We start from the raw sequence: 57,671 nt of genomic DNA on the forward strand, positions 1-57,671 counted from the left end.
TATTTAAATTCCTTAGGTTCTGAAACTTTTGATCCTTTCTGGCTTTTTATCACCAAACAATCAAGTTGGATTCCTTTTTTTATATTTCTATTAGTTTTAATTTTAAAAAAAATTGGCCCCAAACAAGCTATTATTTTAATTTTATTTTTAGCCGTTCTTCTAACTGTAAATAACGAAATTACAGAGTTTTTTAAATTTACTTTTCAACGATTACGACCTTGCAATGATACTACCATCAATCATATTATCAGAAATGTAAAACCGAGTGCTTCTTTTAGTTTTTTCTCAGGTCATTCTTCAAATACTATGTCGGTTTTTGTGTTTTTATACTTAATATTTAGAAAACACTACAAATTTTTTGGTTTACTAATTTTTTGGCCTTTTGTATTTGCTTACAGCAGAATTTATTTAGGATTGCATTTCCCAACAGACATTCTTTGTGGCTATTTATGTGGTTTAATTAATGGATTTTTAACCTTTAAACTTTACAAAATATTCCACAAAAAGTACTTTCCAATTTTTTACAAAAATTTATTTTTTAAACCTCTTATTAATTGATAATTTCAAATCTTTAATTTTATTTTTAACCACATAGCCAAACATAAATTTTTTTAAAATAAGACGCTTCGCTATATATTAGTTCACATAGCTATGTAAAAAAAAATTTTCTATGAAAAATCTTTTTATTTAAAATTCTATGTGGTTAAAAAAATTGCCGGAATCAATGTTTAAAGTACACTTCAATTCAAAAAAAAGGCGAACAAACCAAAGTTCATCCACCTTTTAAAGAGAATTAAAATTATTTTGCTTCTGCAAAACGTCTTGTAACTTCAACCCAATTAATTACATTAAAAAAACCTTCAATATAATCAGGTCTTCTGTTTTGATAATTCAAATAGTAAGCATGCTCCCAAACATCAATTCCTAAAATTGGCGTTCCACCACAACCTATGCCAGGCATAAGCGTATTGTCTTGATTTGGAGTTCCACAAACTTCCAACTTGCCATCTTTCAAACAGAGCCAAGCCCAACCGGAACCAAATTGAGTAGCGCCAGCTTTCGCAAAAGCAACTTTAAATTCGGCAAAACTTCCAAAAGCACTATCAATAGCTTCAGCCAATTCGCCACTTGGCAAACCGCCGCCATTGGGTGACATCACAGTCCAAAATAAGTTATGATTGTAAAAACCTCCGCCATTATTACGAACAGCACTGTTTTTCATATCAATATTAATTAAAATATTTTCAATAGTTTTTCCTTCCATGTCAGTGCCAGCAACGGCTGCGTTCAGGTTAGTGGTATAAGCATTATGATGTTTCGTATGGTGAATTTCCATAGTTCTAGCATCAATATGTGGTTCCAATGCATCGTATGCATAAGGCAATTGCGGTAATTCGAATGACATAATTATTTAGTTTAAATGGTTTATAAATATTTTAATCAAAAATAATCATTTAACTTTGGATTTAAAATTTCAATCTGTTATAATTTCATTAAATAATTTTTTTAAAGCTATTTACTTCGTCAGTTCGCTGGCGCTCGTGTCCCGCTATTCGTTCCAATCTGTCATTGCGAGGAACGAAGCAATCTTACGATTTGATTGCTTCGTTCCTCGCAATGACAGGATTTCCACTTCTATCGGGGCTAGGGCATTAGAGACAAATTAATATTTAACATAAAATAAACTTATCGAATTAGTGAAAATTCGTGAAATTCGTGTCTAATAATGAAAACACCCGTATTCTCCATATACAACGCATCTGCTGGTTCTGGCAAAACCTATACTTTGGTCAAAGAGTATTTGAAAATCATTTTAACTTCAAAAAAAGAGGATGCTTACCGAAATATTTTGGCCATCACCTTTACCAATAAAGCAGTTTATGAAATGAAAACTCGAATTATAGACAGCTTATTCGATTTTTCAAAAGACAATCCTTCTCAAAAATCTATCGATTTAATGAATGATTTGGGTGCAGAAATTGCATTAAATCAGACCCAAATCAAAACCAAAGCGCAAACCATAATTAAAAATATAATTCACAATTATGCGGCTTTCGACATATCGACCATAGATAAATTTACACACAAAGTCATTCGTTCATTTGCTTTCGATTTGGGTTTGCCCATCAATTTTGATGTTTCTCTCGATACCGATATTTTACTTCAGGAAGCCGTAGATGCTATTGTAGCAAGAGCTGGCGAAGATGAAACTTTAACAAAATTATTGGTCGATTTTACAATGCAAAAAACCGACGATGACAAATCATGGGACATTTCGACCGAAATTCTAAATACGGGAAAATTAATTCTCAACGAGAATTACCGAGAAGAAATACTATCTTTAAAAGACAAAAGCATTCCCGATTTTATTGAATTAAAAATTAAGTTGGAAGCCATTTGCAAATCATTGGAAACAGAAAATGTAAATCTTGCCAATGAAGCCATCCTTTTAATAGAAAGTCAAAATATTGATTTGGCATCATTTTCAAGAGCAACTTTTCCAAATCATTTGGGTTTTATTCAAAAAAACGAACTCAAACCAACGCACAAAAAATTCAGAAGTGTAGAAGACATTGCCATCAATAAAAATGCAAAAGACAGAGATGTCATTGAAGGAATTGCAGACGAACTTATTTACATGCTTTACAAAGTATATAAAAATGATGAAAAGAAAGATTTTTATATTGCTTTCTTAAAAAATATCACACCGCTTTCTTTATTAAATACAGTAAGCAATGAATTGTCTAAAATTCAGGAAGATCAAAATATTTTGTCTATTTCAGAGTTCAACAAACTTATTTTTGAACACATTCAAAACCAACCAGCGCCATTTATTTACGAACGATTGGGCGAAAAATACAAACATTTTTTTATAGATGAGTTTCAAGACACCTCAGAAATGCAATGGCACAATTTAATTCCGTTAATCGATAATGCTTTGTCAAGCGAAGATTTGCAAGGAATTCAAGGTTCGTTAATGATTGTGGGCGATCCAAAGCAATCCATTTACAGATGGCGCGGCGGAAAAGCAGAGCAATTTATCGGCTTGACCAAATCCGAAAATCCGTTTAGCAACAAAGACAAATCGGTATTTAATTTGGAATCGAATTATAGAAGTTATGATCAAATAATAGATTTCAACAATGATTTTTTTAAATTCTTAGCACAAAAATTTTCAAACCAAGATTACAAAAACTTATACGAGAAAGACAGTTTTCAAAAACCAAACAACAAAAAAGGAGGCTATGTCAATATCTCTTTTATTCAGGAAATAGAAAATCAAGAAGACGATTCTTTAAGCGAATATGAAGAAGAAAATCAAGATAAAAACAATATTTATTTAAAGGCAACACTTCAAACCATTCAGAAATTGAATCTAGAAGATTTTTCATTTAGCGAAATTGTAATTCTAACCAGAAACAACAAACATGGCGTTTTGCTAGCAAATTTCTTAACATTAAACCATATTCCTGTTATTTCTTCCGAAAGTTTATTGATCGATTCTTCTTCGGAAGTTCAGTTTTTGTTAAACTTACTTCGGTATTTAAATGACAAGAATGATATTGAATCTTTGGCAAACTCATTGTATTATTTAGCAAATAATGTTGGAGAAAATATTGAAATTCATAATTTTATTCTACAAGGAATTCAGTTTAAAACTGAAATTGAAATAGAAAAATGGTTGAATAGTTTTCAGATCAATTTGTCTTTTGAAAGTATCAGAAAAAAATCTTTGTTTGAAATTTCAGAGCTGTTGGTTGCAAAATGTATTAAATCAGAAAAGGACAATGCATATGTTCAATTTTTTCTGGATTTGGTTTTGGAAAGAGAAGTAAAATACCAAATGAGTATTACAGATTTTTTAGATTTTTGGAACAAAAAAGGCTTCAAAATGAGTATTCCTGCTGCCGAAGGATCAAATGCCATTCGAATTATGACCATTCACAAATCCAAAGGATTAGAATTTCCAGTAGTTATTTTTCCATTTGCCGAGGAAGATTATAGCAGAAACAAAAGAGAAAAAATATGGCTGAATTCGGAATCAGACGAATTAAATTTTGATAAATTTTTGATTGACAAATCTAGTAAAGTGCAAGATTTTGGAGAAAATGCAGCAACAGTTTACAATCAAAAATCGCAGGAAGATTTACTTGACAATACCAATGTTTTGTATGTGGCACTGACTCGTGCCGAAGAGCAGTTGCATATTATTTCAAGTATAAAACCAAGAAACAAAGCGGGCAATTTGCCCAATAATTTGGCTTCCTCATTTATAGAATTTCTCACGGAATACAAAGATTTTAGCGAAAATATATTTTCATACGAATTCGGAAATTCAAAAAGAATTTCAGAAAAAAAACGGGAAGGTAAAAAGCAAAAAAATATCCAACCATTATTATCAGTTATAAATCCAAATGCCATTAAAATTGCACAGCGAGAAGCTTTAATGTGGGGAACGCATCAATTAAAAGCTATTGAATTTGGAAATGTATTGCATGAAATATTGTCGTTTATAAAAACGCCATCCGATGTAGATTCTGCCTTACAAACAGGTTTAGAAACTGGATTAATTACAGAAAATCAGAAGGTAGAAGTGAATAAAACTTTACAAGAAATTGTATTTCATCCAGAACTGGAAGATTTTTTCAATCCAAACGCTACAATTCTAAACGAACAAAACATCATAAAAAAAGAATTTAAAACGATTAAACCAGATAGGGTTGCCCTATTAAATAACAAAGCTTATTTGCTAGATTACAAAACTGGCAAGCACCAAGCCAAATATGAAAACCAATTAAAATATTATGAATTGGCGCTGCAAGAAATGGGTTTCGATGTTCAAAAAAAAGCGCTACTATATATAGGAGAAAATTTAGAAATAGTACATTTGTGAAATATAACTATCAGTTTTTCAAATAAACGAATCCACAAATAAACAAAACCACGCAATATGTACGGAAAAATCAAACAACACTTACAAAACGAATTAAATACAATTCAAGACAACGGAATATTTAAGAAAGAAAGAATCATTACTTCTCCACAAGGCGCAGAAATTGTGGTTAATGGAGAGACTGTATTAAATTTTTGTTCCAATAATTATTTAGGATTGTCATCGCACCCAGAAGTGATTCAAGCTGCAAAAGATACTTTAGATTCTCATGGTTTCGGCATGTCTTCAGTTCGTTTTATATGCGGAACTCAGGATATTCATAAAACATTGGAAAAAAAGATAGCTGAATTCTACGGAACCGAAGACACCATATTATACGCAGCTGCTTTTGACGCCAACGGCGGGGTTTTCGAACCATTATTGGGCGAAGAAGATTGTATTATTTCAGATAGTTTGAATCACGCTTCTATAATAGATGGTGTTCGTTTGTGCAAAGCAGCTCGTTATCGTTATGAAAATTCAAATATGGCAGATTTGGAACTACAATTAATTAAAGCAACTCAAGAAAACAGACGTTTCAAATTAATTGTTACTGATGGCGTTTTTTCAATGGACGGTTTGGTGGCGCCTTTGGATAAAATTTGTGATTTGGCAGATAAATATGATGCTTTAGTTATGGTAGATGAATGTCATGCCGCTGGATTTATAGGCGCAACTGGTATTGGAACTATGGAAGCCAAGAATGTTTTGGGAAGAATAGACATAATCACAGGGACACTAGGAAAAGCCCTTGGTGGCGCTATGGGCGGCTACACGACAGCAAATAAAGAAATAATCGAAATTTTGCGCCAACGTTCCCGACCTTATCTATTTTCTAACTCTTTAGCACCAGCTATTGTAGGAGCTTCGATCAAAGTTTTTGAATTGTTGAAAAAAGACACTTCTTTGAGAGATCAGTTAGAATGGAATACCAACTATTTCAAAACTGCCATGATAAAAGCTGGATTTGATATTATCAATGGAGATTCTGCTATAGTTCCAGTCATGTTGTACGATGCAAAATTATCACAAATAATGTCGGATGAATTACTAAAAAGAGGAATTTATGTCATAGGATTCTTTTTTCCCGTAGTTCCAAAGGACAAAGCAAGAATAAGAGTACAACTTTCGGCAGCACATACAAAAGAGCACTTAGACAAGGCTATAACTGCCTTTACAAACGTTGGAATTCAACTAAATATCATAAAAAATTAATTTTTTTCGTTTTTTATTGATTTTTTTTAACAATTCGTTTTGTAATTAATTAATTACGACTTACTTTTGTCATAATAACGTAATGTAATCAAATAAAATTTAAGTATGAAACATCTTAACAAACTTTTTGTTTCCATGTTGATGATTGCTGGGTTAAGTGCTAGTGCACAAGACAGCAACAACCCATGGGCAATATCTTTCGGAGCGAATGCTGTTAACACAAGAGCCAGTGCTTATCCAGAAGGAGCAAAATTCACTGATCGTTTTAATCAATTCTTTAATGTAGATGAGTATTGGAATATTATTCCATCTGTATCTTATTTAAGTGTAGCTAAAAATGTAGGTGGAAATTTTTCTGTTGGAGTAACAGGATCTGTAAATAAAATTACAAAATTTGTAGAATATGTTGGTCCAACTACCAATGCTGTTGCAGTAAGAGATCCAGGTCTAACCTATTACGCTGCAGACGGTACTATTAAATATAGCTTAATGAGCTTATTAGGTTCTAAAGTAATTGACCCTGCTCTTCAAATTGGTGGTGGTTATACTTGGTTGGGTAAAGAATCTGCTGGTACAGTAAATGCTGGTGGTAGTTTAACTTTCTGGTTCACAGAACAAGTTGGTTTGTCTTTACAATCTATCTACAAAAAAGCTTTCACAGACAGAATTGGATATGAAGTTCCTTCATTGTTTCAAAACTCTGCTGGTTTGACTTTCAAATTTGGTGGAAAAGATACTGACAATGATGGTATCTACGACAGAGACGATGCTTGTCCTGAAGTTGCAGGTTTAAAAGAATTCCAAGGTTGTCCTGATACTGATGGAGATGGAATCCAAGACAAAGAAGACGAATGTCCAGAAGTTGCTGGTACAAAAGAAATGAAAGGTTGTCCTGATACAGACGGAGACGGAATTGTTGATAAAAATGACGAATGTCCTGAAGTTGCTGGTTTAGCTACTTTAAATGGATGTCCTGATGGAGACGGTGATGGAATCGCTGACAATAAAGACAAATGTCCTACTGTTGCAGGTCCAAGAGATAACGCAGGTTGTCCATGGCCAGATACTGACGGAGATTCAGTTCTTGACAAAGATGACAAATGTCCAGATGTTAAAGGTACAGTTGCTAACAATGGTTGTCCAGAAGTAAGCGAAGAAGTAATCAAAAAATTGAACGACTACGCTAAAACTATCTTATTCAATACTAATAAAGCAACTTTCCAAGAGCAAACTTACCCTATCTTACAAGCTATGGTATCTATCTTAAAAGAATATCCTGCTTCAAACTTTTCATTAGAAGGTCACACTGATAGTGATGGTAAAGATGCTGCAAATCAAGTATTATCTGAAAACAGAGCTGCTGCAGTTAAAACTTACTTAATTGAAAACGGTATTGTATCTGAAAGATTATCTTCTCAAGGTTTTGGAGAAAGCAAACCAATTGCTTCAAACAAAACTAAAGCTGGTAAAGCTTTAAACAGAAGAGTAGAAGTTAAAGTGGTTAAATAATCATTTTAAAATATATTTTCAAAACGCTCCGAATTATCGGAGCGTTTTTTTTATTTTTATAAAATGATACAGCATTCATTTCTTGAAATTTTAGTCAATAAATTACTTTCTGACGATACAATAAATATTTCAAATATAATTATTGTATTGCCCAACAAAAGAGCCAAAGTTTTTTTATTAGATACATTCAAATCAAAACTCATCAATTATACACTTGCACCTCAAATTATAAGTGTAGAAGATTTTATTCAAGATATTTCAAAAATCAGAACCATTGATCCAATTGAATTATTATTTGAATTTTATGATGTATATATAAATATCACAAAAAAAGAAAAACAACAAACTTTTGAGCAATTTTCAAATTGGTCGAAAACTTTACTACAAGATTTTAACGAAATCGACCGTTATCTTTTAGCTCCAAATCATGTTTTCTCCTATCTTCAAGATATCGAAGTCATTAAACGCTGGGGAATTGAAGTTCAAGATAGAACCAAACTTATTGACAATTATTTAGAATTTTGGAAAATGCTTCCTATTTATTATGATGCATTTTACAAATATCTGAAAAATAAAAAAATTGGCTACCAAGGCTTAATTTACAGAGAAGCTGTTGGTAATTTAGATAATTTTATTTCAAAATTTGAAAAAGAAAAAATTATATTCGCAGGATTTAATGCCTTAAATAATGCAGAAGAAAGAATTGTACAAAAATTAATTTCCGAAAATTTAGCCTCTATTTATTGGGATATAGATGGTGTATTTTTAAATGATGCTTCACACGACGCTGGTTTGTTTGTTAGAAGGTTCAAAAGAACTTGGCCTCATTATAAAAATAATCCTTTTGAATGGATTGCAAATGATTTTTCCAATCAAAAAAATATAAATATTATTGGGACATCAAAATCAATTGGTCAAGCAAAAATAGTTTCAAATTTGATTAGCAATTTAATTCAAAACAATCCAAATACATCTCTTGATAAAGTTGCTATTGTTCTAAGCGAGGAAAATTTATTGATTCCAATCTTACACGCATTGCCTGAAACCGTTGGCAGTTTAAACATTACGATGGGATATGCTGCAAAAAATAATCCAGTTCAACTTCTTATATCCAATCTATTTAAAATGCATCATAATGCAATAAACAGAGGTGAAAAAAACTATGTTTTCTATTATAAGGAAGTTTTGCAAGTACTTTCAAATCCAATTATAGAATCTTATGTCAATGCTACAAAATTGATTGAAATAATTAAGCGAAACAATTATACATTCATATCGCTACAAAAAATATTATTGCTTCAAGAAAATCCGAATCCACTTTTTCTTTTGCTTTTTCAAAAATGGGATACAAAACCAGTTGAAATTGCAGAGCGATTGGCATCAATATTACTGATTATAAAATCTAATTTAGAAGTAAAATCCGAAGAAGATAAGTTGCTTAAAACTTTTTTATACGCGATTTTTAAAGTAATCAATAAATTAATAAGTTATTGTTCTAAAAATAAATACATTGATAGCATAGAAACACTTCATGCCATTTACAAACAAATTATAGATTTGGCAGAAGTATCTTTTGAAGGTGAACCACTTTCTGGATTGCAAATCATGGGTGTGCTTGAAAGTCGTGTTTTGGATTTTGAAACAGTTATCATAACTTCACTCAATGAAGGTAAATTTCCTGCAGGAAAAGCAATCAATTCTTTTATCCCTTTTGATGTAAAAAAAGAACTGGAACTGCCAACATATAAAGAAAAAGATGCCATATTTGCTTATCATTTTTATCATTTATTGCAACGTGCCAAAAATGTTTATTTAATTTATAATACTGAAAGTGATGGTTTGGATGGTGGAGAAAAAAGCAGATTTATCACCCAACTTGAAGTTGAAAAGCAAGCCAATCATGATTTGACTCATGAAATTATTCAACCGAATGTTCCCAACATTGCTTTTGATCCTATTTTGGTTCCAAAATCGGAATTGGTAATGAAAAGATTGATGGAAATTGCAACAATTAAGGGATTTTCGCCATCGGCATTGACAACCTATCTTAGAAATCCAATCCAATTTTATTTTCAAAGAGTTCTTTCTATAAGAGAATCCGAAGATGTAGAAGAAAATATCGCACTAAATACTTTGGGAACAATTATTCATAAAACGCTGGAAGAACTTTATAAACCTTTTATAAACAAAAATTTATTGGTTGATGATTTCAATACCATGCTATTGCTATTGGATGATGAAGTTTTAAAACAATTTAAAGAAATCTATAAAGAAGGTGAAGTTAAAAAAGGGAAAAATTTATTGGCTTTTGAAGTAGCTAAACGAAATGTTTTTAATTTTCTGACTGAAGAAAAAAAACAGATTGAAATAGGAATTTCAGTTAAAATTTTGGCTTTGGAAACATCTGTTGAAAGAATTTTTGAAGATCCACGCTTGCCATTTCCTATAAAAATTGCTGGAAATATTGACAGAATAGAAATTCGAAATAATAAAATTAGAATCATAGATTATAAAACGGGAAAAGTTGAATTAAAAAATGTTCAAATTGACCAATGGAATGGCTTGACTTTAAATATAAAAAATGAAAAAATAATCCAACTTTTGTGCTATGCTTTTATGTATGAAAACTATTGCAATGGAATGGAAATGGAAGTCGGTATTGTATCATTCAAAAATATGAAAGGTGGATTTTTGCCATTCGGATTCAAGGAAAATAAAGAAATTTTTACCACTATTACTTCAGAAATATTAGAAAATTTCAAAACTGAAATTATTATACTAATCAATGAAATTTTAGATAGTGAAATTGCTTTTGAAGAAAAGGTATAAATTATTGTTTAAAAAAATCCAATAAAATCAATTTCAAATCTTCTTTATTTTCAATGTGGCTCATGTGTCCATCTGGGAAAGCAACCAATTGGATAGCGGTATTTTCAATGAGTTTTTTGTTTTCTTGATAATTCAAAACTGGATCTTTTTTGCCTAAAACCAAAAGAATTGGAAATAGAGCAGATTGTAAGAAACGTGTTCTGTCTTTTCTAATTTTCATGCCTTCCTGAGCGGCAACTATCCCTTGCAGTGTCGTTTTTAAGGCTTCTAACTTTACAGACTCTATTTCATCTTCTAAAATTTCACGATTTTCTTCGCTAAATAAATTGGAAATAGACATCCGAACAAAATTTACATAATTCAATTTTACCGCTTTTATAGCTCGATTTCTATTTATTTTCCTTTCATGATTGTCTTCAAAGGATGTGGAGTTTAATAAAACTAGGCTTCCAATATTAACTGGATACATTTCGGCGAAAGCCAAAGCCACATAACCGCCCATAGAATGCCCAACAAATACAGCCTTTTCTATTTTTAAATAATCCAAAAGAGCGAAAACCATTTCTGCCTGATTTTCCATACTATGAATGTATCCCAAACATTCCGATTGACCATGACCCAATAAATCGATAGCAATAATTCTATTTTTAATCGAAAAATCTGGAATATAAAAATTCCACATTTTACTATTTTCTAGAAATCCGTGCAATAAAACTATAGCATTTCCACTTCCTGTATCCGAATAATAAATAGGTGTATTTTTATATAAAAACTTTTTCAATTTTTTTTTGGTAAAAATAACATTAAAATTTCTAGGGAAAGTTATATACTAATTACAATATTTTAGATTTTCTGTTTATATAGTATCCGTATCTTTGCAAAACAGTTTAAAATTAAAATTTTTACAATGTCTTTATCAATTCGCGATCAAAAACATAATTGGCATCCATACACACAACACAAAACCGCAAAACCTGCTATTGCTATTTTAAAAGGCGAAGGCGCATTGCTTTGGGATGAAAATAATAAGGAATATATTGATGCCATTGCTTCTTGGTGGGTGAACCCGTTTGGACATTCCAATAAATTTATTGCAGATGCCATTTACAAACAATTAACCACTTTGGAGCATGTACTTTTTGGCGGATTTACACATGAACCAGCCGTTTTACTTTCCGAAAAGTTAATGGAAATTTTACCAACCAATCAAAAAAAGATATTTTTTTCAGACAATGGTTCTACAGCCGTAGAAATCGCCATAAAAGTTGCCATGCAATATTTTTACAACAAAGGTGAAAAGAAAACAAAAATTATAGCTTTCGAAAATGCTTTCCATGGTGATACATTTGCAGCTATGGCCGCGAGTGGCATTTCGTTTTTTACGGAAGCTTTTCAAGGTTCATTAATTGAAGTTATAAGGATTCCAGTACCAACCAAAGGCAATGAAAGTATAAGTATTGAAGCCTTAGAAAATTTAGTAAAAACAAATGATTTTGCGGCATTTATTTTCGAACCTTTGGTGCAAGGTGCCGCGGGGATGGTTATGTATGAAGGATCTGAACTCGACAAATTGATTTCAATTTGCAAAAAAAACAATGTCTTTACGATTGCCGATGAAGTCATGACAGGCTTTGGCAAAACAGGCAAAAATTTTGCTTGCGATTATTTGGAACATAAACCAGATATGATGTGCCTTTCAAAAGCACTTACTGGAGGCACAATTCCCATGGCAATAACTACTTTTACCCAAGAAATTTTTGAAGGTTTTTATGATGACGATGTCAATAAAGCACTTTTCCACGGACATACATTTACAGCAAATCCTACAGGTTGCGCCGCATCGTTGGCTAGTCTGGAGCTATTGCAATCCAAAGAAATGCAGAATAATATTGTACGGATTAATAAAAATCATTTGGATTTTCAAAAACACATTCAAACACATCCAAAAGTAAAAACAACAAGGGTTTTGGGCGTTATTTTTGCATTGGAAATAAAAACCGAGAACCAAGAAAGTTACTATGGAAATCTCCGCAACAAACTGTATGATTTTTTTATAGAAAACGGCTTAATCCTTCGACCAGTTGGCAATATTGTGTATGTTTTGCCACCCTATATCATCTCAAATTTACATCTTGAAAAAATTTACAAAACCATTGAAGAAGCTTTAGAAATAGTTTAAATTTGTAGCTATTCCCGCTTTTCGTTCCAATCTTTTTTAATTTTGTCTCCTTCGACAAGCTCAGGATGACAAAATTAAAAAAGGATTTCCACTGCAATCGGGGCTAAAAAACCGTAAAAAGAATTAAAATTCACACCATCAGCATTCCATCAAATTGAATAATAAAATCGCCATAACTTCCATTTCGTCATTTTCCCCATTGGGAAATCAATCAGAATTAATTTGGGCTGAATACTTAAAAAGTACCTCTTTAATTTCTGAACAAAAATTTGGAAATCAAGTTGTTCCTGTTGCCACAATTTCTGAGGAATTAAAAAAAATGGTTTTGCAACTCAAAAAATCTGATAGCAAATACAAAAATCTAGACGATTCAGTTTTATATGGAATTTTGGCTTCTCGCGAAGCTGTAAAAAAAGCTGGTTGGAATGAAAATGATATTTTCGGAATAAATATAGGTTCTTCCCGCGGTGCCACTTCCCTATTCGAAAAACACCACCGAGAATTCTTAGAAACTGGAAAAACGCCTACATTAGCATCTCCAACCTCAACATTGGGAAATATTTCGAGTTGGGTGGCGCATGATTTGAAAAGTCAAGGTCCCGAAATATCACATTCTATTACCTGTTCAACCGCTTTACATTCGTTGCTTAATGGTGTGGCTTGGCTCAAAGCAGGCATGGCAGATAAATTTTTGGTTGGCGGAAGCGAAGCACCATTGACCGCTTTTACAATCGCTCAAATGCACGCTTTAAAAATTTATGCAAAAACAAATGATTGTCGTGCTTTCGATTTGCAAAAAACAAAAAACACCATGATTTTGGGCGAAGGTGCTGCAATGGCTTGTCTGGAAATGGGAGAAACCTACAACGCGCTCGCTTACATTGAAGGAATTGGTTATGCCACAGATATTTTGGAACACAGCATTTCAATTTCAACCGAAGCAGATTGTTTCCAAAAATGCATGAAAATGGCATTGCAAAATACTAATTTGGAAGAAGTTGACGCTATCGTGATGCATGCGCCAGGCACAATAAAAGGAGATTTGTCTGAATACAAAGCCATTCAAAAAATATTTGGACATGTTTTGCCTATGCTTACCACCAATAAATGGAAAATTGGTCATACTTTCGGTTCCTCAGGCATGTTGAGTGTAGAATTGGCTATTTTGATGATGCAACACAATCAATTTATTGGTGTTCCTTTCGTCGAAACGAAAAATGAAAAAAAATCCATCAAAAAAGTAATGGTAAATGCTGTTGGATTTGGAGGAAATGCGGTGAGCGTTTTGCTGAGTTTGTAGTTTTTTATTAAGGGCTTCGACAAGTTAAGTGCGAAAATTATCAAATTCATATTTTATTGAAATGCTGACTATTATGTTGCTGTCAGTCTGAGATTGTCGAAGACCTTTCTTATTTACAATTTAAAACCACTTCGACAAGCTCAGTGTGACAATTGCTTCATTTGTTGCTTTATTGTAATGTACATTATTACATTACTGTCAATCTGAGCTACGCCTGTACTGACGAAGGAAGTATCGAAGACCTTTCTTATTTACAATTTAAAACCACTTCGACAAGCTCAGTGTGACAATTGCCTAAATTCAAATTTTATTGAAATGCTGATTATTATTTCGCTGTCAGTCTGAGCTTGTCGAAGACCTATCAATATTGCCTCCAAATTGCGTATAGTTTTTAGAATATAAAATAAGTTTATCCCAATTCTCAGATATTAAAGCTTCTTTTTTTCTTCTACTCCAACCTTTTATTTGCTTTTCGATTGAGATTGCATTGTTTACATCATTAAAAGTTTCAAACCAAACCAAAGTCAAAGGTCTTTTGTCATGTGTATAAGCTTTTTTGTTTAAGCTTTGATTATGTTCTTCTAATCGTCTTTCTAAATCATTAGTAAATCCAGTATAGTAAGATTCATCATTGCATTTTAAGATATATACAAAATATGTTTTCATATGTTTTATTTGATATTTAAAAAAAGTACTTTGATACTTCCTTCGTCAGTACAGGCGTAGCTCAGTGTGACAGTTGTCTTAGTTGATGTTTTATTTTAATTTTGATTATTGTATTATTATAATGTTGACTGATACCTTAATGCCAGTCTGAGCTAGCTTGTGCTGACGGAGGAAGTAAAGACCCCAATTCCTTCAACTTCTCATAAACCAAATTACTCTCAAAACCTTTTCGCAACATAAAATCGCAAAATTTCTTTTTCTTTTTTAAAAGATTGGTTTCCCGAATTGTTTCCCAATGATGGTCTGCTAGTTTATGAAAAGTTTCGAGATATTCCGCTTCGGTGAATTCTTTTATCGCTTTATCAATATTATACTTTGAAATGTTACGAAATTTTAATTCGTTGATGATTCTTATTTTGCCCCAAAATTTAATACGGTGTTTGCCACGAGCAAAACTACATGCAAAACGCTCTTCGTTGAGGAAATTATTTTGGATAAGATGCACAACAATAGTATCAATAACTTGCGGAATCATTTTGAGTTCATACAGTTTTGAGACCACTTCTTGGTGGCAACGCTCTTGGTAACTGCAATAATATTCCAATTTCTGAGTCGCTTCTTGAACGGTATATGTTTTGTTTGTTGGGGTTTTCAAAACTTAACTTTTTATTAATGTAAAAAAATAGGCTAAATTATCAAAATTCTTACAATGTTTATATATTTGTATGCTATATTTCTTAGATTTAAGTTCCTTTTTTAATGCTTAAAACAAAACTACTATGAAAACTAAACTATTTTTTTTAATAATGTTTTCAACCATATGTTGGGGACAAGTCAATATGACTACCACAGGAAATTACAATCAAAACTTTAATACATTAATTAATACAGGTTCTGGTACTTGGATAGATAATTCAACAATAGCTAATTGGTACTCCCAAAGAAGTGGAACTGGAAGTGCATACGATGCTGGAACAGGCACAAGTAATGTAGGTGATTTATATAGTTTCGGAATAGCATCAGGTAATCCCGAAAGAGCACTAGGAGCAGTTAGTTCAAATGGAGCCGCCGCTGGTGATTTCGCGCATGGATTATTACTAAGGAATACATCATCAAATACAATAACCAGTCTAACTGTTTCATACACAGGGGAACAATGGAGAAATTCTGGAGCTGCTAATGCACAAACAGTAGCCTTTTTTTATAAAATCTCATCTTCAACAATTGCAACTTTAAATCTAAACAATAATATAGGATGGATAGGTGTAACTGGTTTGGATTTTACTAGTCCAATAACAGGACCAGTAGGCGGTTTATTAGATGGCAACAATCCAATTAATCAGGTTATAAAAACAAATATTGCAATTCCAAGTTTAAGTTTGGGAACCAATCAATATATAATGATAAAATGGGAAGATCCAGATCATACAAATGCTGATCATGGTATGGCAGTTGACGATGTCACAGTCAATTGGACTGTTACATGCGCATCTACAACAACCTGGAATGGTACGACTTGGAATAATGGCGCTCCAAACCTAACTACATCAGCTATAATCGATGGAAATTACGACACAACAACAAATGGTAATTTTACTGCTTGCAGTTTGGTTATCAATCCTACTTTTTCTTTGGTAGTCACCGCTAATAATTATATTGAAATTGAAAATGATATTACCAACAATGGTGTTTTAGATATTTTAAATAATGGATCATTGGTACAAATTAGCAACAGTGCCACAAATACTGGAAATATAGCTATGAGTCGTGTAGCTAAAATTAGACTTTTAGACTATGTTTATTGGTCTTCTCCTGTTGCAAACTTTCCCCTTGCAAATATTTCACCTGCTACACCAGCCAATTATTTTTGGAGATGGAATGCCAATGTTGGCAATCCAAATGGTGGTCAAGGAAATTGGGAAAATGCCTCTGGAAATATGGTCATAGGAAAAGGTTACGCCGTTCGAGGACCAAATGCATGGAATGCTTCTATTCCAACAGATTATCCAGCAACTTTTACAGGAATTCCCAACAATGGTATTTATTTAGCAACTATAAATAGAGGAAATATTACAGCTCCTACTACAACGGGCAGTAATAGTAACGTTTATAGCAATTTTGCCGATAATTGGAACTTGGTTGGAAACCCATATCCATCAGCAATTGATGCCAAAGCCTTTTTAAGCTTGTCTCCTCAAAACGATATTATCGAAGGTTCTGTAAGAATGTGGACTCATGGAAATCTTCCAAGTGTTTTAAATCCAAATCCTTTCTATAATAGTTTTGTATCAAATTATACCTCGGCTGATTATATTACTTACAATGAAACTGGGGCTTCAATCCAAAATGGATTTAATGGTTTAATCGCAGCGGGTCAGTCCTTTTTTGTTTTAATGAACGATGGTAGTGGCTTAATTAGCTCAGTGACTTTTAACAATGCTATGCGTAGTAAATTATATGATAACAGCCAGTTTTATAAAAACACCAATGATGATAAAAATGTTACAGGAAACATAGAAAAAAATAGAATTTGGTTAGATATTGTAGCTCAAAATGGGGAAGTAGCAAGAACACTTGTCGGATATGTTAATGGTGCCACACCAGCCAAAGATAGAATGTATGATGCCTATTCTAGCTATAAACCAGAACTGAATATTTTTTCTTTAATTGGCGAAGAAATCATGATCATTCAAGGAAAGGGTTTGCCTTTTGAAAATTTGGATACCGTAGCTATTGGAATTAAAGTGCCTACAAACGGAAGTTACACTATTGCTATTAATGCTGTTGATGGATTATTTGCAAACCAGACTCAAACCATTTATTTGGAAGATAAAATGCTAAATACAATTCATAATTTAAGTATTTCTCCTTATACTTTTGATGCAGTTCAGGGAATAAATAATAATCGTTTTATATTGCGCTACACTGATTTTGCTTTATCAAATACAAATTTTGATTCTTTGAATAATTCGGTTTCGGTTTTTTCATCAAATAACAGTATAAAAATAAATTCTCACCTTGAGAATATTAAAAATTATACAGTTTACGATGTTTTGGGAAGAACACTAGTTTCAAAAAACAGCTTGAACACAAAACAATCAGAAATTAATTCATTGTTAAAAAACAACCAAGCATTAATTGTCAAGGTTACTTTACAAAATGATGAAGTAATAACCAAAAAACTGGTTTTCTAGATTTTCTGAAAATATTTTTTATGTAAAAAAGACCCACAGTTATTAAAAATCTGTGGGTCTATTTTGTTTTATACTACTTAAGAACTCCAAATATTTATTACATAAATTATGTCTTAAAACACGCAAATAATTTAAGTCAATATTTTTAATTGAATAGTTATTTTTCTAAAACTCCTCACTAATAAATAGTTACATCTAGACTTTTTATAAAATTTTATATGTTTATTAAAAAGTAAAAGCCTGTTAAAATTTTTTATTCCCTTCATTTTATTTTTGAATTATCTGACATTTTATATATTATTTTAAATAATTATGCAAAATAATATGATTTATAAAAGGCATTTAACTAATTGATTTTCATTTATTTAAAAAATAATTTAATTTTAAATTTAACATTAAATTGTATTTTATTACGGTTTAACCATACCAATTTACAAAAAACATTATTACATTTGTATGGTTAAACCGTAACAAATGTTAAAATTTTGAAACCTAATATAAAGTTACCGAGTAAAAACAAACAGTTAAAAAATCCCAAATTTTTCTGAACTGTTATTAAAAACTTAACCTATGCTAATGAAATGAAAACTATTCTTCTTTCTCTATTAATGCTGTTTGCTATATTAGGAAATGCGCAGTGTCCTTACCCAACAGTCAATACTGATTATGGCACAACACAAACTTTTTGTGTGGATAATCCAAACAACGTTATAAATATTTCCAACATCAATACAACCAAATTTCTTTTGGTAAATGTAGTTCAAGGTTTTAAATACAACTTTTCTGTTGGAGATGTTTATGCCGGAAATACTGAAAACCTAAATGTGTATAATGCCACAACAAATGCTTCGCTTGTATTTGCATCAGGCGCAACTGGTGCATCTATTACCAATTGGACAGCCACATATTCTGGACAAATTAAAATAATTTTATCTCTAGATGCTTGTGTTCAAACCAACGCCACCAATGTTTTAATAACCATAGGCTTAGTAGCCGTTGGCAATACTTTTGACAATCAAAATGCCACTGGAACAAACACTTGGGTTGGACATGTTTACAATTTTTTGGGCTCGTCATCTCCAGGAGGAGCATCGCCACTAACACCAGCCAATAGTATTCCATTTGATAGTCCAAGTTATGTTGGTTATTTTAACATTGGAACAGAAGCTTTTGCACAAGCAGCTGGGAATAATGTTTGCATTCCTGTTTTATCGAACGGAGCCGCTCTCACCAATTTAAGAACTGAAACTTATGCAATAAGATATAAAATGACATCTACAAGAGCTGCAGGATGTTACATTGTAACATTTAGAGGCGATGATGGAATTAGGTTATACAATGATGGCGTTTTGGTGTTTAACAGCTGGATTATACAACCTCCTACAAATTATAATAATGTACTTATTTATCTGGACGGAAGTGCAGATTTAGTGTATGATTATTATGAAAACGACGGTCAAAACGAAGCTAGTTTTAGTTTAACACCTTTTAACAATAGTTCAAATACTGTAGCAACACCAACAAGTCCAATAGTTTGCTCGGGTGTTACACCAGCTCAATTAAATGGTTCCAATTATTCATATAATGGATCAACTGTAAATCCTTCCATAGCATTTCAATGGCAATCATCTACAGATAATTTTACTTTCACGAATATAAGTGGCGCAACAAATGAAGATTACACACCACCAGCAGTAACTGCTCCAACAGCAGATATAATTATTTATTACAGAAGAGTATTGTCGGCAGCATCCAACTCGAGTGGTTGTAATTTTGCCAGCAATTCTGTTTCCATAACAACAGCTACAAATGCAGCTCCTGTGGCAACGGCTGGAACTGGAATTACATGTAGTCAATTTACGGCCAATTGGAATGCGGTTACAAACGCAACAAATTACACTATTGATGTGTCAACAACATCAAGTTTTGCTACATTCTTACCTGGTTATAATAACGCAAATGTCGGCAATGTAACATCGATTAATATTACAGGAATTACAACAACTACAGTATATTATCGAATAAGAGCAGTAGGATCTTGTAACACAACATCATATTCAAATGTAATTACTGTAAATACAATTACGACAACATGGAATGGAACGGCTTGGTCAAATGGAACGCCAACATTATCAACAGCAGTTATTATTAATGGAAACTATGATACCACGGCTTTGCCAAGTTTTGATGCTTGTAGCGTAAATGTGAATAGTCCGTTTGTGGTAACAATAGTAGCCAATAAAAATATTAACATTCAAAACCAACTCGCGGTGGCTACTGGATCTACATTTACTGTAAATGATGATGCTTCTTTAGTTCAAATAAATAACAATGCTGTAAACTCAGGAAATATTAATCTATTGAGAAATGCTGACATTCGTTTGCAAGATTATGTTTATTGGTCATCGCCAGTAGAAAATTTTTCGTTGCCAAGTGTATCTCCATCAACACCATCAAATTATTTTTGGAAATGGAATACCACAGTTTCAAATACAAATGGCGGTCAAGGAAATTGGCAAAACACATCAGAAATTATGGTTGCGGCAAAAGGTTATATTGTAAGAGCGCCAAGTGGCTGGAATGCATCTACACCAACAGCATTTACAGCTACATTTGCTGGAAAACCCAATAGTGGAATCATTACAACACACATAGAAAGAGGCAGTTATACAACTGCAAATTATTCGGGCACAAATGGAGTACTAATAACAAAATTTAGCGATAACTGGAATTTGGTAGGAAATCCGTATCCATCTGCGATAAGTGCTAATGCATTTTTGATTGCAAATACAAATATTCAAGGTGCGATAAGAATTTGGACTCACGCTACATTGCCATTAAACACAACAAATCCGTTTTATAATAGTTTTGCCTATAATTATACACCCAATGATTATATAGTATACAATGGTACTGGAACCACAAGTGGCCCTACTGGTTTCAATGGTTTTATTGGTGCAGGACAAGCATTTTTTGTGGTTATGAATGACGGTGCTGCAACTACTAGTGCAGTAACATTTGATAATGCAATGCGAAATAAATCGTATAACAATAGCCAATTTTATAAAAATTTAAACATTACAAAAAATACCGAAAATATTGAAAAACACAGAATTTGGTTGGATTTGGTTTCTCCAAATAGGGAATCTATTAGATCACTAATTGGTTATGTTGAAGGCGCAACAGATGATGATGACCGTATGTTTGATGCTTATACAAGTTATAAACCAGCATTTAATTTATATTCGATTTTAAATGATGAAATATTATCTATTCAAGGTAAAAGCTTGCCGTTTTTAAATTCAGATACCGTGCCCATTGGTATAAAAATATCCACAAACGGAACCTACACCATTGCAGTTGCTGCGGTAGATGGTTTATTTGAAAACGGGAATCAAACTATTTATTTGGAAGATAAAATATTAAATACTGTTCACAACTTAACTGCTTCTCCCTATGAGTTCGATGCTATTCAAGGAATTCATAATGACAGATTTCTTTTGAGATATAATGATGCTACCTTATCAAATACAGATTTTAATTCTTTAAATAATACAGTATCAGTATCGGTTTTAAATAATGATATTAAAATTAATTCTTTGCAGGAAAATATCAAAAACTTGGTTATTTATGATGTTTTGGGCAGGATTTTAATTTCAAAAAACAATTTGAACGTCAAGCAATTTGACATCAACACATTATTAAAAAATAATCAGGCTCTGATTGTAAAAGTCATATTAGAAAATGATCGGGTTATAACTAAAAAAATAGTTTTTTAATTTTTAATACAAGGAAGCAACCTTTTTTTCTTAACGAAGCACACAAAGATTATTTCTTAGTGTGCTTTATTTTTTAGAAAATTTTGTTGAAAACTTATATACTCTATATCGTATAAAACACTTATTTTTACTAAAAATAATTTCGATATAAAATGAGTTCAGAAAAAGAAGCCAAATTAAAAGCCTTACAGCTTACGCTTGATAAGTTAGATAAAACATACGGAAAAGGAACAGTCATGAAAATGGGCGATAAAGCCGTGGAGGAAGTAGAAACAATTTCTTCAGGATCGCTAGGTTTGGATTTAGCTTTGGGCGTAAACGGATATCCAAGAGGTAGAGTTATTGAAATATACGGACCAGAATCGTCAGGAAAAACTACATTGACACTTCATGCCATTGCAGAAGCACAAAAAGCAGGAGGAATTGCTGCTTTTATAGATGCTGAACATGCATTCGACCGTTTTTATGCTCAAAAATTAGGAGTTGATATAGACAACTTAATTATTTCCCAACCAGACAATGGTGAACAAGCTTTGGAAATTGCAGAAAACCTAATTCGTTCTGGTGCTATAGACATCGTAGTGATTGACTCTGTAGCTGCTTTAACACCAAAAAGTGAAATTGAAGGCGAAATGGGAGATTCAAAAATGGGTCTTCACGCTCGTTTGATGTCGCAAGCATTAAGAAAATTGACTGGAACCATCAGCAAAACAAAATGTACCGTTTTCTTCATAAACCAACTTCGTGAAAAAATTGGGGTCATGTTTGGAAATCCAGAAACCACAACTGGAGGAAATGCGTTAAAATTTTATGCATCGGTGCGTTTGGATATTCGACGCTCCACACAAATAAAAGATGGAGACAATGTATTGGGTAACAGAACCAAAGTAAAAGTAGTTAAAAACAAAGTGGCTCCACCCTTCAAAACCGCAGAATTTGATATTATGTATGGAGAAGGAATTTCAAAAACAGGCGAAATTTTGGATTTGGCTGTTGAGTTTGAAATTATCAGAAAAGCGGGTTCTTGGTTTAGCTATGGCGACACCAAACTAGGTCAGGGTCGAGATGCGGTAAAGGGATTAATAAAAGACAATCCCGAACTGGCAGAAGAACTCGAAATAAAAATTAAAGATCATATTAAAGAATCAAATAAGTAATATAGAAGCCCAAATTTATTTTTGGGCTTTTTTTATACGCCAACGCAACCATTTAAAAATTTAGTATCTTTATAATACCCTAAGCGATTATTTATGAAGAAGATAGTATTAATATTTGTAGCGTTACTGCTATTTTTTGGATGTAGCCCGAATGATGAAAACAACACTAAGTTTCATTTGGAATTGCTTCCAATTCATAGCTCAACATTTCCAGCACAATTCACCCAAGATGTGGAATATGATATTCCCATACAATTTATAAAACCCAGCAATTGTAACGTTTTTGAAGGTTTTTATTATGATAAAAATTTAAATATTAGAACAATTGCAATTCAAAGCAGTGTTTTGGAACAAGACAATTGCATAGTAGCGCCTCAACCACCCTCGACACAAATTTTACGATTCAAACCTACTACGGAAACTAGTTATGTTTTTAAATTGTGGAAAGGTGTAGATGCTAGTGGAGCAGATATTTATCAAGAAATTACCATTCCAGTTATTCCATAAAAAATTATGATTTGAGTTTAGAAATACTCATACAGGGTTGTTTAGAGAAAAATACAAAGGCACAACAGGAATTATACCAACTATTTTCTGGTAAGTTCTTTGGTGTATGCCTTAAGTATTCTCGCAACTATGTAGAAGCCGAGGACAATCTACAAGATGGCTTTTTAATCATTTTTGAAAAAATAAATCAATACAATTTTTCTGGATCTTTTGAAGGTTGGGCAAAACGAATTATGATAAATAATGTGTTACAACAATACAGAAAGGCGCCATTTTTAGAATTGGTAAACGATTTGGTCGACGATTCATCATTTGAAATAGAAGATGAAAATGTAAGCTTAGATTTTTTATTAAAAATAATTCAAGAATTGCCAGATAAATACAGATTGGTTTTCAATTTATATGTCATGGACGGTTACACACACAAAGAAATTGCAGAAATGCTAAACATATCCGACGGAACGAGCAAGTCAAATTTGTCTAGAGCGAAAATGATATTAAAAGAAAAAATAGAAACAGCACACCAAGAAATAATGCCTTCAGCAAAATGAGTGATAAAAAAAACATAGAACGGCTTTTTCAAGAAAAATTCAAAGATTATGAAGTAAATCCTGTCCCAGAAGTTTGGGATAATATTGCTTCAAAACTTGAGAAAAAAGAAAATAAAAAACGTATTTTTCCAATTTGGTTCAAAATAATTGGAATTGCTGCGAGTTTGGTGATCGGATATTTTATAATAGATAATTATTCAGGAAATAAAAATTTTAATGAAACAAATGGCAATACTACTGTTGTAAATTCTGAAAAACATTCAGGTGAAGTAGATGATTCAGTTTTGAAAAAGAATGTCAATGGCAATTTCAATAACAAAAAATCAAATTCTAATAATTATAAGGAAAATTTAGTTTCTTCGGACAAAAAAAATAATGATAATTTCAATGGCAATGACAAAAAATCAAATTATAAAAATGGTAATTCTAAAGATGATTTAGTTTCTTCTGATAATAAAAATAAGGACAACTTCAATGGCGAAGACAAAAAATCAAACATTAAAAAAGTTGATTCTAAAGAAAATTTAGTTTCTTCAGACAAAAAAAGTAATGAAAATGTAAATTTCAAAGACAAAAAATCAAATTACAAAAATGGCAATTCTAAAGATGATTTAGTTTCTTCGGACAAAAAAAGTAATGAAACTGTAAATTTCAAAGACAAAAAATCAAATTACAAAAATTACAATTCAAATAAAGATGATTTAGTTTCTTCGGACAAAAAAAATAATGAAAATGTCAATTTCAATGACAAAAAATCAAATTACAAAAATTACAATTCTAAAGATGATTTAGTTTCTTCTAAAGACAGAAACAAAGCAGATCAAAAATCTGTCAAAAATGATGTTTCAAAAAATATAATTAATAAAAAAATAACATCATCAGAAACAAATAGAATTGCAAGCGAAATGAAAAATGAATCGAATAAAAAGCAAAAAATCTTTAAAAAATCAAAATCTGATGACGCTTTAAATCAAACCAATGATAAAACTGAAATCGTACAGAATGATCAATCCAAAAAATTAAAATCTTCTTTAGATTCAGAAAAAAATACTGACTTAAATGAAAATAAATCAACTCGTATAGTTTCAAATAACACTGAATTAAATTATAAAAATCCAAAAGATTCAATTGCTCTTGCTGAAATTATTGAAAATCCATTGGATAAAATTTTAAAAGAAAAACAAGCCAAAGAAAAAATAGAAGAAAAACCGATGGCAGAAAAATTGAACAAATGGAAAGTTCGTCCAAATGTAGCACCAATGTTCATGAATGCATCTGGAGGTTCTCCAATACACGAGATTTTTGGAGACAATAAAAAGGATTATGAAAACAACCTTAGCATAGGTTTAGGAGTTGATTATGCGCTATCCAATAAATTTTCTGTAAGAACTGGCGTTAATAAATTCGATTTGGGCTACAACACCAATGACATTGTTTTTTATGCAGACTTGTCCGCAAAAAATACGATTTCTAAAAATAATCCCATTCAAACTATAAATATGAAAGGTGATGCACAAAATATGGTCATTGAAGATAAAAAAACTGGAAAATCCAACGAATTGGCAACACAAAGTAAAGACGAAGGTTATTTGAACCAGCGTTTTGGATACTTTGAAATTCCTGTTGAAGTTTCATATAAATTGATTGATAAAAAATTTGGAATTCAAATCATAACAGGTTTAAGCACACTTTTTCTAAATAATAATCAGGTTTCAATAGTTTCCGCAGGCAGATCTACAATTTTAGGCGAAGCCAATAACTTAAACAAAATTCATTTTAGTTCCAACATTGGTTTGGGTTTTAAATATAGCTTTTGGAAATCGTTTGAAGCCAATTTCGAACCTACATTTAAATATCAAATAAATACATTTAATGATAATTCCGGAAATTTTAATCCATATTTGGTTGGACTGTATTCTGGAATAAGTTACAGATTTTAAATTACAATTGCACAAAACTGATTAATATTCTATAAATTTTACAATTAAAAAAAATATCCTACAGACAATTGGCCTACCGCATTTTTAAAATCAAGATTTTTATCAACTTTAGTAATTCCAAAAGTATATCGTCCTTGTAAAAAAATATTTTCTGTCAATTTGATTCCCAAACCACTTGCCATGGCAAAGTCAAACTCATTAATATTTGTTGATGCATCCACTTTTTTTGATAATAAGTATGAAAATTGTGGGCCAGCTTCAATGCTTAAAACTTTTCCGAGATACAATTTCGCTAAAATTGGAACAGACATATAACCCAATTCTGATTTGTATTCTTGAACTAAATTTTTATAGGATGCACCTTGTGTAGAATATAAAAATTCTGGCTGCAAAGACAAAGCCTTAGATAACTTTATTTCTGAAACAAGCCCAAGATGATAACTGGCAATGGCTTTTGTTTGAAAGGTACTACTTTCAAAATTTGAATAATTTCCACCAGCTTTAATTCCTATTTTAATCAATTGTGCATTCGAAAAATTAAATACAAAAAGTATCAATCCTAAACTATAAATTACATTTTTCATAATTATTTAATTTGAAGTTCCTTTTGTAATAACTCAAAACCAATCGTTTAATTGCTTTTTAAAAAGTTAAGAATTTCAAAAATTCAATTTCAAAATGTTAATTAACAATAAAAAAAAGCCGATTTGAAATTTCAAATCTGCTTTAATATTTATTGATTTTCTATAATTTATAAATCAAACTTAATTCCTTGTGCCAAAGGCAAGCTTGTAGTATAATTGATAGTATTGGTTTGTCTTCTCATGTATATTTTCCAAGCATCAGAACCAGATTCTCTTCCACCACCTGTTTCTTTTTCTCCACCAAAAGCACCTCCAATTTCTGCTCCAGAAGTTCCAATGTTTACATTGGCAATGCCACAATCCGATCCTTGTACAGATAAGAAATGTTCTGCTTCACGCAAATTATTGGTCATAATTGCCGATGACAAACCTTGTGCCACACCGTTTTGAGATGCCAAAGCATTTTCTACAGTTCCAGAATATTTCAATAAATATAAAACTGGCGCAAATGTTTCGTGTTGTACAATTTCATATTCATTTTTGGCTTCGGCAATAGCTGGTTTCACATAGCAACCACTTTCGTAACCTTCACCAGAAAGTACGCCGCCTTCAACCAAAATTTTTCCGCCTTCTGCAACTACTTTTGTCAAAGCGCTGTTGTACATTTCTACAGCGTGAACATCAATTAGTGGTCCAACATGGTTTTTTTCGTCTAGTGGATTTCCGATTTTTAATTGTCCGTAAGCTGAAACAATAGCATCGCGAACTTTATCATAAATACTTTCGTGAATAATTAGTCTACGAGTTGAGGTACAACGTTGTCCTGCGGTTCCAACGGCTCCAAAAACAGCACCAATAACAGTCATTTTTATATCTGCATCTGGCGTAACAATAATGGCATTGTTTCCACCCAATTCTAATAAAGATTTTCCTAAACGACCCGCAACAGCTTGTGCTACAATTTTTCCCATTCGGGTTGATCCCGTTGCGGAAATTAATGGAACTCTTTTGTCGTTTGTCATTAATTCACCTACTTTATAATCGCCATTGATCAAACAGGAAATTCCTTCTGGAAGGTTGTTTTCTTTGATTACTTCTGCGATTATATTTTGACAAGCTATACCGCAAAGTGGCGTTTTTTCTGATGGTTTCCAAACGCAAACATCGCCACAAATCCAAGCCAAAGCCGTATTCCAAGCCCAAACCGCTACTGGAAAATTAAATGCCGAAATAATTCCGACAATTCCCATTGGATGGTATTGCTCATACATTCTGTGTCCTGGACGTTCAGAATGCATCGTTAATCCATGAAGTTGGCGAGAAAGCCCAACAGCAAAATCGCAAATATCTATCATTTCTTGTACTTCACCATAACCTTCTTGCAGCGATTTCCCCATTTCGTAGGAAACCAATTTTCCTAAAGCTTCTTTATTTTTACGTAATTTTTCTCCAAACTGACGCACAATTTCGCCACGTTGTGGCGCAGGCATCAATCGGAAAGTTTTAAAAGCTTCGGTTGCAGATTGCATTACTTTTTCGTAATCTTCTTTGGTGGTCGTTTTTACAGATCCTATGAGTTGCCCATCAACTGGTGAATAACTTTCAAGGATTTCGCCAGAAGAAAAATGATTTATTCCTGTAGAAGTACCTTGGTTTACAGCCAATATTCCAAGTTGTTTAAGTGCTTCGGTCATGCCGAATTGTTGTGCTATTGTTGCCATTTGTTTTGATTTATTTTCTGCAAAGATATCGTTTAGAGTTGATATTTACCAATAAACTAGTCGTTAGATTTTTAGCCCCGATAGCAGTGGAAATCCTTTTTTGCAATTTGTCATATTGAGCTTGTCGAAATGTAAAATTGCAAAAAAGATTGGAACGTATAGCGGGAATAGCTCCAAATAAAAATCTATTGCTTATTTTTGCAATCAATTAAATTAAATTATGATTCAGAATCCACAACGATATACGATTACTGCGGCTTTGCCCTACACAAACGGACCTATTCATATTGGACATTTGGCGGGTGTTTACGTGCCTTCAGATATTTATGCACGCTATTTGCGACTACAAGGAAAAGATGTGGCGTTTATGTGCGGAAGCGATGAACATGGCGTGGCAATTTCTATGAAAGCCAAAAAGGAAGGCATTTCGCCTCAAGAAGTGATTGATAAATATGACGGAATTATTAGAAAATCATTTTTAGATTTTGGGATTTCATTTGATAATTATTCGAGGACTTCGGCAAAAATTCACCATGATACAGCTTCGGAATTTTTTAAGAAATTGTATGATAACAACGACTTTATTGAAGAAGTGACCGAGCAATTGTATGATGCAAAAGCCAATCAGTTTTTGGCGGATCGTTTTGTAGTTGGAACTTGTCCGAAATGCGACAATCCAGAAGCTTATGGAGATCAATGCGAAAATTGTGGATCGACTTTAAACGCAACGGATTTAATTAACCCAAAATCAACCATTACTGGTGAAATTCCTATTTTAAAATCCACAAAACATTGGTTTTTGCCTTTGGATAGATACCAGGATTTTTTGAAGGAATGGATTCTAGTTGGTCACGCCAAAGATTGGAAAACCAATGTGTTGGGTCAAGTAAAATCATGGTTGGACGATGGTTTGAAACCTCGTGCTGTAACCCGAGATTTGGATTGGGGAATTGATGTTCCTGTGGCTGGAGCCGAAGGCAAAAAATTATATGTTTGGTTCGATGCGCCAATAGGATACATTTCAGCAACCAAGGAATGGGCTGCTCGCGAAGGCAAAAACTGGGAAGATTATTGGAAAAAAGAAGATACGAAACTGGTTCATTTTATAGGAAAAGACAATATTGTTTTTCACTGCATTATTTTTCCAGCCATGTTAAAAGCCGAAGGAAGTTATATTTTGCCAGACAACGTGCCAGCCAACGAGTTTTTGAATCTGGAAGGAAATAAATTATCGACTTCTAAGAATTGGGCGGTTTGGCTGCATGAATATTTGGAAGATTTTCCGAATCAACAAGATTCATTGCGATATGCCTTGACAGCGAATGCACCCGAAACAAAGGATAATGATTTTACTTGGAAAGATTTTCAGGGGAGAAATAATAATGAATTGGCTGCTATTTTCGGAAATTTTATCAATCGTGTTGTGGTTTTGACCAATAAATATTATGATGGAATTGTACCAATGCCAAACGAATTTTCGGAAGTTGATGAAAGAACATTGACCGAATTAAAGGCTTATCCAGCCGTTATTTCTTCTTCTGTTGAAAGATACAGATTTCGGGAAGCACAAGGTGAGTTAATGAATGTGGCACGATTAGGAAATAAATATTTGGCTGATGAAGAACCTTGGAAAATGGTCAAAACCGATCCTGAAAGAGTAAAAACACAAATGTATGTGGCATTACAAATTGCGGCAGCGTTACAAATTTTATGTGAACCTTTTTTACCGTTTACTTCCGCTAAATTATCTAAAATTCTAAATCTCAATATCACATCGAGCGCAGTCGAGATGACTTGGGAAACAGTTTCTGAAACCTCAGATTTGTTAAAAACAGGTCATAAAATAGGTGAAGCCGAAATACTATTTCCTCAAATAGAAGATACGGAAATACAAAAACAAATAGACAAACTGGAAGCTACAAAAACGGCAAATAAGGAACAGATTGCTTCGTCCCTCGCAATGACAGAACCTCAAAAAGATCTAATTCAATTTGAAGATTTTGCCAAAATGGATATTCGTACAGGAACTATTCTGGAAGCCGAAAAAATGCCAAAAGCCAACAAACTTTTGGTTTTAAAAATTGATACCGGAATTGATATTCGAACTATTGTTTCAGGAATTGCTGAGCATTTTTCGCCTGAAGAAATTATTGGAAAAAGTGTGACAGTTTTAGTAAATCTAGCCCCAAGAAACCTTCGTGGGGTTGATAGTCAAGGTATGATTTTGATGACAAATTTACCTGATGGAAAATTGGTCTTTGTAAATCCTGATGTGGATGGGGTGGATAATGGGGAAACAATCTCGTAGATGCGTTGCATTGCAACGTATCCGCATTGCAACGTATTTTGCAACGTATCAAATGTAAAACAATTAAATTAAAAATTAATGCCATTAAAATTCCAAAATAAATATAGAATCAAATCTATTCGATTAAAAAATTGGGATTACAGAAATAATGGCGCCTATTTTATAACAATTTGCACCCAAAACAGAAGACATTTTTTTGGTGAAATTATTGATAAAAAAATGGAATTAAACGAAATAGGATTGTTAGCAAACAATTTTTGGGCAGAAATTCCAAATCATTTTCCATTCGTAGAATTGGGAAATTTTCAAATAATGCCAAATCATATGCATGGAATTTTAATCGTAGATGCGTTGGACTGCAACGTATCAAATAATGATCAAAATGATTCAAATCAAAATGATTCAAATCAAAATGATGCAAATCAAAATGATTCAAATCAAAATGATTCAAATCAGAATTTTTTAAATCAAAATGATTCAAATCAAAATGATTCAAATCAATCAGATACGTTGCAATGCAACGCATCTACGGGAAATAAAAATGAATTTTTATCTAAAATTTCACCTAAATCTGGGTCGATTTCTACCATAATTCGTTCTTATAAATCGGTTGTTTCAAAAAATTCACGTCTGATAAATCCTGAATTTCAATGGCAATCAGGATTTCACGATCATATTGTTCGCAATTCAGAATCATTTGATAATATTCAAAACTATATAGAAAACAATCCAATTAATTGGAAGGAAGACACATTTTATACCTAACCATGAACCTAAAAGTAATCGCTTTCGATGCCGACGACACACTTTTCGTAAACGAACCCTACTTTCAAGAAGTAGAGCAAAAATTCTGCGCATTAATGCAGGATTATTTGTCACACCAAGGATTGTCGCAAGAATTATTCAAGACAGAAATTGAAAATCTAGATTTATATGGCTACGGAATTAAAGGCTACATTTTGTCCATGATTGAAGCCGCAATGAAAATTTCTAACAATACCATTTCACTAGAAATTATAGAAAAAATAATCATTTACGGCAAAGAATTGCTTCAAAAACCCATTGAATTACTTGATGGTGTTGAAGAAACTCTAAAAGCATTATCTGGAAAATACAAACTTATTGTAGCTACAAAAGGCGATTTGAAAGACCAACAAAGCAAATTGCATCGATCTGGTTTGGGACATTATTTTCATCATATCGAAGTCATGGCAGACAAGCAAGAAATCAATTATCAAAAACTACTCAAACGTTTGGAAATTGAAGCCAGCGAGTTTTTTATGATAGGAAATTCCTTGAAGTCGGACGTTTTGCCAGTATTGGGAATTGGTGGTTATGCGGTTCATATTCCATTTCACACAACCTGGGAACACGAAAAAATAAGTCACAAAGTAGAACATGCCAATTTTAAAACTTTTGAAAAAATTACCGAAGTTTTATCCATTTTATTAAAAGTTTAACCACTAATTCGCTAATTTGCTGAAACAATTTTATAAAATTCGCGAATTAGCGGTAAAATTATAATGAACCAAAAATTAAATATCGATACTTGGAACCGTAAAGAACATTATTTGTTTTTTAAACAAATGGAAGAACCCTTTTTTGGCATTACAACGACTATTGATTGTTCCAAAGGCTATTTAAAAGCTAAAGAACTTGGCGTTTCTTTTTTCAGCTTTTATCTTCATAAAGTATTAGTTGCTGTCAATAAAATCGAATGTTTTCGCTATCGAATTATAGAAAATGAAGTGTTTATTTTTGATCAAATTGATGCTTCAGCTACCATTATGCGAGAAGATAATTCTTTTGGATTTTCATTAATGGAATTTTCTGAAAACTTGAATGTATTTTCAGAAAATGTTTCCAAAGAAATAGAACGCGTTCGTCAAACTACTGGTCTTTTTACGAGAGATTTTGGTGAAAATTTAGTCCATTTTTCAACACTACCTTGGGTTAACTTCACATCGCTATCGCACGCCAGAAGTTTTACATTTCCAGATAGTTGTCCGAAAATTTCTTTTGGAAAAATAATGGATGAAAACGATAAAAAAACATTTTCTATGTCGATTCACGTACACCACGGATTGATGGATGGTTACGACGTTGGGCAATTTGTCAATCTGTTTCAAGAATTAATGAACCAATAATGCTACCAATTGCTTTTCATCCCATTTACAAACATCCTTTGCCTGCGGAACACCGTTTCCCCATGTTGAAATATGAACTACTTCCGCAACAATTACTACATGAAGGCACGGCCGAAAATTCAGATTTTTTTGAACCTGAAATAGCAGATTTAAAATACATATTCGCAGTTCATGAAAAAGAATATGTCAATCATTTATTACATCTTACATTAGATTCAAAATCAGCACGAAAAATTGGTTTTCCACTATCTGCTGAACTTATTGAAAGAGAACTACGCATTGCCAACGGAACTATTTTAGGTTCCGAAAAGTCTTTGCAAACTGGCATTTCATTTAATATCGCTGGAGGAACACATCACGCCTATTCAAATCGTGGCGAAGCCTTTTGTATGCTGAATGATCAAGCTGTTGGCGCACAATATTTATTAGATAAAAAATTAGCTTCTAAAATTTTAATTGTAGATCTCGATGTACATCAAGGGAATGGAACAGCAGAAATATTCTCAAATAATGCTAAAGTTTTCACTTTTTCCATGCATGGAAAAACAAATTATCCGTTCAAAAAAGAAACTTCAGATTTGGATATTGCCTTGGAAGATAATACTTCTGACGATTTATATTTATCTATATTAAATGAGACGTTTCCAAAACTCATAGAAAATCAAAAGCCCGATTTTATCTTTTATTTGGCAGGTGTCGATATTTTAGAAACCGATAAATTAGGAAAATTATCTTGTACAATTAATGGTTGCAGGAAACGGGATGAAATTGTTCTATCAGCTTGTAAAAAAATGCAAATTCCACTTCAGGTCAGTATGGGCGGTGGCTATTCACCAGAAATTAAAACAATAATCGAAGCCCACGCCAATACTTATCGAACAGCCAAACAAATTTTCGGATAAGTTTCGTTAAAAATCTATTAACTTAATAATTAGTTCTTTCAAACTTTGTAACTTTGTACTCCAATAACTCTTTAAGATAAAATTATGTACCCAGAAGAAATGGTAAAACCAATGCGTGACGAATTAGTCAACGTAGGTTTTCATGAATCACATACAGCACAAGATGTAGAAAATATAATTGCAAAAGAAGGAACGACACTAGTTGTAGTAAACTCTGTTTGTGGTTGTGCTGCTAGAAATGCACGTCCAGGAGCATCAATGAGTTTAGACAACAGTAAAAAACCAACAAATTTGGTGACTGTTTTCGCAGGTGTCGATAAAGAAGCGGTTGATGCAGCCCGAAAATTAATGTTTCCTTTTCCACCATCGTCACCAAGTATGGCATTATTCAAAAATGGAGAATTGGTTCACATGTTAGAACGCCATCATATTGAAGGTCGTCCAGCGGAATTAATTGCAGAAAATTTAAAGGACGCTTATAACGAATATTGCTAACAATATTTTAAAATGCAAATCTAAACCACGTTTTGCGTGGTTTTTTTATCTAAAAAAGTTATATTTGGCGCAAATTTCTAATAAAATGGAAAAAATAATATCGTATCCAATTTCAATTATTTACTATTTGTGTTTTATCACTTGTCTTTTGATATTTCATCCAATTCAATGGCTGTGTTTGAATCTTCTTGGATATCAAGCACACAAAAAAAGTGTTGATTATTTGAATTTTTGTTTGGTAAAATGTACTAATTTGTTAGGCACAACCTATCATTTTGAAAATATAAATTCGATTCCAAAAAACGCACCAATTATATTTGTAGCCAATCACCAAAGTATGTACGATATTATTGCAATTATTTGGTATTTGCGTCGTTTCCATGCCAAATTTGTAAGCAAAAAAGAATTGGGAAAAGGCGTGCCTAGTGTTTCTTTCAATTTGCGACACGGAGGTTCTGTACTTATTGACAGAAAAGATCCAAAACAAGCAATTGCAGCAATATCTGGATTATCAAAATATATAGAAAAAAATAAACGATCGGCAGTAATTTTCCCTGAAGGAACTAGAAGTAAAACAGGAATTCCAAAGAAATTTTCTGAAAGTGGACTCAAAATGCTTTGCAAATATGCACCATCTGCATATATTGTTCCTATTTCGATAAATAATTCTTGGAAAATGGTTAAATTTGGAAGTTTTCCAATGGGTTTGGGTAGCAGTCTAAAATTTATTATCCATCCGCCAATTGCGGTCAAAGATTTTTCTTTTGAAGAAATAATGATCCGCACAGAAAACGCCGTAGTAAAATCAATAAAATAAGAAATATTTTTGAGTTTTGTAAGTAATTGTAATTCTCAAATCCTAAATCCTAAATAAAAATGTCAACATATAATGTTCGCTTAGAGGTAATGAAATCATTGGAAAACAAAGTCAATGGATTTGTTGACCAATTTTTAATTCCTATTGAAAAAATTTGGCAACCCACAGATTTTTTGCCCAATTCAGAAAATGAAAACTTTTTTGAAGAAGTAAAAGAATTAAGAGAAATTGCCAAAGAATTGCCTTATGATTTTTGGGTAACCCTTGTGGGTGATACAATTACAGAGGAAGCACTTCCAACATATGAATCTTGGTTAATGGATGTTGATGGTGTGGGTCAAGTGGAGAACAATGGCTGGTCGAAATGGGTTCGCCAATGGACAAGCGAAGAAAATCGTCATGGCGATTTGCTCAATAAATACTTGTATTTATCTGGCAGAGTAAACATGCGAGAAATCGAAATAACGACCCAACATCTTATTGCCGATGGTTTCGATATTGGAACTGGTCGAGACCCTTATAAAAACTTCGTTTACACCAGTTTTCAGGAATTGGCAACCTATATTTCTCACAATCGTGTAGCTCAAATGGCCAAACAATATGGCGACAATAAATTATCAAAAATTTGCAAAATGATTGCAGGCGATGAAATGCGCCACCATCATGCTTACTCAGAATTTGTAACCCAAATTTTCAAGATCGATCCAAGCGAAATGCTGTTGGCTTTTAACCACATGATGAAACAAAAAATAGTCATGCCGGCACAATTTCTACGAGAATCTGGCGAAAAAATAAGCTCTGCATTTTTAAATTTTTCAGATTCAGCACAACGAATTGGAGTTTATACCGCCAACGATTATGTGGATATTATGCAAAAATTAATCGAAAAATGGGAAATTAGCGCCCTTTCTGGATTAACTGATGAAGCAGAAAAAGCTCGCGATTATCTAATGAAACTGCCTGCCAGAATGGCCAAAGTATCGGAAAGATTAATTATTCCAGTAGAATCGCAAATATTTAAATGGGTAGAACCAGCCATGGTAAGATAAAATTTTGGAGCACAACATTTGAGTTTCCTTTCAGCCATTTTCCCGCTTTCGCCTTTATCTTTTTTATGGGTTTATCCTTCGACAAGCTCAGGACAAAACCATAAAAAAGGATACCGGCTTAATCGGGGCTAAAAAGTAACTTTTGTCTTCTATTAAACTTTTTATTGTAGTTAATAAACATATAATATTCGTGAAAATTAGTGCAATTCGTGTCTATTTTCTACAATTACAATTTAATAAATATGCCAATAATAGAAAAAACAATATCATTTGTAAAGCAAAAACTAAAAAATGCCGAAGGCGGACACGATTGGTTTCACATAGAAAGAGTTTATAAAAATGCAATTCTTATTGCCAAAGAAGAAATTTGCGATGAAATTGTAGTGAAATTGGGCGCTTTGCTTCACGATATCGCTGACAGCAAGTTTCACAATGGCGATGAAACCGTTGGTCCAAAAATAGCACGTGAATTTTTAGAATCTGAAAATGTAGCCGAAAATATTATTGAACATGTGGTTAATATCATCAATAATATTTCATTTAAAGGTGGTAATTTCGAAAAAAAATTCAAATCAATCGAACTTGATATTGTGCAGGATGCTGACAGGCTCGATGCTATTGGCGCCATTGGAATTGCGAGAGCATTCAATTATGGAGGTTTTAAAAACAGACAGTTATACAATCCTGAAATAAAACCAAATTTGTCCATGTCAAAAGAGGAATACAAAAATTCTGAATCACCTACAATCAATCATTTTTACGAAAAATTGTTACTTTTGAAAAATAAAATGAATACAAAAACCGGAAAAAAAATAGCACAAAATCGACATGAATATATGGAAGCTTTCCTAACTCAATTCTATGATGAATGCAATGGGAAAAAATAATTGATCTGAACTATTTTAAATGAAACATTACAATTATATTTTTACAGGTTCGGGATTATCAGCTTTGATGGTTGTTTTTAAAATGATTCAATCTGAAAAATTCCAAGACAAAACTATTTTACTCATCGATGAAAATTCTAAAAAAACCAATGACAGAACTTGGTGTTTTTGGGAAAAATCAAATGGCGAATTTGATGTTGTTGTTTCCAAAAAATGGAATTCAGCATTGTTTGCCAATCAAAAATTCAGTCGTGAGTTAGATTTCGAACCTTATCAATACAAAATGATTCGCGGTTTGGATTTTTATAGTTATATTTTTGACACTATTTCAAAACAAGGAAATGTTACATTTCTCAATAAAAAAGTAATCGATTTTTCAGATTTAGATTCAAAAGTTGTAATAAAAACCGAAACAGAAAGCTTTACTTGCGACAAGCTTTTCAATAGCATTTACAACCCAGAAATTGTAAAATCGCAAAACAAATATCCATTATTATCACAACATTTTATTGGTTGGTTTGTCAAAACCAAAGCCGAAGTTTTCAATCCTGATCGAGCCACTTTTATGGATTTTTCCATTGAGCAAAAAGGCAATACAAAATTTATGTATGTTTTGCCAACTTCTACAACCGAAGCATTGCTTGAACCTACATTATTTTCTCATCATTTATTAAAAAAAGAGGAATATGAAGCTGAAATTCAACTTTATTTAAAAAAACTTGGTGTTTCAGATTTTGAAATAACAGAAAAAGAACAAGGCAATATTCCAATGACTTGTTATTTATTTTGGAAACATAATACAAAAAACATCATTAACATTGGCTCTGCTGGAGGTTGGACAAAAGCAAGCACGGGTTTTACATTCAGACACACCACAAAAAAAGCAAAAAAATTAGTTGATTTTATTCAAAAGAATTCAGATTTTAGAAAATTTCATAAAAAAGACAAATTTTGGTTTTATGATTTGTTGTTTTTGGATGTTTTAGATAAAAACAATGAGTTGGGCTCGAAAGTTTTTTCATCATTATTCAAAAAAGGAAATCCAAGTTTGGTTTTAAAATTTTTAGATCATGAAACTTCTTATTTGGAAGATTTTCAAGTCATGTTAAAATGTCCAAAAATTCCTTTTGTCAAAGCACTTTTAGGAAGAATTTTTAGGTTTTAAATTTTATTTTTAACAAATCAGTGTAAATCTGCAAAATCCGCGTCATCTGCGTTCCAAATCTTTCATAAACTATGAATTTTTTTTAATAAATAGTATTAAATTTGCCTCCATATATAAAAACAGTATGTTACAAATTGCATTCATCAGAGAAAATCAAGAAAAAGTAATTAAAGCGTTGGCAAAACGAAATATCGATGTCACAAAAACTGTTCGTGAAGTTGTATTTATCGACGAAAACCGTCGTGCTACCCAACTCGAAATGGACAATATATTATCTGAAACCAACAAATTATCCAAAGATATTGGCGATTTAATGAAATCTGGTGAAAAGTCAAAAGCCGAAATCTTAAAAGAAAAAGTGCATTCTTTAAAAGAAAAAAGCAAAGTTTTGTCCGAAAAAACCGATGCATATGCCAAAGAATTATTGGATAAACTATATTCATTACCCAACCTTCCAGCAGATCTTGTTCCAGAAGGCAAAACACCCGAAGAAAACCTAAACATTTTTGAAGAAGGTGAAATTCCTGTTTTGCACGGAAATGCATTACCACATTGGGATTTAATTAAAAAATATGATATTGTCGATTTTGAATTGGGAACTAAAATCACCGCGCCAGGATTTCCAGTTTATAAAGGAAAAGGAGCCAAATTGCAACGTGCCTTAATAGCCTATTTTTTAGATAAAAATACCGATGCTGGTTATACGGAATATCAAGTGCCACATTTGGTAAACGAAGCTTCTGCCTATGGAACGGGACAATTGCCTGACAAGGAAGGACAAATGTACCACGATGCCAAAGATGATTTGTATCTTATTCCAACTGCCGAAGTTCCTGTAACCAATATTTTTAGAGATGTGATTTTACAAGAAAATGAATTGCCAGTTCTAGCAACGGGTTATACACCATGTTTCCGCAGAGAAGCAGGTTCTTGGGGCGCTCATGTTCGGGGTTTGAACCGTTTGCATCAGTTTGATAAGGTCGAAATTGTACGCATCGAACATCCTGAAAAATCCTATGAAGCCTTGGAAGGAATGGTGGAACATGTGAAAAATATTTTGCAAGAATTAAAATTACCTTACAGAATTTTAAGATTGTGTGGTGGCGATATGGGTTTTGCATCGGCTATGACATATGACTTTGAAGTTTTTTCAACAGCTCAAGATCGTTGGTTGGAAATATCATCAGTGTCCAATTTTGAAACTTTTCAATCAAATAGATTAAAGCTTCGTTTCAAAGGGAAAGATGGCAAAATGAATTTGGCACATACTTTGAACGGCAGTGCTTTGGCTTTGCCTAGAGTTTTGGCGGGCATTTTAGAAAATTATCAAACACCAGAAGGTATTATAATTCCAGAAGTATTGAGAAAATATACTGGCTTCGATATTATAAACTAGAATATTAAATATTTCATAAAGTTGTAATCATACTTTCAAATAAGATTAAATTGGTACTCTAATAATGTGTGTAGTAAATACAAATTATAATGAAAAAAATAGTTTTTTTGATAGTTGTATTCATTGTTTTATTAAGTTGTAAAAAAGTTGATTTTGCAGAAAATACTGTAAAAAAAGATTTGAAATTCAACTCACCTTACGAGGCATTTTATGAAAACCTAGAAACGGGTAAAATAACCGATACTGTTTTGGTACAAAACAAAACGCAAGTTTTTGGTTGTGGAACTGCAGCTTATGAATATTTTGAAGAATTAAAAAAATCGGGTTTAGATAAATATTATGTAAAGTACAATGATGTTTTGAGCGATACTCTTATTGTAAACAAATTTGCAAAAAAGCATAATACAAAAATCTTATGGGTGACAAGAGGTAATGAAGGTGAAAAAATGGAGTTATTAGATCCTATTATACATAAAAAGGCTAACTTAGAAAAAAGACTTTGGGCAACAAAAAACTTTATTAAATTTTCAGAAAATCCAATTACTATGGACGCTGTAACAATATATTATAGCATAGCTTACCCTATTGAAAAGAAATATTATGCCAAAGAATACAAAGTTTCTAGAGTAAATGAAAACTGGAAAAGTACTAAAATAAGCACTGAAAAATCTGAAATCAAAGATTTTGAAAATGCTTATTATCCTTTTTAAAAAAAGATTTTAAAGTAACAATGAAAAACTTTTTCACCTATATATATTTATTTTTTTCTGTAATTGGTTTTTCGCAACCAATTACAGCAATATCTGACTCATCAAATAGTAGACCCAACGAACAATTAGCTCAAAATTATTTTGATAGAGGAGAATTTGGCAAAGCAATTATAATATTTGAAAGTTTGGTAAAAAACCAACCCAATAACTACGTTTATTTTCAAAAGCAAGTGGCTTGTTACCAACAATTAGTCATGTTTGATAAAGCAGAAACCGTAATTTTGGCAAGAATAGAAAAAACAAGACAGCCTAATTTATATATCGAACTAGGATACAATTATCAATTACAAAAAGACAATCAAAAAGCAAATAAATATTACAAACTAGCACTTGAAAAGGTCAAAGAAAATCCAAATAATGTCTTTACTGTAGCACGAGATTTCGAGCAAAAAGTATTGATAAATGAGGCTATTGAAGCTTATAATTTGGGAAGTATTGGGAATCCAAATGCAAATTTTGAATATCAAATTGCACTTTTGCAAGGTCAATTGGGGAAAACAGATCTAATGATAGAAACTTTGATTGATTATGCATATAAAAATCCAATGAATTTGCCATTGGTTCAAAACCAGTTGACACGTTTTATTGCAGACGATTCCCAAAAACAATTTTCGGAAACACTAAAAAAATCTCTTTTAATAAAAACTCAAAAAACACCAGATGTTTTTTGGAATCAATTCATGAGTTGGTTTTTTGTACAACAAAAAGAATATGGAAAAGCTTTTATTCAGGAAAAGGCTATTTTCAAACGCAATCCAGAATACTTTGTCAATATTGTCAATTTGGCAAGATTGTCCATTCAAGAAAACGATACAGAAACAGCTCGAATAATTCTCGATTATATTTTACTAAACACCACAGATATTGAACTTCAAATGGAAGCCAATTATCAAATTTTAAATTTAGATATTGAAAAAGCTTCAACGATTGAATATCCTAAAATTCATGAAAAACTCAATTTATTGCTGAAAGAATATGGTATTTCGCCATATTCTTTAAAATTACAAATTTTAAAAGCACATTTTGAATCCTTTTATTTAAAAGAATTTGAATCTTCCAAATCAATTTTAAATGAAGCATTAAATTTGCAACTCAATAATTATCAGCGAGCAGAAGTAAAAATGGAATTGGCTGATGTTTTGCTTTTAGACCAAAAATTCAACCAAGCCATTATTTATTATGCTCAAATTGAAGACGATTTAAAAAATGATGAGATTGCACATGAAGCCAGTTTCAAAATGGCAAAAGCCAGCTATTTTAAATGCGATTTTGATTGGGCATTGAAACAATTTAAAGTTTTAAAATCATCTACATCGCAACTCATTGCAAACGATTCAATGGAATTATTTCTATTAATTAATGACAATACAGTAGAAGACAGCACGCAAGTAGCTTTGAAGAAGTTTGCCAAAGCTGACTTTTACAAATACCAAAACAAAAACCAAGAAGCTTTGCAAGATTTTAAAACTATTTTAGCACAACACAAAGGCGAAAGTATAGAAGATGTATCGATGCTTAGAATAGGGCAACTATATGAAAAAACAAATAATTTTCAAGAAGCATTAAATTATTATCAGCAAATAATCGATACTCATTCTGATGGAATATATGTAGACGAAGCTTTGTTTTTTTCGGCAGAAATCTACAGAAAAAATTTGTTAGATACCGAAAAGGCAAAATCAAATTATGAAAAAATAATATTCAAACACGAGGACAGTATTTACTTTGTAGAAGCCAGAAATAATTTCAGGAAACTTCGCGGAGATACCAATCTATAATTCGATTATTAGATTGTTAGATTATTCGATTCTTCGTAAAATAAATAATCTAACAATCGAATAATCGAATAATTTAACAATCGAACAATCCACAAATATGATAATATACAACGTAACAATCAACATTCACGAAAGTGTCCACGACCAATGGATGACTTGGATGCAAGAAAAACATATAAAAGAAATTTTAGCCACTGGAAAATTCACATCAGCTAGAATGGTCAAGGTTCTAATTGAAGAAGAAATGGGAGGAACAACCTATTCAATTCAATACACCACAGACAGTAAAGAAACTTTAGAAAAATATTATAAAGAAGATGCCCCAAGTTTCCGTGAAGAAGGAATAAAACTTTTTGGTGACAAAATGTTGGCTTTTAGAACAGAGTTGGAATTGATTTCGGAACATTAAATAAAGATTATTTGATTATTCGATTTTTCGAACAATGAAATAATCAAACAATCGATTATGGAAGCAGTAAAAGCAAAAAAACACCTCGGGCAACATTTTCTCAAAGATGAAAGCATCGCAAAAGCGATAGCCGATACTTTAAATCTGGAAGGTTACTCAGACATTTTAGAAATAGGGCCAGGAATGGGGGTTTTGACAAAATATTTGTTAGACAAACCAATTAATACTTATGTGATTGAGATCGACAAAGAATCTGTGGTATATTTAAACGACAACTATCCAAAACTTAAAGATAAAATTATTTGCCAAGATTTTTTGAAATACAATATCAATGAAATTTTCGAAGGCAAACAATTCGCTATCATTGGCAATTTCCCATACAACATTTCTACTCAAATTGTTTTTCGGGCTTTAGAATATCGGAACCAAATTCCAGAATTTTCAGGTATGTTTCAAAAAGAAGTAGCCCAACGCATATGCGAGAAGAAAGGAACTAAAGCTTACGGAATTTTATCGGTTTTGGTTCAAGCATTTTACGATGCTGAGTATTTATTCACCGTTGATGAAACTGTCTTTATTCCGCCACCAAAAGTAAAATCGGGCGTACTTCGTTTGCGTAGAAAAGAAAATTATGCTTTACCTTGTGGAGAAAAATTATTTTTCACTGTCGTAAAAACTGCTTTTCAACAACGTCGAAAAACTTTGCGCAATAGTTTAAAAACACTAAATTTGTCCGACAATTTGCGGGAACATGAAATTTTCAATCTTCGCCCTGAACAACTCAATGTAGCCCAATTTATAGAATTGACACAAAAAATAGAAGCCGATGGAATTTAAAATCAGCAAAGACCTAATAAAAGAATTAGAGCAACTTATTGAAAGTAAAAACAATTCCCAGCTTGAAGTTTTGCTAAATGATTTGCATCATGCTGACATTGCCGAAATTCTAGATGAGCTAGATTTTGATGAAGCTACTTATATTTTTCGACTTTTAGATTCAGAAAAAACAGCCGAAATTATACTTGAACTTGAAGACGATTTGCGGGAAAATATATTGAATCGCTTGTCTCCAAAAGAAATTGCCGAAGAGCTAGACGAACTGGAAACCAATGATGCCGCCGATATTATTGCAGAACTTTCTAAAAGCAAAAAAGAAGAAGTAATATCTGAACTTCAAGATGTTGAACATGCCAAGGACATTGTTGATTTATTACGATACAAAGAAGATACAGCAGGTGGAATCATGCACAAAGAACTCGTAAAAGTTTACGAAAATTGGAATGTCCTTACCTGCATAAAAGAAATGCGCATTCAGGCTGAAAATATTTCTCGAGTACACTCTATCTATGTTGTAGATGAACATGACAAATTATTGGGTAGATTATCGTTGAAGGATTTACTTACAACTTCTGCAAAAACGCCAATTAGTGAAGTTTATATCCGAAAATTGAATTCAGTAATGGTGGATACTGAAGATATTGAGGTAGCGAGAATCATGCAAAAATATGATTTAGAAGCCATTCCTGTTACCAACGAGTTAGGACGTTTGGTTGGCCGCATCACTATTGATGATATTCTTGATGTAATAAAAGATGAAGCCGACAAAGATTACCAATTGGCGGCTGGTATAACACAAGATGTAGAAGCAAACGACAGTGTACGAGAACTCACAAAAGCAAGATTACCTTGGTTACTTATTGGTATGTGTATAGAAATTGTGGCATCGTACATATTGAAAAGTAACGAAATGACCATGCGTACCTATTTTACTTTAATGATTTTTGTTCCACTACTATCTGCAACAGCTGGAAACGTTGGAGTACAAACATCGGCAATAGTTGTACAAGGATTGGCAAACGGAACACTCAAACAATTTTCAAGAAATTATTTTTCAAAAGAACTTACCGTGGCACTTATTTCTGGAACTATAATTTCTTTGCTATTACTAGCTTATCATTCCATAATGTATCCTGAATATTTAATTGTAGGTGTAGCTATAGCCATATCTATAATAGTTGTTATCCTTTTTGCAGCAACACTCGGAATATTGGTGCCGTTTTTCTTGCATAAAAACAAAATAGATCCAGCAATTGCCACTGGCCCTTTTGTTACTACTACTAACGATGTTTTTGGAATAATTATATATTTCACCGTAGCCAAATTGATTTTAGGATTCTAGAATAAAACTTTTTTCTAGTTAACAAGATTATTCTAAGTTTTATACATTTGTAGCAAGCAAATTAAAAATGAAAAAATCAATTACTATATTACTGCTGTTTTTTTTAACTTCTATACAAGCGCAAATCAAAATGATAACACCACCCTATTTAAAAAAAGGCGATACCATTGCCATAGTTGCTACAGCTCGCAAAAATATTGATGACAATTTAAAATTTGCTACAGATTTACTAAATAGTTGGGGGTTGAATGTAAAAATTGGTAGTACAATTGGATTGGATTTAAACCAATTGGCAGGAACTGATGCACAACGGGCTCAGGATTTTCAAGATCAAATGGACAATTCAAATATTAAAGCCATCTGGTGTGTTCGTGGTGGTTATGGTACGGTTCGAATGATTGATTTATTGGATTTCACAAAATTTAAAGTAAATCCAAAATGGATTATTGGTTTTAGCGATGTAACTGTTTTGCACAATCATCTCAACACAATGGGTTTCAAATCTATTCACGGAATAATGCCTGTAAGTTCCAAAGCAACAGAAGAAGCAAAGGAATCCTTAAGAATTTCTTTATTCGGAGAAAAATTAAAATATGAAATCGATAGCCATGCGATGAACAGAATGGGAAAAGCTTCTGGTGAATTGGTTGGTGGAAATTTATCTATTCTATACAGTTTAATGGGTTCAAAATCTGCCATAAATTGCGATGATAAAATTCTTTTCATGGAAGATCTTGACGAATATTTGTATCATATTGATAGAATGATGATGAATCTTCGACGAAATGGTTGCCTTGAAAGCATTAAAGGAATTATAGTTGGTGCGATGACAAAAATGAAAGACAACGACATTCCTTGGGGAAAAGATGCGCTTCAAATTATTGAAGATGTGACTAAAAAATATAATATTCCAATCATATACGATTTTCCAGCTGGACATATTTCAGACAATCGTGCTTTAATTATGGGAAATAAAATTTCCATTACTGTTGATCCTATTTGCAGTAAAGTTGCTTTTGAATAGATTTTTAGATTGTTCAATTTTACTTATTCTAATATTCTAAAAATCGAATAATCTAAATAATGGCAGAACACAACGATTTAGGCAAACTAGGAGAGGAATTATCAGTTGAATTTCTTCAAAAAAAAGGATATCATATTCTAGAAACCAACTGGACTTTCCAAAAGGCCGAGGTTGATATTATTGCACAAAAAGAAAATATTCTTGTTGTTATTGAAGTAAAAACCAGATCTTCCATAGATTTTGGATCACCACAAGATTTTGTGAAACCCGCAAAAATTCAACTTTTGGTTAAAGCCATTAATGAATATGTAATTTCAAACGATTTAGATTTAGAAATTCGATTTGATATTATTGCCATATCCAAAGAAGGCAAGAATTTTAATATTGAACATTTGGAGGATGCTTTTTATTATTTTTAATTAAATTCCCAAATTCATTTTTTGTTCTAATTGTGTAATATGTTCTATAATATTGCGATTTTTAAGTATTTTACATTTATTTAATCCCAAAATAAAAACAAAAATTCACTACTAATTCATTCATTTTTTAAAAAATACATACTTTTTTAAAAAATATTTAGCGAATAATGCAAAAAATAAATACATTTGCTTTCAAATTACCAAACCAAAAAAACCAAATTTTATGAAAAAACTATTCCTTAGTTTATCCATTGTTGCTTGTGGATATTTGCAAGCACAATCTGACAAGTATTGGTCTGTTCACACAGAAACCACCAATAAAATAATTGCAAAAGACAAAGCGGTTGCAAGATTATCGTTTCCCAAAGCATTCGATTTGTATGATTTGAATACAGATGTTTTAAGAAATGCCTTATTTTCAACACTAAAAAATTCTAATCAAAAATCTGTAATTATTTCACTGCCAAACACCGAAGGGAAATTTGAACAGTTTGAAATGGTTGAAGCATCCAATTTTGAACCAGCTTTGCAAGCAAAATTCCCTGAAATTAGAGCTTATTCAGGAAAAGGAATTACAGATAAATACGCTACAGTAAAACTTAGTTTTTCTCCACAAGGAATACAAACTATGGTTTTTAGGTCAGACAAAGAAAATGAGTTTATGGAACCATATTCTCAAGATCATAAAGTGTATGCCGTTTTTAGATCAAACAGAGAAAAAGGCAAACTGCCTTGGACTTGCTCGACAGACGATCATGAATTGGTGTCAAACTTAAGCTCTCAATTGCCAAACACATACAAATCAAGTTCAGCACAATTAAAAACCATGCGTTTGGCACAATCCTGCAATGGTGAATATGCAGCTTTTTTTGGAGCTTCGACTGCTGGAAATGCAAGCGATCAATCAAAAGTTTTAGCTGCTTTCAATGCTACATTAACTCGTTGCAATGGTGTATATGAAAAAGATTTGGCTTTGCACTTAAATCTTATTGCAAACACCACAAGTGTTATATTTTACAATGCTGCAACAGATCCATATTCAACTACATTGAGCCAATGGAACGGTCAATTGCAAACTACACTAACCAATACAATTGGTGCAGCAAATTATGACATTGGTCATATGTTTGGTGCATCTGGTGGAGGCGGAAATGCAGGTTGCATAGGTTGTGTGTGTGATGCCGCCAAAGGTTCTGGAATTACATCTCCTGCTGATGGTATTCCGCAAGGAGATAATTTTGATATTGATTATGTTGTACATGAAGTGGGTCATCAATTGGGTGGAAACCATACTTTTTCAAATAGCAACGAAGGTTCTGGCGTGAGTAAAGAAGTAGGTTCTGGTGTAACCATTATGGGATATGCAGGAATTACTGCTCAAGATGTTGCCCCACATTCAATAGACATCTATCATGAAGCTACAATTGCACAAATTCAGGCCAACTTAGCAACCAAAACTTGTCCAGTAAGTACTTCAATTTCTGCCAATAATGCTACGCCTGTAGTAAATGCTGGATCAGATTTTACTATTCCAAAAAGCACACCATTTATGCTTACAGGCGTTGCAACAGATGCCAATACTGGCGATGCATTAACTTATTGCTGGGAACAAAATGACGACGGCGGTTCTCAAACGGGTGCCAATAGTGTAGCAAGAGCAAACAAAACTATTGGGCCAAACTGGAGAACTTGGAATCCATCTGTTTCACCAACAAGAATTTTTCCTATTATGGCATCCGTGATTGCAAACTCCGCTACGACATCTGGAACAGGAAATGAAATTATTGCTGTAGAAGCATTGAGTTCTGTAGCCAGAACATTAAATTTCAGACTGACTGTGAGAGATAACGCTTCTTATAGTTCAGTGGCGCCCATAAAAGTTGGTCAAACCAATTTTGATGATACAGTAATTACTGTAAACGCAACCGCTGGTCCTTTTACAGTAAGCTCTCCAAACACTGCGGTATCTTATGCTGGTGGAAGTTCACAAACCATTACTTGGGATGTATCTGGAACAACTGCAAATGGCGTAAATTGTGCCAACGTTGATATTCTTTTGTCTACCGATGGTGGAAATACTTTTGGAACAATATTACTTTCAGGAACTCCAAACGATGGAACCGAAGCAATAACTATTCCAAATACGCCAGGAACAACCAATAGAATCATGATAAAAGGAACTGGACATATATTCTTCGATATTTCAAATGCCAACTTTACAATTGGAGCAGGAAGCACAGATACTGTTGCTCCATCAGCTCCAACAAGTTTAATTGCATCTGGAACCACTCAAACTACAACTAATTTATCTTGGAATGCATCCACAGATAATGTTGCGGTAACTGGATATGATGTTTATAGAGGATCTACATTATTAACTACTGTAGCAACTACTTCTTATACAGCAACAGGATTAACTGCATCAACAGCTTATGATTTTACTGTAAAAGCAAAAGATGCAGCAGGGAATGTTTCTGGATTGAGTAACACTGCAACTGTGGCTACATTAGCGCCAGCTATAGATACAACTGCTCCTGCTGCACCAACAAATTTGACTGCTTCTGGGACTACAGCTACGACCACAAATTTATCTTGGACAGCCTCTACTGATAATGTAGCGGTTACAGGTTATGATGTGTACAGAGGAACTACATTGTTAACTACAGTTAACACAACAACTTACACTGCCACTGGATTAACAGCTTCTACAGCTTATAGTTTTACTGTAAAAGCAAAAGATGCTGCTGGAAATATTTCTGCCGAAAGCAATATTGCAAGTGTCACAACATTGGCTCCGACAACAGTTACTTATTGTACTTCCGCAAGTACAAACACGAACGATGAAAGAATTGGGAAAGTAGTTTTCGGAACCATTAATAATACTTCAACAGGAACTGCAGGATATGAAAATTTCTCATCGCAATCAACAAATGCTACTAGAGGAACGGCTTACACTATAACAATTACTCCAACATGGACTGGAACTGTTTATAATGAAGGCTATGGAGTGTGGATTGATTACAATCAAGATGGAGATTTTGCAGATGCGGGAGAACTAGTTTTCTCTAAAGCAGCTTCAAAAACGACACCAGTTTCTGGAACATTTACTATTCCAACTACTGCAACATTGGGCGCGACAAGAGTTAGGGTTTCTATGAGATATAATGCTGTTCCAACTTCATGCGGATCATTTACCTATGGTCAAGTGGAAGATTACACGGTAAATATAGTATCAACATTAAAAGAAAATATTCAATCTGTATCAAATACAATTGCTTTTAAATTGTATCCAGTTCCAGTAAAAGAGAATATTTTAAACTTATCGGGTCTTGAAAAAGAGTCAACTTTTAAAATATTCAATTTATTGGGACAAGAATTGACAAATGGAAAAATTGATAATAATGTTATCAATGTAGGCAGGCTTGCAGCTGGAAACTACATTATAGAGGTTTCAAATGAAGATGGTGTGAAAGCGCAACGTTTTATAAAAGAATAATTAAATATTTATGTTGAACATAAAATCCCATTCGTATCTTGCGAATGGGATTTTTAAGTTTAAATTCAAATAATACTTTAAACCAAACGTTTAATTAATACGTATATCTAGCTTTATCTTAAAAATGATTACTAAAAAAAGTAACATCCCTATAAAAATACTACTCAGCTATTTGGCTTTGTCATTGCTCGCTTTTATTGTGGGTTGGATATTGTATTCTGAAAATAAAGTTTTTTATAATACCGAAAGTAAAATTTCCAACGACAAAACTAAAATTCTAAAAGTCAGCAATTTACTTTCCAATTTATACAAAACTGAAAGTTTGGCTAGACAAACCATACAGTCAAATTCTGAAATAGATTTTGATAATTACAAAAAACAGACAGATTCGCTTAAAACTGAAATAGATTCTTTGAAATTATCGGTTACAACTCAGTATCAAAAAACTTTATTGGATAGTTTAAAATATTTGTTGGGTACAAAAACGGCAAATATTTTACAACTCAAATCAATAAAAAATAAAGCAAATAGCGAGGTTTCTGTTAAAAATGCTATTAACAATTTAACCAGAATGGAGCTTTCTTTGAGTAAACTTCGAGTAGAAGATTTGGTGAAAAATCCATCTTCTATGGGAAGTTACCAACTCAATGTATTGAAAAAATATGTATCGGTTTTAAATCAAAATATACCAGATGATAGCACCAATACTTTAAGCAAAAGAGCATCAGATTCCATATTATTAGCATCCAAAACATTGCTAAATAATGTAAAAAAAGAAACAGCTAAAAGAAAAATTGCTGCTAGCATTGAAGAAAATAAACTCCTAGAAAATGAATTTTCAATATCCGAACAATCTAGAAAAATATTGAATATTATTGAACAAGAAATTATCTTGAATAACACCAAAAACGATTTTGAAAAAGAAAATTCTTTGAGGAAAACCAATAATATTGTTACTATAGCGGCAATAATTGGGTTAGTATTGACTTTGTTTTTCTCGATATTAATTATAAACGATTTCTCCAAAACCGAATCTTACAAAACGCAATTAGAAATTGCAAATACCAAAACTAAAACTTTACTTAAAAACAGGGAACAATTAATAAGTACAGTTAGCCATGATTTAAAAACGCCTTTGAGCACTATAGTTGGCTACGCAGAACTTTTGGGAAATTCAGAATTGAACAAAAAGCAATCCTATTTCACCCAAAACATAAAAGGTTCTTCTGAATATATTTCAAAATTAGTTCAAGATTTACTCGATTTTACCCAAATTGAAGCAGGGAAAATTGCCATTGAAAGCATTTCATTTTCCTTAAATGAAATATTAAATGATGTTGCTAAAAGTATACAATCTATTTACAGTCATAAAAATATTGAACTGATAATAAACTTAGATAAAAAATTAGAAAATAAAATTATTGGAGATCCATTCAGATTAAGACAAATTTTATCGAATATAATTGGAAATGCCTACAAATTTACAGAATCTGGCATTATAAAAATCGACGCTGAGGTGATTAGTGATGCCTCATTTATTCTCATTAAAGTTAAAGATTCTGGAATTGGAATTCATGAAAAAAACCAAGAATTAATTTTTCAAGAATTTACACAGGCAGACGAAAACATTGAAAAAAAATATGGTGGAACTGGATTGGGACTGACCATTTCCAAAAAAATCATTGAAATTCTAGGAGGCAAATTGACACTTCAAAGCACTTTTGGCCAAGGAAGTGTTTTTAATATTCAAATACCATTAAAATATGACGTTTCAGTACACACTCAAAAACAAGTGCAAGTTTTAAACAATAAAATTTTAACAGCTGTAATTCTTGATGATGATTTAAATTTATTAAACCTAACCGCTGAGGTTTTGAAACAAAACAATTACAATGTTTTGAAATTTACAAATGCCACTGATGCTTTGGAAGCTATTAAAAATGAACCTTTTGACATTTTAATTACAGATATTCAAATGCCAAATATTGATGGTTTTGAATTTATATCTTTGTTAAAAAATTCAAAGTCAAACTATAAAAATCAACCTGTAATTGCTCTTACGGGAAGAACCGATTTAGCTACTGAAATTTATATGATAAGAGGCTTTGATGCAGTAATCAATAAACCATATACTCCAAAAAATCTTATAGCAATTATTGATGCAATCATTAATAAATCAGAAATTATTAATCCAATTATTCACGAAGTTAAAGAATATGATTTTGAACAAGTTTATAATTTAGACAATTTAAAGGAATTTTTACCTAATAAAGAAAATGCATTGGAAGAAATAATTTCTATATTTATTTCAGATACAAATCAAAACTTATTAAATCTTAAAAATGCTATTTCTAATAAAAACATGGATCAAGTAAAAGAAATTAGCCATAAAATGGGTCCTATGTTCAAACAAATTAATGCATTTGAAGTAAGCACAATCCTAGATAAATTTGAAAATAATGAAATGAGAACAATAGAATTACGAGATGATTTTGAGAAATTAGAAACTAAAATTAAAAACCTTTTAGCACTTATTGAGCAGGAAATACATTAGTTCAAATTGTACAATGACAATTTATTGTACAAGGTTTTTCTGTTAATTTTAAGCAGTTTAGCAGCTTCAGACTTGTTGTTTTTTGTTTTGGTCAAAGCATTAATTATAGTGTCTTTTTCATTTTCTGACAGTGAAAAATCGTCTTGATGATTATTGGCTATTTGAAAAATTTCAGGAGGAAGAACATTTTTTTCAATAAAATCTCCTTTAGATAAAAGTGTTGCTCTTTTAATAATATTTTGTAATTCTCTTAAATTACCTGGCCAATTGTAGTTTTCAAAAATACTTAAAACTTCTTTTGAAAAACCAATAATATTCTTGTTTAATTGATGGTTCGCTTTTTCGAGAAAAAAATCCGCAAAAACCATTAAATCGCCATCTCTTTCTGTTAGTGATGGTGATTGAATAGAAAATTCATTTATTCTATGATACAAATCTTCTCTAAAGTTTCCATTTTTTACTGCTTCGCGCAAATCTTCGTTTGTTGCAGTAATTATTCTAATGTCTACTTCAATTTCTTTATTGCTTCCAACTGGTTTTATTTTTCTTTCTTGCAATGCTCTCAATAATTGGATTTGATTTTCATAAGACAAATTTCCAATTTCATCAAGAAATATAGTTCCCATATTGGCTGCTTCAAAGTATCCAATCTTGTCGTTTATTGCACCCGTAAAAGAGCCTTTTAAGTGACCAAAAAATTCGCTGGCAGCCAATTCTTTGGGAATAGCACCACAATCAACTGCTATAAAGTTATTGTTTTTTCTATTGCTTTTTTCGTGTATGCTTTTTGCGATGACTTCTTTTCCAGTACCACTTTCTCCAACAATTAAAACAGACATATCTGTTGGACTGACCAATTGAATATATTCGGCTAATTTTTTTGAAGCATTTGATATTCCTAAAACAAAATCGTTTTTTATTTCAGGTTTTACTTTTAAAACTGTTGGAGTAACTACAGTAGATTGGTTGCTTTTTTCGATAACATTTTCGATAACTAGCAAAACTTCTTCTGGATTAAAAGGTTTTGAAATATAATCCGAAGCACCATTTTTAATTGCTTTGACTGCAGTATTCACGTCAGAATAACCAGTCATTAGAATAACTGGAATATTGGGAAATGTTATTTTTAGTTCAGACATAAGTGCAATTCCATCATAATTTGGAAGCCTTAAATCTGTGATTATCAAATCAAATTTTTCAGATTTTATACTATTTTTTGCTTCTTCCGCAGAAAATGTTGCAGTGACAGCATATCCTTTTCGAGTAAGAAATTTTTCTAACATCTTACAAAATGCAACATCGTCTTCTATTAATAAAATCTTAATCATTAAATCTAAACTTTATTGCTAAGTTAGAGCTAATCTAATTAAAATGTCTTAATTTTTTCGTAAAAAAAAGAGAGATTGAATGAACAATCCCTCTTTCGAAACAAAATTATAAGTCCCCTAAACTTATTTTTTCAACCAATTCCCTTGAGCATCGGCATAAACAGTAGCTTTTTGATCTCCAACAGCTATGTCCATTTTATATTCTTTTTTGTCGTTTACATAAGCTTTAGTTACCGTTGCATCTGGATATCCAGCTTTTAACGAAGTTTTTAAAGCTTCTGGCAATTCCTCAGATTTTACCTCTTTGTAATTTTCTTGACTCGACTTTGAAGTTGCCTCAGTTGTAGTAACTTTGGTTTCTTTAGTCGTTTTAGCTTCCTGTGCAAATGTTGAGATGCTACCCAATAATATTGCTGATAAAATTAATTTTTTCATGATTGTGGATTTTAATAGTTTATAACTTCAATACTATAAGTAAATATCGTACCAGTAAATTAAAATATATTTAATCATTGAAAATCAAATAGTTAAGATTTTTAATTTTATAAAATATATTCTAAATGTGTAGAATTTTATAAATAAGTGTGTAATAGTTATACATATCATACTCAAAACATTCCTTCTAAAAAATCTACTTAAAAAAAATCCCACCTCAATTTGAATTGGGTGGGATTTAAAACTTCGATTTCAAAAACTTACTCTTGAGGTTTCATTTTGAAAGTATCCATAAATGCGGTAGTATAATTTCCAGCAACATAATCAGGTTCATCCATTAATTGTCTGTGAAATGGTATGGTTGTTTTTATTCCTTCAATTACAAATTCATCCAAAGCTCTTTTCATTTTATTGATGGCTTCCTGACGTGTTTGCGCAGTCGTAATTAACTTGGCAATCATAGAATCGTAATTTGGTGGAATGGTATATCCTGCATAAACATGCGTATCTAAACGGACTCCGTGTCCGCCCGGCGAATGCAATACTGTAATTTTTCCTGGTGATGGACGAAAATCATTGTAAGGATCTTCAGCATTAATACGACATTCTATAGCATGCAATTGTGGTAAATAATTTTTACCAGAAATTGGAATTCCGGCTGCCACCATAATTTGTTCGCGAATCAAATCATAATCTATAACTTGTTCCGTTATAGGATGCTCAACTTGAATGCGCGTGTTCATTTCCATGAAATAGAAGTTTCTGTGTTTATCCACTAAAAATTCTACTGTTCCTGCGCCTTCATATTTTATATATTCCGCAGCTTTTACTGCGGCTTCTCCCATTTTTTGACGAAGCTCATCGGTCATAAATGGCGATGGTGTTTCTTCTGTTAATTTTTGATGACGGCGTTGTACAGAACAGTCTCTTTCAGATAAATGACAAGCTTTTCCATAGGCGTCTCCAACTACTTGAATTTCTATGTGGCGTGGTTCTTCAATTAATTTTTCCAAATACATACCATCGTTTCCAAAAGCTGCTGCCGATTCTTGACGAGCGCTTTCCCAAGCTTTTAATAAATCTTCTTGTTTCCAAACTGCTCGCATACCTTTTCCACCACCACCAGCTGTTGCTTTTAGCATGACTGGATATCCAAATTCTGAAGCGATTTGTTCTGCTTGTTCGTATGATTCCAAAATTCCTACAGATCCAGGAACACATGGAACACCAGCTTCAATCATAGTGGATTTTGCAGAGGCTTTGTCGCCCATTCTATCAATCATTTCTGGCGAAGCACCAATAAATTTGATTTTATGCTCTTGGCAGATTTTTGAAAATTTTGAATTTTCAGATAAAAATCCATATCCAGGATGTATTGCATCGGCATTTGTAATTTCTGCTGCTGCAATAATATTTGACATTTTTAAATAAGACAAATTGCTTGGTGGCGGTCCAATACAAACTGCTTCATCAGCAAATTTTACGTGTAAGCTTTCGGCATCAGCAGTAGAATATACAGCTACTGTTTTAATGCCCATTTCTTTGCAGGTTCTTATTACACGAAGTGCAATTTCGCCTCTGTTGGCTATTAATATTTTTTTAAACATAGTTTTTGAAATTACGAATTAAAAATTACGAATTACGAATTAAAAATAATTTGAAAGATATTTTCAATTCGTAATTCGTAATTTTTAATTGATTAAGAAGGGTCTACTAAGAATAATGGTTGATCAAATTCTACAGGTGAAGAATCGTCAACCAAAATTTTAACTATTTTTCCTGAAACTTCAGATTCAATTTCGTTGAATAATTTCATGGCTTCTATAACACATAAAACATCTCCTTTAGAAATTACACTTCCTACTTCTACAAACATTGGTTTGTCTGGAGATGGTTTTCTGTATAATGTTCCAATAATTGGCGATTTTACCGTTACATATTTTGAACTATCATCAGCCATAGGCACTACCACTGCTTCTGAAGTTACCTGAGCAATTTGCTGAGGAGCTACTGCTTGTTGCAACATATTTTGTTGTGGCATTTGTTGTACATAGGTTGTTTCAGTACTACCTTCTAATGTTGTTCTAATGGTGATTTTTACATCGCCAGTTTCTAATTTTACTTCAGCAACACCTGAGTTTGCTACAAATTTAATTAGATTTTGAATTTCCTTTAAATCCATAATATGTAAGTTTAAGTTATATTTTATTTTTACTCTTTTTTATTGTAAGCCCATTTTAAATAAATTGATCCCCAAGTGAATCCACCACCAAAAGCTGCAAATATTAAATTATCACCTTTTTTAAGTTGATCTTCAAAATCGCTTAATAAAAGTGGCAACGTTGCAGAAGTAGTGTTTCCATAACGTTGTATATTTAATAAAACTTTCGATTCGTCAAGATTCATGCGTTGTGCAGTGGCATCAATAATACGTTTATTGGCTTGATGTGCTACTAGCCAATTTATATCATCGTGAGTCAAATTATTGCGTTCCATAATTTTTTCACTTACATCTGCCATTCCAGAAACGGCGTATTTGAATACGGTTTTTCCATCTTGAATTACAGTATGCTGACCATTTTCGACAGTTTCCTTAGAAGCTGGCAATATAGAACCTCCAGCATCAATTTTTAGATATTCTCTACCCAATCCGTCAGATCTTAAATATTCATCTTGCAAGCCTAAACCTTCTGTGTTGGGTTCAAACAAAACAGCACCAGCTCCGTCTCCGAAAATGATGCAGGTGGCACGATCTGTATAGTCGATTATCGATGACATTTTATCGGCACCTATAAGTAATACTTTTTTGTAACGCCCAGATTCAATGTAAGCAGAAGCAGTTGACATTCCGTATAAAAAACTGGAACAGGCTGCTTGCAAATCGTAAGCGAATGCGTTTATGGCACCAATTTGACTAGCTACAAAAACTCCAGTTGAAGCCACTGGCATATCTGGCGTTGTGGTTGCCATAATTACCATATCAATATCTGCTGGGTTTATTCCAGATTTTTGAATCAAATCTTTAGCAGCTTTGATAGCCATAAAAGATGTTCCTTTTCCTTTTTCTTTTAGAATTCTTCTTTCTTTAATTCCTGTTCTGGTGGTTATCCATTCATCATTGGTATCGATCATGGTTTCTAAAACCTGATTGGAGAGTACAAACTCGGGGACGTATGCGCCAACGGCAGTAATTGCGGCAGTAATTTTGTTCATAAAGTTCAAATATCCGTCTTTAAAATTTAAATTTTAAAGGCTATGAAGTTACAAAAAATCTTTAAATGAAAGGTTTTTTCAGCTAATTTTTATTTTCGGTTATACTCAACAAAAAAACTCTCACACTGTGAGAGTTGGATTTTTATACAAAAAATGTATTAAGCAACAGCTGTTTGCTTATCAATAACTACTTGACCTCTGTAGTACATTTTACCTTCGTGCCAGTAAGCTCTGTGGTATAAATGTGCTTCGCCAGTTATTGGGCAAGTTGCTATTTGAGCTACAGTTGCTTTATAATGAGTTCTTCGTTTGTCTCTTCTTGTTTTCGAGATTTTTCTCTTTGGATGTGCCATTTTGCAAAATTATTTATCCGTTAATAATGTTTTCAATTTATCCCAACGTGGGTCGGTATTTTCTTCTTTGACTTCTATTGAGTCTTTGACTTTAATTTGGTTCAATTTATCCAACGCTTTAGATTGCAATGTGCCATCTTTTATACCTGGATGAACTTTTTTAAGTGGTATCGATAATACAATCATTTCATAAACATATTGCGAAATGTCTATTTGGTTTTCTCCAATGGGCAATATGAGTAAATCCTCATTGTCATTATTGAATTCTTCTCCAAACCTAACTATTAATTTCAAATTGCCTTTAATCGGCATGTCGAAATTTTCATCAGTTAAATCGCAAGGAACATTTATGGTTCCAGAATGTTTGAAATTTAATTCAAGCATTGTGTTTTTCTTTTCTAATACTACTTTTACTTTGATGTTGGCGCTTTCAAATTCGTCATACTCAAAGTGTTCAAAGAACTTTTTATTAATTTGATATTC

Annotated in this window: 46 protein-coding genes (1 of these 46 running past the window's edge); 33 read left to right on the forward strand and 13 right to left on the reverse strand. The window is 32.3% G+C overall.

Annotation, left to right across the window (positions count from 1 at the left end):
• A partial coding sequence (locus tag RMN92_RS05675; RefSeq protein WP_309608497.1) for a phosphatase PAP2 family protein occupies positions 1 to 558 on the forward strand: 558 nt, incomplete at its 5' end.
• Between the two features lie 241 nt (positions 559 to 799).
• On the opposite strand, the gene RMN92_RS05680 is transcribed toward RMN92_RS05675, so the two are convergent.
• Positions 800 to 1,405: a superoxide dismutase gene (locus RMN92_RS05680; protein ID WP_309608498.1), complete on the reverse strand. Its 606-nt coding sequence runs from the start codon at positions 1,403 to 1,405 to the stop codon at positions 800 to 802.
• Between the two features lie 321 nt (positions 1,406 to 1,726).
• On the opposite strand from RMN92_RS05680, the gene RMN92_RS05685 reads away from it, so the two are divergent.
• The 4 genes from RMN92_RS05685 (at position 1,727) to RMN92_RS05700 (ending at position 10,486) form a co-directional block, all read left to right on the forward strand.
• Complete coding sequence (locus RMN92_RS05685) at positions 1,727 to 4,894, forward strand: UvrD-helicase domain-containing protein (RefSeq protein WP_309608499.1); 3,168 nt, start codon at positions 1,727 to 1,729, stop codon at positions 4,892 to 4,894.
• A 57-nt stretch (positions 4,895 to 4,951) separates the two neighbouring features.
• Positions 4,952 to 6,148, forward strand: a complete 1,197-nt coding sequence (kbl, locus tag RMN92_RS05690; protein ID WP_309608500.1) for a glycine C-acetyltransferase — start codon at positions 4,952 to 4,954, stop codon at positions 6,146 to 6,148.
• A gap of 105 nt (positions 6,149 to 6,253) precedes the next feature.
• The gene (locus RMN92_RS05695; protein ID WP_309608501.1) at positions 6,254 to 7,657 is read left to right on the forward strand and encodes an OmpA family protein; all 1,404 of its coding nucleotides are present in this window, start codon (positions 6,254 to 6,256) and stop codon (positions 7,655 to 7,657) included.
• A gap of 63 nt (positions 7,658 to 7,720) precedes the next feature.
• A complete protein-coding gene (locus tag RMN92_RS05700; protein WP_309608502.1) occupies positions 7,721 to 10,486 on the forward strand; it encodes a PD-(D/E)XK nuclease family protein in 2,766 nt (921 codons plus the stop codon).
• A 1-nt stretch (position 10,487) separates the two neighbouring features.
• Here RMN92_RS05700 and RMN92_RS05705 read toward each other — a convergent pair whose 3' ends face one another.
• Entirely contained in the window at positions 10,488 to 11,267 is a 780-nt protein-coding gene (locus RMN92_RS05705; RefSeq protein WP_309608503.1) for an alpha/beta hydrolase, read from the reverse strand.
• Positions 11,268 to 11,393: 126 nt separating this feature from the next.
• On the opposite strand from RMN92_RS05705, the gene bioA reads away from it, so the two are divergent.
• Together bioA and RMN92_RS05715 are read left to right on the forward strand one after the other, a co-directional pair.
• Positions 11,394 to 12,665, forward strand: coding sequence for an adenosylmethionine--8-amino-7-oxononanoate transaminase (bioA, locus tag RMN92_RS05710; RefSeq protein ID WP_309608504.1), 1,272 nt, complete (start codon positions 11,394 to 11,396; stop codon positions 12,663 to 12,665).
• A 154-nt stretch (positions 12,666 to 12,819) separates the two neighbouring features.
• Positions 12,820 to 13,965: a beta-ketoacyl synthase N-terminal-like domain-containing protein gene (locus RMN92_RS05715; protein ID WP_309608505.1), complete on the forward strand. Its 1,146-nt coding sequence runs from the start codon at positions 12,820 to 12,822 to the stop codon at positions 13,963 to 13,965.
• 336 nt (positions 13,966 to 14,301) lie between these two features.
• Here the strand turns inward: RMN92_RS05715 and RMN92_RS05720 are convergent, their stop codons facing one another.
• Positions 14,302 to 14,631 (reverse strand): GIY-YIG nuclease family protein, encoded by a 330-nt coding sequence (locus RMN92_RS05720; RefSeq protein WP_309608506.1) that lies wholly within the window; start codon positions 14,629 to 14,631, stop codon positions 14,302 to 14,304.
• Positions 14,632 to 14,767: 136 nt separating this feature from the next.
• Positions 14,768 to 15,286, reverse strand: a complete 519-nt coding sequence (locus RMN92_RS05725; RefSeq protein WP_309608507.1) for a regulatory protein RecX — start codon at positions 15,284 to 15,286, stop codon at positions 14,768 to 14,770.
• Between the two features lie 124 nt (positions 15,287 to 15,410).
• On the opposite strand from RMN92_RS05725, the gene RMN92_RS05730 reads away from it, so the two are divergent.
• The 6 genes from RMN92_RS05730 (at position 15,411) to RMN92_RS05755 (ending at position 25,759) form a co-directional block, all read left to right on the forward strand.
• Positions 15,411 to 17,825 (forward strand): T9SS sorting signal type C domain-containing protein, encoded by a 2,415-nt coding sequence (locus RMN92_RS05730; protein ID WP_309608508.1) that lies wholly within the window; start codon positions 15,411 to 15,413, stop codon positions 17,823 to 17,825.
• A gap of 581 nt (positions 17,826 to 18,406) precedes the next feature.
• Positions 18,407 to 21,604, forward strand: coding sequence for a T9SS sorting signal type C domain-containing protein (locus RMN92_RS05735; RefSeq protein ID WP_309608509.1), 3,198 nt, complete (start codon positions 18,407 to 18,409; stop codon positions 21,602 to 21,604).
• A gap of 152 nt (positions 21,605 to 21,756) precedes the next feature.
• On the forward strand, positions 21,757 to 22,761 hold the full coding sequence (gene recA / locus RMN92_RS05740; protein ID WP_309608510.1) for a recombinase RecA: 1,005 nt from the start codon (positions 21,757 to 21,759) through the stop codon (positions 22,759 to 22,761).
• Positions 22,762 to 22,854: 93 nt separating this feature from the next.
• The gene (locus RMN92_RS05745; protein ID WP_309608511.1) at positions 22,855 to 23,268 is read left to right on the forward strand and encodes a hypothetical protein; all 414 of its coding nucleotides are present in this window, start codon (positions 22,855 to 22,857) and stop codon (positions 23,266 to 23,268) included.
• Positions 23,269 to 23,279: 11 nt separating this feature from the next.
• Positions 23,280 to 23,819, forward strand: coding sequence for a sigma-70 family RNA polymerase sigma factor (locus RMN92_RS05750; RefSeq protein ID WP_309608512.1), 540 nt, complete (start codon positions 23,280 to 23,282; stop codon positions 23,817 to 23,819).
• Positions 23,816 to 25,759: an outer membrane beta-barrel protein gene (locus tag RMN92_RS05755; RefSeq protein ID WP_309608514.1), complete on the forward strand. Its 1,944-nt coding sequence runs from the start codon at positions 23,816 to 23,818 to the stop codon at positions 25,757 to 25,759. The genes RMN92_RS05750 and RMN92_RS05755 overlap by 4 nt, the downstream gene beginning before the upstream one ends.
• 44 nt (positions 25,760 to 25,803) lie before the next feature.
• On the opposite strand, the gene RMN92_RS05760 is transcribed toward RMN92_RS05755, so the two are convergent.
• Positions 25,804 to 26,343 carry a porin family protein gene (locus tag RMN92_RS05760; RefSeq protein ID WP_309608515.1) on the reverse strand — a complete coding sequence of 180 codons (540 nt, stop codon included), beginning with the start codon at positions 26,341 to 26,343 and terminating at the stop codon, positions 25,804 to 25,806.
• 167 nt (positions 26,344 to 26,510) lie between these two features.
• Positions 26,511 to 28,064 (reverse strand): aldehyde dehydrogenase family protein, encoded by a 1,554-nt coding sequence (locus RMN92_RS05765; RefSeq protein WP_309608516.1) that lies wholly within the window; start codon positions 28,062 to 28,064, stop codon positions 26,511 to 26,513.
• Positions 28,065 to 28,284: 220 nt separating this feature from the next.
• On the opposite strand from RMN92_RS05765, the gene metG reads away from it, so the two are divergent.
• The 20 genes from metG (at position 28,285) to RMN92_RS05865 (ending at position 51,859) form a co-directional block, all read left to right on the forward strand.
• Positions 28,285 to 30,372, forward strand: coding sequence for a methionine--tRNA ligase (gene metG, locus RMN92_RS05770; protein WP_309608517.1), 2,088 nt, complete (start codon positions 28,285 to 28,287; stop codon positions 30,370 to 30,372).
• 78 nt (positions 30,373 to 30,450) lie between these two features.
• Complete coding sequence (locus tag RMN92_RS05775) at positions 30,451 to 31,137, forward strand: transposase (RefSeq protein ID WP_309608518.1); 687 nt, start codon at positions 30,451 to 30,453, stop codon at positions 31,135 to 31,137.
• A 2-nt stretch (positions 31,138 to 31,139) separates the two neighbouring features.
• Positions 31,140 to 31,832, forward strand: a complete 693-nt coding sequence (locus RMN92_RS05780) for an HAD family hydrolase (protein WP_309608519.1) — start codon at positions 31,140 to 31,142, stop codon at positions 31,830 to 31,832.
• A 63-nt stretch (positions 31,833 to 31,895) separates the two neighbouring features.
• Positions 31,896 to 32,519 carry a chloramphenicol acetyltransferase gene (locus RMN92_RS05785; protein ID WP_309608520.1) on the forward strand — a complete coding sequence of 208 codons (624 nt, stop codon included), beginning with the start codon at positions 31,896 to 31,898 and terminating at the stop codon, positions 32,517 to 32,519.
• Positions 32,519 to 33,421: a histone deacetylase gene (locus RMN92_RS05790; protein ID WP_309608521.1), complete on the forward strand. Its 903-nt coding sequence runs from the start codon at positions 32,519 to 32,521 to the stop codon at positions 33,419 to 33,421. The genes RMN92_RS05785 and RMN92_RS05790 overlap by 1 nt, the downstream gene beginning before the upstream one ends.
• An 84-nt stretch (positions 33,422 to 33,505) precedes the next feature.
• Entirely contained in the window at positions 33,506 to 33,916 is a 411-nt protein-coding gene (locus RMN92_RS05795; protein WP_309608522.1) for a BrxA/BrxB family bacilliredoxin, read from the forward strand.
• A gap of 85 nt (positions 33,917 to 34,001) precedes the next feature.
• Positions 34,002 to 34,733, forward strand: coding sequence for a lysophospholipid acyltransferase family protein (locus tag RMN92_RS05800; protein WP_309608523.1), 732 nt, complete (start codon positions 34,002 to 34,004; stop codon positions 34,731 to 34,733).
• Positions 34,734 to 34,792: 59 nt separating this feature from the next.
• Entirely contained in the window at positions 34,793 to 35,782 is a 990-nt protein-coding gene (locus RMN92_RS05805; RefSeq protein ID WP_309608524.1) for an acyl-ACP desaturase, read from the forward strand.
• A 242-nt stretch (positions 35,783 to 36,024) separates the two neighbouring features.
• Entirely contained in the window at positions 36,025 to 36,669 is a 645-nt protein-coding gene (locus RMN92_RS05810) for an HD domain-containing protein (protein WP_309608525.1), read from the forward strand.
• A gap of 19 nt (positions 36,670 to 36,688) precedes the next feature.
• Positions 36,689 to 37,834 carry a lycopene cyclase family protein gene (locus RMN92_RS05815; RefSeq protein ID WP_309608526.1) on the forward strand — a complete coding sequence of 382 codons (1,146 nt, stop codon included), beginning with the start codon at positions 36,689 to 36,691 and terminating at the stop codon, positions 37,832 to 37,834.
• A 124-nt stretch (positions 37,835 to 37,958) separates the two neighbouring features.
• Positions 37,959 to 39,230, forward strand: coding sequence for a serine--tRNA ligase (gene serS, locus RMN92_RS05820; protein ID WP_309608527.1), 1,272 nt, complete (start codon positions 37,959 to 37,961; stop codon positions 39,228 to 39,230).
• An 89-nt stretch (positions 39,231 to 39,319) separates the two neighbouring features.
• Positions 39,320 to 39,940 carry a hypothetical protein gene (locus RMN92_RS05825; protein WP_309608528.1) on the forward strand — a complete coding sequence of 207 codons (621 nt, stop codon included), beginning with the start codon at positions 39,320 to 39,322 and terminating at the stop codon, positions 39,938 to 39,940.
• A 20-nt stretch (positions 39,941 to 39,960) separates the two neighbouring features.
• Positions 39,961 to 41,778, forward strand: coding sequence for a tetratricopeptide repeat protein (locus RMN92_RS05830; RefSeq protein ID WP_309608529.1), 1,818 nt, complete (start codon positions 39,961 to 39,963; stop codon positions 41,776 to 41,778).
• 97 nt (positions 41,779 to 41,875) lie between these two features.
• Positions 41,876 to 42,187, forward strand: coding sequence for a DUF4286 family protein (locus tag RMN92_RS05835; protein WP_309608530.1), 312 nt, complete (start codon positions 41,876 to 41,878; stop codon positions 42,185 to 42,187).
• A 57-nt stretch (positions 42,188 to 42,244) separates the two neighbouring features.
• A complete protein-coding gene (gene rsmA, locus RMN92_RS05840; RefSeq protein ID WP_309608531.1) occupies positions 42,245 to 43,024 on the forward strand; it encodes a 16S rRNA (adenine(1518)-N(6)/adenine(1519)-N(6))-dimethyltransferase RsmA in 780 nt (259 codons plus the stop codon).
• Positions 43,014 to 44,366 (forward strand): magnesium transporter, encoded by a 1,353-nt coding sequence (mgtE, locus tag RMN92_RS05845; protein WP_309608532.1) that lies wholly within the window; start codon positions 43,014 to 43,016, stop codon positions 44,364 to 44,366. The genes rsmA and mgtE overlap by 11 nt, the downstream gene beginning before the upstream one ends.
• A gap of 130 nt (positions 44,367 to 44,496) precedes the next feature.
• Entirely contained in the window at positions 44,497 to 45,390 is an 894-nt protein-coding gene (locus tag RMN92_RS05850; RefSeq protein WP_309608549.1) for an LD-carboxypeptidase, read from the forward strand.
• Between the two features lie 59 nt (positions 45,391 to 45,449).
• Positions 45,450 to 45,809: a YraN family protein gene (locus RMN92_RS05855; protein WP_309608533.1), complete on the forward strand. Its 360-nt coding sequence runs from the start codon at positions 45,450 to 45,452 to the stop codon at positions 45,807 to 45,809.
• A 223-nt stretch (positions 45,810 to 46,032) separates the two neighbouring features.
• Positions 46,033 to 49,305 (forward strand): reprolysin-like metallopeptidase, encoded by a 3,273-nt coding sequence (locus tag RMN92_RS05860; RefSeq protein WP_309608534.1) that lies wholly within the window; start codon positions 46,033 to 46,035, stop codon positions 49,303 to 49,305.
• Positions 49,306 to 49,429: 124 nt separating this feature from the next.
• On the forward strand, positions 49,430 to 51,859 hold the full coding sequence (locus RMN92_RS05865) for an ATP-binding protein (protein WP_309608535.1): 2,430 nt from the start codon (positions 49,430 to 49,432) through the stop codon (positions 51,857 to 51,859).
• Here the strand turns inward: RMN92_RS05865 and RMN92_RS05870 are convergent.
• The 7 genes from RMN92_RS05870 to RMN92_RS05900 all read right to left on the reverse strand — a co-directional run.
• Positions 51,856 to 53,187 carry a sigma-54 dependent transcriptional regulator gene (locus RMN92_RS05870; RefSeq protein ID WP_309608536.1) on the reverse strand — a complete coding sequence of 444 codons (1,332 nt, stop codon included), beginning with the start codon at positions 53,185 to 53,187 and terminating at the stop codon, positions 51,856 to 51,858. The genes RMN92_RS05865 and RMN92_RS05870 overlap by 4 nt on opposite strands.
• Positions 53,188 to 53,310: 123 nt before the next feature.
• On the reverse strand, positions 53,311 to 53,622 hold the full coding sequence (locus RMN92_RS05875) for a hypothetical protein (protein ID WP_309608537.1): 312 nt from the start codon (positions 53,620 to 53,622) through the stop codon (positions 53,311 to 53,313).
• A 260-nt stretch (positions 53,623 to 53,882) separates the two neighbouring features.
• Positions 53,883 to 55,229: an acetyl-CoA carboxylase biotin carboxylase subunit gene (accC, locus tag RMN92_RS05880; RefSeq protein WP_309608538.1), complete on the reverse strand. Its 1,347-nt coding sequence runs from the start codon at positions 55,227 to 55,229 to the stop codon at positions 53,883 to 53,885.
• Between the two features lie 92 nt (positions 55,230 to 55,321).
• Entirely contained in the window at positions 55,322 to 55,804 is a 483-nt protein-coding gene (gene accB, locus RMN92_RS05885) for an acetyl-CoA carboxylase biotin carboxyl carrier protein (protein ID WP_309608539.1), read from the reverse strand.
• Between the two features lie 29 nt (positions 55,805 to 55,833).
• Entirely contained in the window at positions 55,834 to 56,835 is a 1,002-nt protein-coding gene (locus RMN92_RS05890) for a beta-ketoacyl-ACP synthase III (RefSeq protein ID WP_309608540.1), read from the reverse strand.
• A 158-nt stretch (positions 56,836 to 56,993) separates the two neighbouring features.
• Positions 56,994 to 57,188, reverse strand: a complete 195-nt coding sequence (gene rpmF, locus RMN92_RS05895) for a 50S ribosomal protein L32 (RefSeq protein WP_011964469.1) — start codon at positions 57,186 to 57,188, stop codon at positions 56,994 to 56,996.
• A gap of 9 nt (positions 57,189 to 57,197) precedes the next feature.
• Positions 57,198 to 57,671, reverse strand: partial view of a DUF177 domain-containing protein gene (locus RMN92_RS05900; RefSeq protein ID WP_309608541.1) — the 3' portion only. Its footprint extends 63 nt past the window's final position; only the last 474 of its 537 coding nucleotides appear in the window; its start codon lies beyond the right edge, outside the window; its stop codon occupies positions 57,198 to 57,200.

The sequence above is a fragment of the Flavobacterium sp. genome, from assembly GCF_031363805.1.
Lineage (GTDB): Bacteria > Bacteroidota > Bacteroidia > Flavobacteriales > Flavobacteriaceae > Flavobacterium.

What these genes read in the sequence shown, in the direction of transcription:
- RMN92_RS05680 (WP_309608498.1), bottom strand. Translation starts at nt 1,405, where the DNA reads ATGTCATTCGAATTACCGCAATTGCCTTATGCATACGATGCATTGGAA.
- RMN92_RS05685 (WP_309608499.1), top strand. Translation starts at nt 1,727, where the DNA reads ATGAAAACACCCGTATTCTCCATATACAACGCATCTGCTGGTTCTGGC.
- kbl (WP_309608500.1), top strand. Translation starts at nt 4,952, where the DNA reads ATGTACGGAAAAATCAAACAACACTTACAAAACGAATTAAATACAATT.
- RMN92_RS05695 (WP_309608501.1), top strand. Translation starts at nt 6,254, where the DNA reads ATGAAACATCTTAACAAACTTTTTGTTTCCATGTTGATGATTGCTGGG.
- RMN92_RS05700 (WP_309608502.1), top strand. Translation starts at nt 7,721, where the DNA reads ATGATACAGCATTCATTTCTTGAAATTTTAGTCAATAAATTACTTTCT.
- bioA (WP_309608504.1), top strand. Translation starts at nt 11,394, where the DNA reads ATGTCTTTATCAATTCGCGATCAAAAACATAATTGGCATCCATACACA.
- RMN92_RS05720 (WP_309608506.1), bottom strand. Translation starts at nt 14,631, where the DNA reads ATGAAAACATATTTTGTATATATCTTAAAATGCAATGATGAATCTTAC.
- RMN92_RS05730 (WP_309608508.1), top strand. Translation starts at nt 15,411, where the DNA reads ATGAAAACTAAACTATTTTTTTTAATAATGTTTTCAACCATATGTTGG.
- RMN92_RS05735 (WP_309608509.1), top strand. Translation starts at nt 18,407, where the DNA reads ATGAAAACTATTCTTCTTTCTCTATTAATGCTGTTTGCTATATTAGGA.
- recA (WP_309608510.1), top strand. Translation starts at nt 21,757, where the DNA reads ATGAGTTCAGAAAAAGAAGCCAAATTAAAAGCCTTACAGCTTACGCTT.
- RMN92_RS05745 (WP_309608511.1), top strand. Translation starts at nt 22,855, where the DNA reads ATGAAGAAGATAGTATTAATATTTGTAGCGTTACTGCTATTTTTTGGA.
- RMN92_RS05755 (WP_309608514.1), top strand. Translation starts at nt 23,816, where the DNA reads ATGAGTGATAAAAAAAACATAGAACGGCTTTTTCAAGAAAAATTCAAA.
- RMN92_RS05760 (WP_309608515.1), bottom strand. Translation starts at nt 26,343, where the DNA reads ATGAAAAATGTAATTTATAGTTTAGGATTGATACTTTTTGTATTTAAT.
- RMN92_RS05765 (WP_309608516.1), bottom strand. Translation starts at nt 28,064, where the DNA reads ATGGCAACAATAGCACAACAATTCGGCATGACCGAAGCACTTAAACAA.
- metG (WP_309608517.1), top strand. Translation starts at nt 28,285, where the DNA reads ATGATTCAGAATCCACAACGATATACGATTACTGCGGCTTTGCCCTAC.
- RMN92_RS05775 (WP_309608518.1), top strand. Translation starts at nt 30,451, where the DNA reads ATGCCATTAAAATTCCAAAATAAATATAGAATCAAATCTATTCGATTA.
- RMN92_RS05780 (WP_309608519.1), top strand. Translation starts at nt 31,140, where the DNA reads ATGAACCTAAAAGTAATCGCTTTCGATGCCGACGACACACTTTTCGTA.
- RMN92_RS05785 (WP_309608520.1), top strand. Translation starts at nt 31,896, where the DNA reads ATGAACCAAAAATTAAATATCGATACTTGGAACCGTAAAGAACATTAT.
- RMN92_RS05790 (WP_309608521.1), top strand. Translation starts at nt 32,519, where the DNA reads ATGCTACCAATTGCTTTTCATCCCATTTACAAACATCCTTTGCCTGCG.
- RMN92_RS05795 (WP_309608522.1), top strand. Translation starts at nt 33,506, where the DNA reads ATGTACCCAGAAGAAATGGTAAAACCAATGCGTGACGAATTAGTCAAC.
- RMN92_RS05800 (WP_309608523.1), top strand. Translation starts at nt 34,002, where the DNA reads ATGGAAAAAATAATATCGTATCCAATTTCAATTATTTACTATTTGTGT.
- RMN92_RS05805 (WP_309608524.1), top strand. Translation starts at nt 34,793, where the DNA reads ATGTCAACATATAATGTTCGCTTAGAGGTAATGAAATCATTGGAAAAC.
- RMN92_RS05810 (WP_309608525.1), top strand. Translation starts at nt 36,025, where the DNA reads ATGCCAATAATAGAAAAAACAATATCATTTGTAAAGCAAAAACTAAAA.
- RMN92_RS05815 (WP_309608526.1), top strand. Translation starts at nt 36,689, where the DNA reads ATGAAACATTACAATTATATTTTTACAGGTTCGGGATTATCAGCTTTG.
- serS (WP_309608527.1), top strand. Translation starts at nt 37,959, where the DNA reads ATGTTACAAATTGCATTCATCAGAGAAAATCAAGAAAAAGTAATTAAA.
- RMN92_RS05825 (WP_309608528.1), top strand. Translation starts at nt 39,320, where the DNA reads ATGAAAAAAATAGTTTTTTTGATAGTTGTATTCATTGTTTTATTAAGT.
- RMN92_RS05830 (WP_309608529.1), top strand. Translation starts at nt 39,961, where the DNA reads ATGAAAAACTTTTTCACCTATATATATTTATTTTTTTCTGTAATTGGT.
- RMN92_RS05835 (WP_309608530.1), top strand. Translation starts at nt 41,876, where the DNA reads ATGATAATATACAACGTAACAATCAACATTCACGAAAGTGTCCACGAC.
- rsmA (WP_309608531.1), top strand. Translation starts at nt 42,245, where the DNA reads ATGGAAGCAGTAAAAGCAAAAAAACACCTCGGGCAACATTTTCTCAAA.
- mgtE (WP_309608532.1), top strand. Translation starts at nt 43,014, where the DNA reads ATGGAATTTAAAATCAGCAAAGACCTAATAAAAGAATTAGAGCAACTT.
- RMN92_RS05850 (WP_309608549.1), top strand. Translation starts at nt 44,497, where the DNA reads ATGATAACACCACCCTATTTAAAAAAAGGCGATACCATTGCCATAGTT.
- RMN92_RS05855 (WP_309608533.1), top strand. Translation starts at nt 45,450, where the DNA reads ATGGCAGAACACAACGATTTAGGCAAACTAGGAGAGGAATTATCAGTT.
- RMN92_RS05860 (WP_309608534.1), top strand. Translation starts at nt 46,033, where the DNA reads ATGAAAAAACTATTCCTTAGTTTATCCATTGTTGCTTGTGGATATTTG.
- RMN92_RS05865 (WP_309608535.1), top strand. Translation starts at nt 49,430, where the DNA reads ATGATTACTAAAAAAAGTAACATCCCTATAAAAATACTACTCAGCTAT.
- RMN92_RS05870 (WP_309608536.1), bottom strand. Translation starts at nt 53,187, where the DNA reads ATGATTAAGATTTTATTAATAGAAGACGATGTTGCATTTTGTAAGATG.
- RMN92_RS05875 (WP_309608537.1), bottom strand. Translation starts at nt 53,622, where the DNA reads ATGAAAAAATTAATTTTATCAGCAATATTATTGGGTAGCATCTCAACA.
- accC (WP_309608538.1), bottom strand. Translation starts at nt 55,229, where the DNA reads ATGTTTAAAAAAATATTAATAGCCAACAGAGGCGAAATTGCACTTCGT.
- accB (WP_309608539.1), bottom strand. Translation starts at nt 55,804, where the DNA reads ATGGATTTAAAGGAAATTCAAAATCTAATTAAATTTGTAGCAAACTCA.
- RMN92_RS05890 (WP_309608540.1), bottom strand. Translation starts at nt 56,835, where the DNA reads ATGAACAAAATTACTGCCGCAATTACTGCCGTTGGCGCATACGTCCCC.
- rpmF (WP_011964469.1), bottom strand. Translation starts at nt 57,188, where the DNA reads ATGGCACATCCAAAGAGAAAAATCTCGAAAACAAGAAGAGACAAACGA.